This window comes from Paenibacillus ilasis, from assembly GCF_043195395.1.
Lineage (GTDB): Bacteria > Bacillota > Bacilli > Paenibacillales > Paenibacillaceae > Paenibacillus_AQ > Paenibacillus_AQ lautus.
This window is the reverse complement of record NZ_JBHDJG010000001.1, coordinates 3560785-3618455: the sequence shown is the minus strand read 5'-3', so window position 1 is coordinate 3618455 and position 57671 is coordinate 3560785. Positions and strand designations below refer to the sequence as shown.

61 protein-coding genes (2 of these 61 only partly in view) are annotated in these 57671 nt (G+C 49.2%); 46 read left to right on the top strand and 15 right to left on the bottom strand.

All coding sequences use genetic code 11. From position 1 onward, the window contains the following. Positions 1-445 carry the 5' portion of a CoA-disulfide reductase gene (locus tag ACETK5_RS16255; RefSeq protein WP_100536411.1) on the bottom strand. Its footprint begins 1208 nt before the window's first position, so 445 of the gene's 1653 nt are visible here — the first part of the coding sequence; it begins with the start codon at positions 443-445; its stop codon lies beyond the left edge, outside the window. A gap of 136 nt (positions 446-581) precedes the next feature. Here ACETK5_RS16255 and ACETK5_RS16250 point away from each other — a divergent pair, with 136 nt between their 5' ends. The 9 genes from ACETK5_RS16250 to ACETK5_RS16210 all read left to right on the top strand — a co-directional run bounded on the left by ACETK5_RS16250 (position 582) and on the right by ACETK5_RS16210 (position 6157). After that, positions 582-842 carry a metal-sensitive transcriptional regulator gene (locus ACETK5_RS16250; RefSeq protein WP_100536412.1) on the top strand — a complete coding sequence of 87 codons (261 nt, stop codon included), beginning with the start codon at positions 582-584 and terminating at the stop codon, positions 840-842. Positions 843-975: 133 nt separating this feature from the next. Further along, positions 976-1203, top strand: a complete 228-nt coding sequence (locus ACETK5_RS16245; protein ID WP_100536413.1) for a sulfurtransferase TusA family protein — start codon at positions 976-978, stop codon at positions 1201-1203. Between the two features lie 92 nt (positions 1204-1295). Then, positions 1296-1781, top strand: coding sequence for a DsrE/DsrF/DrsH-like family protein (locus ACETK5_RS16240; protein WP_100536414.1), 486 nt, complete (start codon positions 1296-1298; stop codon positions 1779-1781). A 45-nt stretch (positions 1782-1826) separates the two neighbouring features. Continuing rightward, complete coding sequence (locus ACETK5_RS16235) at positions 1827-2192, top strand: rhodanese-like domain-containing protein (RefSeq protein ID WP_100536415.1); 366 nt, start codon at positions 1827-1829, stop codon at positions 2190-2192. Between the two features lie 27 nt (positions 2193-2219). After that, positions 2220-2516 carry a rhodanese-like domain-containing protein gene (locus ACETK5_RS16230; RefSeq protein ID WP_394056755.1) on the top strand — a complete coding sequence of 99 codons (297 nt, stop codon included), beginning with the start codon at positions 2220-2222 and terminating at the stop codon, positions 2514-2516. A gap of 114 nt (positions 2517-2630) precedes the next feature. Beyond that, positions 2631-3206: a sulfurtransferase TusA family protein gene (locus tag ACETK5_RS16225; RefSeq protein WP_326112864.1), complete on the top strand. Its 576-nt coding sequence runs from the start codon at positions 2631-2633 to the stop codon at positions 3204-3206. A gap of 121 nt (positions 3207-3327) precedes the next feature. After that, positions 3328-4455, top strand: a complete 1128-nt coding sequence (locus tag ACETK5_RS16220; protein ID WP_394056753.1) for an MBL fold metallo-hydrolase — start codon at positions 3328-3330, stop codon at positions 4453-4455. A 170-nt stretch (positions 4456-4625) separates the two neighbouring features. Beyond that, positions 4626-5408 (top strand): sulfite exporter TauE/SafE family protein, encoded by a 783-nt coding sequence (locus tag ACETK5_RS16215; RefSeq protein ID WP_100536419.1) that lies wholly within the window; start codon positions 4626-4628, stop codon positions 5406-5408. A gap of 140 nt (positions 5409-5548) precedes the next feature. Beyond that, positions 5549-6157: a class I SAM-dependent methyltransferase gene (locus ACETK5_RS16210; protein WP_326112859.1), complete on the top strand. Its 609-nt coding sequence runs from the start codon at positions 5549-5551 to the stop codon at positions 6155-6157. A 13-nt stretch (positions 6158-6170) separates the two neighbouring features. Here ACETK5_RS16210 and ACETK5_RS16205 read toward each other — a convergent pair whose 3' ends face one another. Then, positions 6171-6974, bottom strand: coding sequence for a helix-turn-helix transcriptional regulator (locus ACETK5_RS16205; protein WP_326112858.1), 804 nt, complete (start codon positions 6972-6974; stop codon positions 6171-6173). Between the two features lie 248 nt (positions 6975-7222). Between ACETK5_RS16205 and ACETK5_RS16200 the strand changes: the two genes are divergently transcribed. From ACETK5_RS16200 to ACETK5_RS16185, 4 genes are all read left to right on the top strand, one after another. Then, on the top strand, positions 7223-8683 hold the full coding sequence (locus tag ACETK5_RS16200) for a sulfatase family protein (RefSeq protein WP_326112857.1): 1461 nt from the start codon (positions 7223-7225) through the stop codon (positions 8681-8683). Between the two features lie 84 nt (positions 8684-8767). Continuing rightward, entirely contained in the window at positions 8768-9772 is a 1005-nt protein-coding gene (locus tag ACETK5_RS16195) for a formylglycine-generating enzyme family protein (RefSeq protein ID WP_326112856.1), read from the top strand. Between the two features lie 162 nt (positions 9773-9934). Further along, the gene (locus ACETK5_RS16190; protein WP_165789700.1) at positions 9935-10717 is read left to right on the top strand and encodes a DeoR/GlpR family DNA-binding transcription regulator; all 783 of its coding nucleotides are present in this window, start codon (positions 9935-9937) and stop codon (positions 10715-10717) included. Between the two features lie 50 nt (positions 10718-10767). Beyond that, positions 10768-11769: a phosphotransferase gene (locus tag ACETK5_RS16185; protein ID WP_394056749.1), complete on the top strand. Its 1002-nt coding sequence runs from the start codon at positions 10768-10770 to the stop codon at positions 11767-11769. Positions 11770-11879: 110 nt separating this feature from the next. Here the strand turns inward: ACETK5_RS16185 and ACETK5_RS16180 are convergent, their stop codons facing one another. Continuing rightward, positions 11880-12476 (bottom strand): YjgB family protein, encoded by a 597-nt coding sequence (locus ACETK5_RS16180; RefSeq protein ID WP_394056747.1) that lies wholly within the window; start codon positions 12474-12476, stop codon positions 11880-11882. A gap of 270 nt (positions 12477-12746) precedes the next feature. On the opposite strand from ACETK5_RS16180, the gene ACETK5_RS16175 reads away from it, so the two are divergent. Next, positions 12747-13544: a formate/nitrite transporter family protein gene (locus ACETK5_RS16175; protein ID WP_100536427.1), complete on the top strand. Its 798-nt coding sequence runs from the start codon at positions 12747-12749 to the stop codon at positions 13542-13544. A 26-nt stretch (positions 13545-13570) separates the two neighbouring features. On the opposite strand, the gene ACETK5_RS16170 is transcribed toward ACETK5_RS16175, so the two are convergent. Beyond that, the gene (locus ACETK5_RS16170; RefSeq protein WP_394056746.1) at positions 13571-14110 is read right to left on the bottom strand and encodes a GNAT family N-acetyltransferase; all 540 of its coding nucleotides are present in this window, start codon (positions 14108-14110) and stop codon (positions 13571-13573) included. A 276-nt stretch (positions 14111-14386) separates the two neighbouring features. Here ACETK5_RS16170 and ACETK5_RS16165 point away from each other — a divergent pair, with 276 nt between their 5' ends. Continuing rightward, entirely contained in the window at positions 14387-15361 is a 975-nt protein-coding gene (locus ACETK5_RS16165; protein ID WP_394056744.1) for an ABC transporter substrate-binding protein, read from the top strand. 106 nt (positions 15362-15467) lie between these two features. Next, the gene (locus tag ACETK5_RS16160) at positions 15468-17087 is read left to right on the top strand and encodes a helix-turn-helix domain-containing protein (protein WP_394056742.1); all 1620 of its coding nucleotides are present in this window, start codon (positions 15468-15470) and stop codon (positions 17085-17087) included. 172 nt (positions 17088-17259) lie between these two features. Here the strand turns inward: ACETK5_RS16160 and ACETK5_RS16155 are convergent, their stop codons facing one another. The 4 genes from ACETK5_RS16155 to ACETK5_RS16140 all read right to left on the bottom strand — a co-directional run bounded on the left by ACETK5_RS16155 (position 17260) and on the right by ACETK5_RS16140 (position 20576). Next, positions 17260-19098 (bottom strand): UbiD family decarboxylase, encoded by a 1839-nt coding sequence (locus ACETK5_RS16155; protein WP_394056740.1) that lies wholly within the window; start codon positions 19096-19098, stop codon positions 17260-17262. A gap of 67 nt (positions 19099-19165) precedes the next feature. Further along, a complete protein-coding gene (locus ACETK5_RS16150) occupies positions 19166-19348 on the bottom strand; it encodes a hypothetical protein (protein WP_394056738.1) in 183 nt (60 codons plus the stop codon). Between the two features lie 41 nt (positions 19349-19389). Then, the gene (locus ACETK5_RS16145) at positions 19390-20022 is read right to left on the bottom strand and encodes a GNAT family N-acetyltransferase (protein WP_394056736.1); all 633 of its coding nucleotides are present in this window, start codon (positions 20020-20022) and stop codon (positions 19390-19392) included. Beyond that, positions 20019-20576, bottom strand: a complete 558-nt coding sequence (locus tag ACETK5_RS16140) for a hypothetical protein (RefSeq protein WP_394056734.1) — start codon at positions 20574-20576, stop codon at positions 20019-20021. The genes ACETK5_RS16145 and ACETK5_RS16140 overlap by 4 nt, the downstream gene beginning before the upstream one ends. Before the next feature lie 169 nt (positions 20577-20745). Here ACETK5_RS16140 and ACETK5_RS16135 point away from each other — a divergent pair, with 169 nt between their 5' ends. After that, positions 20746-21348: a TetR/AcrR family transcriptional regulator gene (locus ACETK5_RS16135; protein ID WP_394056732.1), complete on the top strand. Its 603-nt coding sequence runs from the start codon at positions 20746-20748 to the stop codon at positions 21346-21348. 247 nt (positions 21349-21595) lie between these two features. Here ACETK5_RS16135 and ACETK5_RS16130 read toward each other — a convergent pair whose 3' ends face one another. From ACETK5_RS16130 to ACETK5_RS16110, 5 genes are all read right to left on the bottom strand, one after another. Then, positions 21596-21874: a YxcD family protein gene (locus tag ACETK5_RS16130; protein WP_036637522.1), complete on the bottom strand. Its 279-nt coding sequence runs from the start codon at positions 21872-21874 to the stop codon at positions 21596-21598. A gap of 3 nt (positions 21875-21877) precedes the next feature. Continuing rightward, positions 21878-22321: a hypothetical protein gene (locus tag ACETK5_RS16125; RefSeq protein ID WP_100536435.1), complete on the bottom strand. Its 444-nt coding sequence runs from the start codon at positions 22319-22321 to the stop codon at positions 21878-21880. A 56-nt stretch (positions 22322-22377) separates the two neighbouring features. Further along, entirely contained in the window at positions 22378-22956 is a 579-nt protein-coding gene (locus ACETK5_RS16120; RefSeq protein ID WP_100536436.1) for a PadR family transcriptional regulator, read from the bottom strand. Between the two features lie 204 nt (positions 22957-23160). Beyond that, on the bottom strand, positions 23161-23730 hold the full coding sequence (locus ACETK5_RS16115) for a beta-class carbonic anhydrase (RefSeq protein WP_090911712.1): 570 nt from the start codon (positions 23728-23730) through the stop codon (positions 23161-23163). Positions 23731-23770: 40 nt separating this feature from the next. After that, positions 23771-24100, bottom strand: a complete 330-nt coding sequence (locus tag ACETK5_RS16110) for an iron-sulfur cluster biosynthesis family protein (RefSeq protein ID WP_394056729.1) — start codon at positions 24098-24100, stop codon at positions 23771-23773. A 129-nt stretch (positions 24101-24229) separates the two neighbouring features. Between ACETK5_RS16110 and ACETK5_RS16105 the strand changes: the two genes are divergently transcribed. From ACETK5_RS16105 to ACETK5_RS15995, 23 genes are all read left to right on the top strand, one after another. Next, a complete protein-coding gene (locus ACETK5_RS16105) occupies positions 24230-25747 on the top strand; it encodes a carboxypeptidase M32 (RefSeq protein WP_394056727.1) in 1518 nt (505 codons plus the stop codon). A 210-nt stretch (positions 25748-25957) separates the two neighbouring features. After that, positions 25958-26962, top strand: coding sequence for an ABC transporter substrate-binding protein (locus ACETK5_RS16100; protein WP_100536439.1), 1005 nt, complete (start codon positions 25958-25960; stop codon positions 26960-26962). Positions 26963-27003: 41 nt separating this feature from the next. Continuing rightward, the gene (locus tag ACETK5_RS16095) at positions 27004-27777 is read left to right on the top strand and encodes an ABC transporter ATP-binding protein (protein ID WP_100536440.1); all 774 of its coding nucleotides are present in this window, start codon (positions 27004-27006) and stop codon (positions 27775-27777) included. 5 nt (positions 27778-27782) lie between these two features. Continuing rightward, entirely contained in the window at positions 27783-28616 is an 834-nt protein-coding gene (locus ACETK5_RS16090; protein WP_100536441.1) for an ABC transporter permease, read from the top strand. A 136-nt stretch (positions 28617-28752) separates the two neighbouring features. Beyond that, positions 28753-29733, top strand: coding sequence for an aromatic acid exporter family protein (locus tag ACETK5_RS16085; RefSeq protein ID WP_100536442.1), 981 nt, complete (start codon positions 28753-28755; stop codon positions 29731-29733). Positions 29734-29861: 128 nt separating this feature from the next. After that, positions 29862-30428 carry an outer spore coat protein CotE gene (locus tag ACETK5_RS16080; protein WP_071218248.1) on the top strand — a complete coding sequence of 189 codons (567 nt, stop codon included), beginning with the start codon at positions 29862-29864 and terminating at the stop codon, positions 30426-30428. A gap of 106 nt (positions 30429-30534) precedes the next feature. Then, positions 30535-31785, top strand: a complete 1251-nt coding sequence (locus ACETK5_RS16075) for a putative amidoligase domain-containing protein (protein WP_394056723.1) — start codon at positions 30535-30537, stop codon at positions 31783-31785. A 432-nt stretch (positions 31786-32217) separates the two neighbouring features. Then, the gene (gene mutS, locus ACETK5_RS16070; protein ID WP_394056721.1) at positions 32218-34986 is read left to right on the top strand and encodes a DNA mismatch repair protein MutS; all 2769 of its coding nucleotides are present in this window, start codon (positions 32218-32220) and stop codon (positions 34984-34986) included. A gap of 38 nt (positions 34987-35024) precedes the next feature. Next, complete coding sequence (gene mutL, locus ACETK5_RS16065; protein ID WP_394056719.1) at positions 35025-37013, top strand: DNA mismatch repair endonuclease MutL; 1989 nt, start codon at positions 35025-35027, stop codon at positions 37011-37013. Between the two features lie 17 nt (positions 37014-37030). Continuing rightward, a complete protein-coding gene (locus ACETK5_RS16060) occupies positions 37031-37810 on the top strand; it encodes a class I SAM-dependent methyltransferase (protein WP_326112834.1) in 780 nt (259 codons plus the stop codon). Further along, entirely contained in the window at positions 37800-38747 is a 948-nt protein-coding gene (miaA, locus tag ACETK5_RS16055; protein ID WP_100536447.1) for a tRNA (adenosine(37)-N6)-dimethylallyltransferase MiaA, read from the top strand. Before ACETK5_RS16060 ends, miaA begins: the two co-directional genes overlap by 11 nt. Positions 38748-38799: 52 nt before the next feature. Continuing rightward, positions 38800-39039: an RNA chaperone Hfq gene (gene hfq / locus ACETK5_RS16050; RefSeq protein WP_100536448.1), complete on the top strand. Its 240-nt coding sequence runs from the start codon at positions 38800-38802 to the stop codon at positions 39037-39039. A gap of 186 nt (positions 39040-39225) precedes the next feature. Then, positions 39226-41898: a PBP1A family penicillin-binding protein gene (locus tag ACETK5_RS16045; protein WP_394056716.1), complete on the top strand. Its 2673-nt coding sequence runs from the start codon at positions 39226-39228 to the stop codon at positions 41896-41898. A gap of 99 nt (positions 41899-41997) precedes the next feature. Continuing rightward, the gene (locus tag ACETK5_RS16040; RefSeq protein WP_071218240.1) at positions 41998-42555 is read left to right on the top strand and encodes a ribonuclease FAU-1 family protein; all 558 of its coding nucleotides are present in this window, start codon (positions 41998-42000) and stop codon (positions 42553-42555) included. Then, complete coding sequence (locus ACETK5_RS16035) at positions 42555-43208, top strand: YdcF family protein (protein WP_100536450.1); 654 nt, start codon at positions 42555-42557, stop codon at positions 43206-43208. The genes ACETK5_RS16040 and ACETK5_RS16035 overlap by 1 nt, the downstream gene beginning before the upstream one ends. A gap of 82 nt (positions 43209-43290) precedes the next feature. Further along, complete coding sequence (locus ACETK5_RS16030; protein WP_100536451.1) at positions 43291-44274, top strand: AAA family ATPase; 984 nt, start codon at positions 43291-43293, stop codon at positions 44272-44274. Between the two features lie 121 nt (positions 44275-44395). Continuing rightward, on the top strand, positions 44396-45688 hold the full coding sequence (gene hflX / locus ACETK5_RS16025; protein ID WP_100536452.1) for a GTPase HflX: 1293 nt from the start codon (positions 44396-44398) through the stop codon (positions 45686-45688). A 144-nt stretch (positions 45689-45832) separates the two neighbouring features. Then, positions 45833-47086 (top strand): methionine gamma-lyase family protein, encoded by a 1254-nt coding sequence (locus ACETK5_RS16020; RefSeq protein ID WP_394056712.1) that lies wholly within the window; start codon positions 45833-45835, stop codon positions 47084-47086. Positions 47087-47168: 82 nt separating this feature from the next. After that, positions 47169-47579 (top strand): MerR family transcriptional regulator, encoded by a 411-nt coding sequence (locus ACETK5_RS16015; protein ID WP_006209652.1) that lies wholly within the window; start codon positions 47169-47171, stop codon positions 47577-47579. Positions 47580-47639: 60 nt separating this feature from the next. Then, complete coding sequence (gene glnA, locus ACETK5_RS16010; protein WP_100536454.1) at positions 47640-48968, top strand: type I glutamate--ammonia ligase; 1329 nt, start codon at positions 47640-47642, stop codon at positions 48966-48968. A gap of 152 nt (positions 48969-49120) precedes the next feature. Further along, positions 49121-49534: a hypothetical protein gene (locus ACETK5_RS16005; RefSeq protein ID WP_394056709.1), complete on the top strand. Its 414-nt coding sequence runs from the start codon at positions 49121-49123 to the stop codon at positions 49532-49534. Positions 49535-49683: 149 nt separating this feature from the next. Then, positions 49684-50229 carry an RNA polymerase sigma factor gene (locus tag ACETK5_RS16000; RefSeq protein WP_243390623.1) on the top strand — a complete coding sequence of 182 codons (546 nt, stop codon included), beginning with the start codon at positions 49684-49686 and terminating at the stop codon, positions 50227-50229. Continuing rightward, complete coding sequence (locus tag ACETK5_RS15995; protein WP_394056707.1) at positions 50222-51034, top strand: hypothetical protein; 813 nt, start codon at positions 50222-50224, stop codon at positions 51032-51034. The genes ACETK5_RS16000 and ACETK5_RS15995 overlap by 8 nt, the downstream gene beginning before the upstream one ends. A gap of 68 nt (positions 51035-51102) precedes the next feature. On the opposite strand, the gene lexA is transcribed toward ACETK5_RS15995, so the two are convergent. Then, the gene (gene lexA, locus ACETK5_RS15990; RefSeq protein ID WP_006209658.1) at positions 51103-51729 is read right to left on the bottom strand and encodes a transcriptional repressor LexA; all 627 of its coding nucleotides are present in this window, start codon (positions 51727-51729) and stop codon (positions 51103-51105) included. A 175-nt stretch (positions 51730-51904) separates the two neighbouring features. Here lexA and ACETK5_RS15985 point away from each other — a divergent pair, with 175 nt between their 5' ends. From ACETK5_RS15985 to ACETK5_RS15965, 5 genes are all read left to right on the top strand, one after another. Next, the gene (locus ACETK5_RS15985; RefSeq protein WP_100539319.1) at positions 51905-52276 is read left to right on the top strand and encodes a LysM peptidoglycan-binding domain-containing protein; all 372 of its coding nucleotides are present in this window, start codon (positions 51905-51907) and stop codon (positions 52274-52276) included. A gap of 264 nt (positions 52277-52540) precedes the next feature. After that, positions 52541-52747: a DUF896 domain-containing protein gene (locus ACETK5_RS15980; protein WP_394056704.1), complete on the top strand. Its 207-nt coding sequence runs from the start codon at positions 52541-52543 to the stop codon at positions 52745-52747. 161 nt (positions 52748-52908) lie between these two features. Beyond that, positions 52909-53433: a hypothetical protein gene (locus ACETK5_RS15975; protein WP_071218230.1), complete on the top strand. Its 525-nt coding sequence runs from the start codon at positions 52909-52911 to the stop codon at positions 53431-53433. A 44-nt stretch (positions 53434-53477) separates the two neighbouring features. Next, positions 53478-54269 (top strand): HAD family hydrolase, encoded by a 792-nt coding sequence (locus ACETK5_RS15970; protein ID WP_326112823.1) that lies wholly within the window; start codon positions 53478-53480, stop codon positions 54267-54269. 281 nt (positions 54270-54550) lie between these two features. After that, positions 54551-54955 (top strand): FixH family protein, encoded by a 405-nt coding sequence (locus tag ACETK5_RS15965; RefSeq protein ID WP_127590891.1) that lies wholly within the window; start codon positions 54551-54553, stop codon positions 54953-54955. 89 nt (positions 54956-55044) lie between these two features. Here ACETK5_RS15965 and ACETK5_RS15960 read toward each other — a convergent pair whose 3' ends face one another. Further along, positions 55045-55581, bottom strand: coding sequence for a cupin domain-containing protein (locus ACETK5_RS15960; RefSeq protein WP_071218227.1), 537 nt, complete (start codon positions 55579-55581; stop codon positions 55045-55047). Between the two features lie 169 nt (positions 55582-55750). Between ACETK5_RS15960 and metH the strand changes: the two genes are divergently transcribed. After that, positions 55751-57671, top strand: the 5' portion of a protein-coding gene (gene metH, locus ACETK5_RS15955) for a methionine synthase (RefSeq protein WP_394056700.1). It continues 1520 nt past the right edge of the window; the window shows 1921 of its 3441 coding nt (coding positions 1-1921); it begins with the start codon at positions 55751-55753; the stop codon falls past the right edge of the window.

Here is a 57671-nt window from a genome sequence, read left to right as displayed (position 1 = left end):
CCACGAACTGCTTGATCCGGTCTGTATCTGGGATATTCCGCAATGTGAATACGTTACGGTCTTCGGACAAGCCGGGAATATCCGGCACCACTGGCTTTGCGCCGGGTGACAGGATCAGATAATCATAACTCTCGGTGTAGGTTTCGCCAGTATTAAGGTTTTTAATCGTAACCATGTTCTCATCACGCAGTATGGACGTAACTTCGCTAAGATTCCGAATATCCAGCCCGTAGCGGCTGCTAAGGCCGGGCACGGTCTGCACCATAAGCTTATTGCGGTCCTTTATAGATTCTCCTATATAGTAGGGGAGACCGCAATTTGCAAACGAAATATATTCCCCGCGTTCCACTACAATAATGGTAGAGCTCTCATCCAATCTCCGCAGCCTGGCAGCTGCGGAGGCCCCACCGGCCACACCGCCGACAATGATGATTTTTTTGCCCATCGTATATTCCTCCCTGAATTTGGAGCGTATTATGAATTGATTATTTTATACCCTATGGGGTATTATAACATGTATCAGCACCGAATGGTGTGACAAATATCAGACACGACATGTGTACAGATAGGAGGGGTTCGAGATGGATTACGATGATCAAATGAAGAATCGGGTAAAACGGATTGAAGGTCAGCTGCGCGGCATTCTGAAGATGATGGAGGAGAACAAAGATTGCAAGGAGGTCATAACCCAGCTGTCGGCCACTCGGTCGGCTATAGATCGGACGATTGGCGTTGTAGTCAGCTCCAATCTTGTCGAATGTGTACAGAAAGCCGAAGAGAGCGGGCAGGATACAGAGAAGCTGGTGATCGAAGCGGTAAATTTGCTCGTTAGAAGCAGATAATTGAAGGGATGGTTCCTACACCCTGCTCCAGAATGGGAATATGAACAAGATTGACATGATATTCGACATCGTTTAACATACCCCTATGGGTATACAAAATAATCGTCCATTAAATCGAAGGAGGAATATTATCATGAACGCGGATAAAGTATTGGATGCGAAGGGCTTGGCATGTCCCATGCCGATCGTGAAAACAAAAAAAGAAATAAAAGAGATGGAACCGGGTGAGGTCCTTGAGATTCATACGACGGATCAAGGCGCAAAGAGCGATCTGACGGCATGGGCCAAATCGACAGGCCATGAATTGCTGGACTATCAGGAGGAAGGCGACGTACAGAAATTTTGGATTAGGAAGGGATAATTTTTTTGAATTACAATATACCCGTATGGGTATGTGTGATGTCTGATCCAAGAACGGAATTTCATTATTTTTTTACAGGGGGAGATCTTAACGTGACGGAAACAAAAAAGACAACGATCGTATTATTCAGCGGCGATTATGACAAAGCTATGGCTGCTTATATCATCGCGAACGGTGCTGCGGCATACGACCATGAGGTGACGATATTCCACACCTTTTGGGGATTGAATGCCCTGCGCAAGGACGAAGACGTGCTGCTGCCCAAGAAGAAGAGTTTCATGGAAAAAATGTTCGGGAAAATGATGCCGCGTGGGTCCAATAAGATGGGACTTTCCAAAATGAATTTTGCCGGCATGGGTCCCAAAATGATAAAGGATGTGATCAAGAAACACAATGCCGTACCGCTTCCGCAGCTGATCGAGCTGGCGAAGGAGCAGGATGTGAAACTGGTTGCTTGCACCATGACGATGGACCTTCTCGGTCTGCAAAAAGAAGAGCTGTTTGAAGATATTGAATATGCGGGGGTGGCAGGTTATTTGGGCGATGCCCAGGATGGCAATGTCAACTTGTTTATATAACGAAAACAGTGGCGACGAATGCGTGCATAAAGAGAGGGAATAAAGATGGAGCTACTCAATATCATGTTCATTGCACTTATGATTCTGTTTATCGTATGGAGAATTCTCCCGGCCAAAGGAGTCAGACAGATTACCGCGGCACAGCTGAAGCATGAGCTGAAGGACGTCAACGCAAACAAACAGTTCATCGATGTCCGGACGACGGGAGAATTCAAGGGAAATCACATTCGGGGTTTTCGCAATATTCCGCTGGACCAGCTCTTATTGAGCAGCGAGTCGCTCTCAAGAGAGAAGGAAGTCGTATTGATCTGCCAGAGTGGTATGCGAAGCAATAAAGCCAGCAAATCTTTGAGGAAGTCAGGTTTTAAGAAGGTGACCAATGTCAAAGGCGGCATGAGTGCCTGGTCCTAAATTTGTAAGAGGGAGTTGTTTATCAGCATGAGAGAGATTTCTCCAAAAACAGTTGAGCAGAAGCTGAATGATGGGGTTATTATGAATATTATCGATGTGCGAGAAACGGAAGAAGTCGCAGAAGGGAAAATTCCAGGCGCCGTCAACATTCCGCTCGGTTTGATTGAATTTCGCAAGCAGGAGCTTGATCGGTCGAAAGAATATGTAATGGTATGCCGTTCCGGTGGCCGCAGCGGCCGGGCAGCGCAATATTTGGAGAGCCAAGGCTATCGAGTCGTCAACATGACGGGGGGCATGCTCGAATGGGAAGGCACAACAGAGTAATCAGGTTTCCTTGAAAAAAAATGGGTGTGTTTGGCCCCCTTTTTTTTGAAATGAGATATACCCATTGGGGTATATGACGACCCGACAAACAAAACAATGGAGGTTCGATGTGATATGACGACAATGGATTCGAATGTAAAGCTGGACGCGAAAGGGCTGGCATGCCCGATGCCCATCGTTCGTACGAAAAAAGCAATGAAGGATCTTGAAGCCGGTCAAGTGCTGGAGGTTGAGGCGACCGACAAAGGGTCGAAGGCCGACATGAAGGCGTGGGCGGAAAGCACAGGACACCAATATCTAGGAACGGTTGAAGAGGGGGAGGTGCTGAAGCATTATCTGCGCAAATCTTCCGGCGAAGAAACGGCGGAACGGACCTATCCGCATGTAGCGTCTAACGTACAGCTGGAGGAAAAGCTGCGGTCCGGTGTCTCCATCGTTGTTCTGGATGTGAGGGAAGCGGCGGAGTTTGCCTTTACGCATATTCCGAATGCGGTATCCATTCCGCTTGGCGAACTGGATAAGCGAATGGGTGAGCTGAGCCGGGAAGACGAAATTTACGTTATCTGCCGTACCGGAACCCGCAGTGACATGGCTGCACAAAAGCTTGCAGCTAACGGCTTTACCGGTATTGTGAACGTTGTGCCTGGCATGAGCGATTGGCGCGGTCCAAGGGAAGGGCTTGATTCATGAACCTGAATAAATAGAAAGTCTGTCTGTAAAGAAGCATGCTGGACGATGGATTCCAAGACAATAAAAAATGAAGGTTGAAGATCTGGAAATCATGACTGAACTTACGAGGAGGAATAACAACATGACAGTAAGAGAAATGAAAGCACAAGAGGTGGCCATGAAGGCGATTCGCAAAGAGAGTCTGTTCATACTGGACGTGCGGAATGCTACGGATTTCGAGGATTGGAAGATTGAAGGCGAACGAATCCAGCATTTGAATATCCCTTACTTTGATTTAATTGACGGGGTGGAAGATATTTTGGATCGGCTCCCCAAGGGGCAAGAAGTGCTCGTCGTGTGCGCCAAGGAAGGATCGTCGGTGATGGTGGCTGAGATGTTGGCCGAGCACGGCCGGAATGTCGCGTACTTGAAAGGCGGAATGAAAGCCTGGAGTGAACACCTTGTGCCGTTGAAGATCGGTAACCTGACAGATGGCGGCGCGCTCTATCAATTCGTTCGTTTAGGAAAAGGCTGCTTGTCTTACATGGCCGTATCCAATGGAGAAGCGGCATTGTTTGATGCAACCCGCATGACGGAGGTTTATCTTGAATTTGCTAACCGCTTGGATGCGGAAATCAAACATGTGTTGGATACCCATCTGCATGCGGACCATATATCCGGCGGTCGAACGATTGCCGAGCAGACAGGAGCCACATACTGGCTTCCGCCAAAGGATGCCAGCGAGGTTGTGTTTAAGTACGAACCGCTGAAGAACGGCGGCGAAGTGGCGATTGGGGGCAGCACAATCCGCATTGAAGCGCTCCATTCCCCGGGCCATACCATCGGGTCTACATCGTTTGTCATTGACGATCAATACCTGCTGACAGGCGATATTCTGTTTATCGATTCCATCGGCCGTCCGGACCTGGCAGGGCTTGCAGACGATTGGGTTGGCGATTTGCGAGAGACGCTATATGCCCGCTATACCCATCTCTCAGAGGATCTGGTCGTGCTGCCGGCTCATTTCATGATCATGGACGAACTGAATGAGGACGGAACGGTCGCGAAGAAACTGGGAGAACTGTACCGGGAGAACCATGGCCTGAACATAGCGGACGAAGTGGAATTTCGAACGATGGTTACGAAAAATTTACCTCCACAGCCAAACAGCTATCAGGAAATCCGTCAAACGAATATGGGGAAATTGAATCCTGACACGGAGCGTCAGCGTGAGATGGAGATTGGGCCGAACCGCTGCGCAGTGCGTTAATGATATGACCATCCGATGCTAAGCGGTGGAGCTAATCATTATAAAGTGCTCAATTTGCAGAGGTCGAAAACAAGCTTGGTGATGGATATGAACGGATTGAGATAGATAAAAAGTGAACCAAGGGAACCCGAACAGGTTCCCTTTTCTAAAGAAGTAAGGGGGCAGCACGAATGGAACTCAATATAACCTTTATCATCACGATATTTTTAATCGGATTCATTGGCTCATATATTTCAGGCATGGTTGGCATTGGCGGATCGATTATCAAATACCCGATGCTGCTGTACATTCCGCCGCTCTTCGGTCTTGCGGCTTTCACGGCACATGAAGTGTCGGGCATCAGTGCCGTACAGGTATTCTTTGCTACGATCGGCGGCGTGTGGGCGTACCGCAAAGGCGGATATCTGAATAAAACGCTCATCATCTATATGGGTTCAGCTATTCTGCTTGGCAGCTTCATCGGCGGCTTCGGCTCAAAAATGATGAGCGAAAGCGGCATAAATCTCATCTACGGAATATTGGCGCTTATCGCCGCCGTTATGATGTTCATCCCAAACAAAGGGGTGGACGATATCCCGCTGGATCAGGTCAAATTCAACAAATGGCTGGCTGCCGGGCTGGCGCTTTTGGTCGGAATCGGAGCGGGTATCGTCGGAGCGGCAGGGGCTTTTCTGCTCGTTCCGATCATGCTGGTTGTGTTGAAAATTCCGACCCGGATGACCATTGCAACCTCGCTTGCGATCACCTTCATCTCATCCATCGGTTCGACGGTGGGCAAGCTGACCACTGGCCAGGTGGACTATATCCCCGCTCTTATCATGGTTGCCGCCAGTCTGATCGCTTCCCCTCTAGGTGCGGCGGCAGGCAAGAAGATGAACACAAAGGTCTTGCAGATCATATTGGCTGTCTTGATCCTGGCAACGGCCATCAAAATTTGGCTGGACATTCTATGATATGATGGCGGGCTCCGGAAAGCAGTATGGTTATTTCTGAAGTTCGTACAATATCATCGATGCGGCAGGAATGGTAAGATGGAGTTAGATTTCGTGTCTACAGGGTTACATTGATTTCAAAAGAGAGAGGTGCTCAAACGATGAATCCATGGAATGAACGGTTTCAGGGAGATGAATACGTATTTGGTACGGATCCGAATGTATTTATAGCCGACATGCATAAGAAATTAAGCTTAACGGGCGACGCACTGGCGATCGCGGAGGGAGAAGGACGGAATGCGGTGTTCCTGGCTCGGGAAGGGATGAACGTAACCGTATGGGATTACGCGGAATCCGGTCTTAGCAAAGCCCATCGACTGGCGGAAGCCAGCGGTGTTAAGATTCGTACCGAGCTTGTGGATCTGCACGATGCGCAGTGGAAGCAGGATCAATGGGATGAGGTTATATGCGTGTTTGGACATTTTCCCAAGGAATTAAGAACGAGGACTTTAGCGGGCGTGAAGGCAGCGGTGAAGCCTGGAGGATATTTCCTCACTGAAGTGTACTCCCCGTACCAGATTCCTTATCGCAGCGGGGGGCCGCAAGATCAGCAGTTTTTGTACGCCCCTGGGGATTTCCTCGAAACTTTTGCGGATTGGCGGATTGTCCATTTTTTCATGGGTGAAGTCGTCAGGCAGGAAGGGCAGGGGCATCAAGGCTTGTCTCATGTCATTCAGTTTGCAGGCCAGAAGCCGCCAACAACGGTATGACAACCAGAGAGGATTAGGTGAAGAGCTTGGATACATCGGACCGATCGCCCTGCTGCACATAGTCGGAGGGTGACAGACCGGTGTATTTTTTAAACATGCGATAAAAATAGGACGTGTCATAATAACCCAGATAGTGGGCGATATGAGCGATCGTCATGTCCGAATGAAGCAGCAGGCTGCACGCTTCCAGCACGCGCAGCTGGTGCATATACCGAATCGGTGAATGACCGTACACCTCCTTGAAGAGGGCGGTGGCATAATTCGGGGAACGATGAATTAACTTTGCGAGTTTATCGATTTCGATCGGTTCGCGGTAGTGCTCCAACAGATACGATTTGATGGTATCCGCATAGTTTCTTTTGCTTGGTGGCAGCTCGGTCTTCTCGAGTTCACGGGCCAGCATGCCTATCAGCTCCTGCATGATGCCTTGACAGATCATGGCGCGGTAGCTTTTGCCGCCCCGCATTTCCTCGAATAAGCGCTCACAGCGACGGTAGGCATATTGAATATGCGCGAGATTGAATTTAAGGCATCGTCCCTCATCCAGAAACGGGATGCCTGTGGATTCATGCGGATCCATCGTAAAGAGAATGGTGTATTTCTGATGAGGGACGCCATTCCAGTTGCCGCCGCTCCGCCTTGTCGATCGCGGGATGAAGAGCACGTCTTCTTTTTCGGCAATGATCTCCTCCCCGTTGATTTCATACCTCACTTTACCTTCTCTAACCACAACAAGGACATTGTACTCAATCGTCTCAAGCTGAGTCCGCCAGTTTGGAATATCATCATCAAAATTCACGCTCATCAGCTGGATCACATGAAAACACCTCGCAGTGATTTTATACCTATAGCCTAGCATATTCATGCTTTCAATGAGTAGGGGGTTGTTAGTTTTTATGCTCCTGCTAATTAAAATCGTAGTAGAATCGTACAACAAATTAACGAAATGTACATCGACTCCGGACAGAGCATTGGCCTATAATTTCAGTCAACTGCAGTCGTTTTGTAAACGCTGACATATATCCAGGTTAAGTGAATTCAGACGAGGAAGGAAGCGATGAGGATATGAGAGTATTATTGCTGGATTTGGATTCGACCAGACCGGATCACTTAGGATGCTACGGATATCACCGGAATACGTCGCCGAACATTGACCGAATAGCGGCGGAAGGCGTGCGTTTTGACAATTATTATACCTCGGACGCTCCATGTTTTCCTTCAAGAACCGCGCTGATGACCGGCAAATTCGGCATTCATAACGGCGTCGTAGGCCATGGGGGCTCGGCAGCCGATGTGCGGCATGAAGGCATTACGCGGGATTTCCGCGATAAACTCGCTTCGGAGAGTTTTCCCGCTATATTCCGCCGGGCCGGCATGAAAACCGCGTTGATCAGTCCGTTCGGAGAACGCCATTCCGCCTGGACCTTCTATGCGGGCTTCAATGAAATGTATAATACAGGTAAGGGCGGCTTGGAGTCGGCAGAAGAAGTATCTCCGGTCGTGCTGGATTGGCTGGATCGTAACGCTGATGAAGATAACTGGATGCTCTATGTGAACTTCTGGGATCCGCATACACCTTATCGGGCACCGCAGTCGCTGGGAAACCCGTTCGAGCATGATCCTCTCCCGGATTGGATTACCGAAGAGGTGCTTCAGGAGCATCAGAAGAAGGTCGGCCCGCATGGAGTGAATGAAATTAACATGTATAATAGTGAAGTATCTCCCGATTTTCCGCGTCATCCCGGAGAGATTCGGACGATGGAGGATTTGCGGACGATGGTGGACGGCTATGATTGCGGCATTCGGCATATGGACGAGCACATCGGCGCCATCTTTAAATTGCTGGAGAACAAGGGAGTGATGGATGATCTGATCGTCATCATTACCGCGGATCATGGTGAGAACATGGGCGAGCTTGGGATTTATGGTGAACATGGCACAGCGGATCAGGGAACCTGCCGCATTCCGATGATTATTCGGGGGCCTGGCATCATGAAGGGAGTAACGGATCGCGAGCTCCACTATCATCTGGATCTTCTGCCTACGATGGCGGAATATTTGAACCTTGCACCGGCACGAAGCTGGGATGGCATCAGTTATGCGGAGAGCTTGCGAAGCGGGAAAGGCAGAGGCAGGGAGTATCTGGTGGTCTCTCAATGCGCCCATGTCTGTCAGCGAAGCGTTCGATTTGGAGAATGGCTCTACATTCGAACGTATCACGACGGCTATCATCTGTTCGACAAAGAAATGCTGTTCCACATCACCGAGGACGTTCATGAACAGCACAATCAGGCCTCTGAAAGGCCGGATCTTTGCAGGGAAGCCGTCTACCTGCTGAATGAGTGGCATGATCATATGATGTCAACGATGCCGTTTGACGTAGATCCATTGTGGACGGTCATGAAGGAGGGGGGACCTTACCATGCCAAAGGTCATCTGCCCCGGTATATCGAGCGTTTGAAGAACACGGGCCGAGGTGAAGCGATTCCGGAATTGATGCGTCGCCATCCTCGGGAGTTCGTGTAATAATAATCATAGCAAGGTGAAGCAGGATAACCGCTCCGATAGTGGTTGTCCTGTTCTCTGTATCAAGCATAGGAGGAACTTAGCATGGGAGAACAACATTCTTGCTGCGCCGGCTCCCGAGCGAACGTGCAGTTAGCGGAAACCGGTCAGAAGGAGCAGCTTGGCAATATTAGAGAAGATGAGGATCATGAACAGTCGCTTTCTGATCTCCATCCCGACATGGTCATGCTGCCTGGAGGGACGTTTACGATGGGCACGAATTCGCAAGAAGGCTTTCCGCGTGACGGCGAGGGGCCGGCTCGCAGCGTAACCGTTTCCGGATTTGAAATCTCACCGTATGCCGTTACGAATGAACAGTTTCAACGCTTTGTGGAAGCAACCGGCTATGTTACGGAAGCGGAGCATTTCGGATGGTCGTTTGTATTTGAACTGCTGGCTTCGGAGGAGACAAAGGCAAGAGTCGCACAAGTTCCGCAAGAAGTGCCCTGGTGGCTGGTGGTCGAAGGTGCATATTGGGCAGCACCCGAGGGAGCGGATTCGAGCATCGAAGACCGGATGGACCATCCGGTCGTACATATATCATGGAACGATGCCATGGCATACGGCCATTGGGCAGGCGTGAGGCTTCCTACGGAAGCGGAATGGGAGTATGCGGCTCGCGGCGGTTTGGAGGGCAGGACCTATCCATGGGGCGATCTGCTGAAGCAGGACGGAGAACATCGATGCAACATATGGCAGGGCAAATTTCCGGTCAAAAATAACGCCAGCGACGGTTATATCGGAACCGCGCCGGTGGATGCCTATAAACCGAATGGTTACGGACTGTATAACATGTCCGGCAACGTATGGGAATGGTGCGGCGATTGGTTCAGCCCGTCTTATCATCAACAAACCTCGGATGTAAATCCGTTCTTCGCGGAGCCAAGCGGCAGAAGGTCGATGCGCGGCGGTTCGTACCTGTGCCACAGATCCTACTGCAACCGGTACCGAGTCGCGGCACGCAGCGGGAATACGCCCGACAGCTCGACGGGCAATTGCGGTTTCCGTGTTGTGAGGGACACGAAGGAAATGCCTTCACTTGTTCTGTAATCATTACGAAACCCGAAAAAACAAGATTAAAAACGCATATAAATGAATAATAATGATAATAAACGCTTGAAAAACGGAATAAAAATGAATATAATCGAGGTGTAGAGTGGAAAATTAATGAATATTCAGGAGGGAAGATGTATGGTGCAAGATCAATCAGGAATGTTCGCCGAGGAACGCCGTCAGAAAATTCTTGCTTTGCTGCATCAAGATAAGCGGGTGATTGCCAAGGACTTGGCCGAACGGTTTGAAATATCGATTGATTCGATTCGCCGGGATCTGACGATCATGGAGGAACAAGGCTTACTTCAGAAAACGCACGGAGGCGCCATTCCATCCATGAAAGTCAGACAACCGCCCCCGGTCCCGGAACAGCGGTATGGTGAAGGCTCTCCGGAAGGGAACGCCATTGCTCAATTAGCCGTTTCATACGTCCGAGAAAAAGATACGTTATTCATTGGCAGCAGTTCGCTTACCTATTTACTGCTGAAGCATCTTCCGGAGCAAACGCCCTTGACGATCGTGACCAACTGCATGCGTGTAGCAGAAGCTCTGCGCGAGCGCGAATGGATTGACACCTATTTGATTGGCGGGCGGGTGAAGCCTTCCGGAAATATTACGGACGTGCTGGCTAACGAATTTATTCGTCAATTTAAATTTGATATCAGTTTCGTTAGCGGTGGCGGTATTTCCGATGAGGGAATATTCGTGGCTACTCCTGAAGTTGCCGCTTTTGGTCGCGCGGTCTCTGCCGTATCCCGCCGCAGAATTGGCATGGCAACGCATCGGATCCTCGGACAGGATGGCTTTGCCAGAGCCGGCTCCGTCGAAGATCTGGATGTGTTAATTACCGATCAAAAGGCGGATCAGGAGGTTATGGACCGGATTCAGGAGCTTGGCGTAAAGGTTATTGTGGCGAAAACGGAAGAAGTTGCACAGAAATGACGCTCTATTTGATATAACTGAAGATTTAAAGGGGTAAGAGAGGTAAAATCATGATTCAGCATCTTCTGCAAGTCTACTGGCCAGAGTGGAACGGTGAACGGGTTAAAGGTCCGACGGGCTGGAATAATACGACCCACTTTATTCATAACGAACAACGCCGCTCGGTCATGCGTATTTACAATACACATCGAGATAAGGCAAGAATCGAATTCGAGTTTGCGGTTCTGGACTCGCTGCAGCAGGTGCCGCTGAGTTTTAAGATTCCGGCTCCTCTTCCTTCCGCGTCTGGCGATAAGATGGTTCGGGTTCAGGATGGGAGTGATCGTTACGCCTGCCTATTTGCATATATTGAAGGAGTGCGTCCGGAAGAAGGCAGCACTCAAGCAGCGTATTCCTTCGGGGAGAAGACGGGGGAACTGGTAAATGCCCTTGCGGTTTGTTCAATCGGAATGGAGCCGGTGTACCCACCTTATTTCGAGCTGCTCCAGTCTTATCCTGCATGCAGCGAAGCGTTCATTCTAGATTTTTGCAAGCAGCCGCCAATGGAGTTTAAGGATCAAATCGAGGCACTTCATATACTAAAAGAAGCATACGCCGATATATGCAGCAGGCTTGAATCTCTAAAAAATCTGCCGCAGCAGCTGGTGCATGGTGATCTGAACCTATCGAACCTGCTGGTAGACGCAGAGCACCCGCATACGGTCACCGCTTTGCTTGATTTTGAATTTTGCACACGGGATGTAAGAGCGATGGAGCCTGCGGTCGTCATCTCGGGATTTTTGGGAATCGCGGACGAGAGGAAGGCCATACAGCAGTTTTGCGAAGGATTTGCCAGCCGCGTTCGACTGAACGTAGAGGAGATTGCCGCAATTCCGGTTCTCATGCGCTTGCGTATGGTTGATGTATTTCTGCATTTTTTGAGCCGCTATCGGGAAGGGACCGATGAGTCTCAAGTGTTAAGGGAACAGGTCAATATGCTAGCTGCCGGATTTAAGCGGATGGAATCCAGCCAGAAGTGGCTGGATGATATGTTGTTTCAGTATTTGATGTAAGAAATGGGTGCTGTATCAGAAAAGCCCGGTCTCTAAGAGACCGGGCTTTTCTGATGTTTTATGGTGGACAGGTTAACCATAAATTGGGGAGTGAGAGTTTCTAATCACGGTTATTTTTTCAGCAGATTAATATGGTCCAGCTCTGTGCTGCTGTTAAAGATGAACTCCAATTTGTAATCTCCACGGTTGTAAGTGAGCTTGGTTTGCTTGATTTTTCCGGTTTTGAAAGTGGTTGTGGCGTCCGGTGCAAACCAGTTCTGCTTCAGCATTTTCATGGTGATGCCGCCGATGTTCGTCTGCCGCTCCACGTTCGTGCCAAAATAACGCATCTCGCGGATTTTGTTCAGTTTATAGGAAAAGGCGTAGCCAGGATTCCCCATGTTGGCCCCGTATACATCGAAGGCGTCGGCATGCTTGCCTGCCACGGAAGGCTCGCCAATGGCTTTATAAACATCCTGCTTTGTGCTTTTACCGATCGTTAAACCGCTGACGGCACCAGGAAATTGTCCCTTTAATGCGGGTTTATAGAAGCTGTTGAGCGTCTTGAGCGCGTGCTCCGCAGCATAATCGCCGGCATTGGCCGCCGCAGCCGCTTCTGCTTGCTGCAGCGGAAAAACAGCATGATTTACACCGATTGCACTTACGCCGAAAACTCCTGCCATGGTCAAGGCGACGATTGCTTTTTTTGCTGGTTGTTTCAAGTTCATGTTGCATCCTCTCCTTTGTAACAACTAATTACCACCTGCGCTGTGCATCAAACAAGTGTGTCATCCTTATCTTCTTATGATAGTGGAAGCTTAACGACATTGGGTTACGATTCTATGAAGATGAAATATCAGATTTGATACCCCGACCGGATCGAGTTCTGTCCCCCATGAATGTTTCGTCAGGTGAAATGGGGTAATGATACATAAGGTGATATGAATTATTGGAAAAATCGTGTAATCTATATAGAATCGACTTTTTCAGGAGGAATTATGGAAACCGAATCATTACTCAAGGTGGAGCAGCTTGCTCTCAAAAAACACAAAATCTTCAAGCAAAGCCATCTTCGTTACATCGCCCGCTCCATGCTCGCCAGCATGTTTATCGGCTTTGGCGTCATTGTTGCTTTTAAGACAGGCAACTTCTTTTATCTGGAGCATTCCCCCCTGACTTACCCGATGGCCGCCCTTACGTTTGGCGCGGCGATCATTCTGATCGCGTATGGGGGAGGGGACTTGTTTACGGGGAACACGTTCTACTACACGTATGCCGCTCTGCGCAAGAAACTAAGATGGCTGGAGGTCGTCAAGCTGTGGGTCTTCAGCTACGCGGGGAATATCTTGGGGGCGTGCACGTTTGCGCTGCTGATTTTCTTGACCGGACTTTTCATGGATTCATCCGTGAACGGTTTTTTGCTCGATGTGGTTGAGCACAAAATGACCACTCCGACGGTGCAGCTGTTTTTCAGGGCAATTCTGTGCAACTGGCTTGTATGCCTAGCCTTTTTCATCCCGATGTCACTGAAGGGCGACGGCGCCAAAATGTTTGCCATGATGCTGTTTGTATTCTGTTTCTTCATTTCCGGATATGAACACAGCGTTGCAAATATGTGCACCTTTGCTATTGCGCTCGTGCTGAATCATCCCGGCACGATTTCATTGGAAGGCGTACTGCATAACCTGATCCCGGTAACGATTGGCAATTTGATTGGCGGCGTGCTGCTGATGGGTTTTATGTATTATTTTGTGAACAAACCTTTTCTGGATGCGAAGGAATCCCCGGAAGAATGAAACTTAGAGAGGTTTAAGCAGAACCCCTAACGCAAGTGGTTAGTTTTTAATATTGAGTACACCCGCGTATCGTGTGCCACGCCGTTTTGATATATATATTGGCGAAGGATACCTTCCGCTTCAAAACCGAGTTTGGTCAGCAGGGCGTGGGAAGCCTGGTTCTCAAGAAAAACAACGGCACCGATGCGGGTCAAGCCAAGCACTTGAAAACCATATGGGATCACGGCGGAGGCAGCTTCGATTGCATAACCTTGCCCCCAGGATTCTGGATGTATTTCATATCCGATCTCGGCCCTCTTATGCCGCGGGGACCATACGTTATACCCGATGGTGCCGATGAGACCCTGTGTATCTTTCCTTTCGATGCCCCAACGAATCCCGCGTTTCTCCGCGTAGTTGGTAGCGAAGAGCTCAACCATGTGGATAGCCTGCTCGGGGGTGGTCAGTGTGTCTTGTCCGTAATAGCGAGTCACCTCATCATTCGAGAAGCAGCTATAGATGGCCCCGGCATCCTGATGCTGGATTTCCCTCAGCTTTAATCGTTTGGTCTCTAGTATTGGAAACATGTTCTTCCTCCCAAAAAGATATAGTATTCATTATATTGAGATTGATCTAGGAAGAGAAGAGGGCTCCTGACAGGGGGCTCTTATTTCGCGTTTGTATAAGAAATGATTTGAGAAAATGTATTGTTTGATCACATGGAGTGAGATACAATGTTCCTGAACGAAATGAGAATGATTATCATAATCAGTGTAATTGGAAGAAACTCTTTCGTACCTTTTAACAACAGGCAAGGGGAGAAACGATTTATGGCAAGGTCATATCATAAGAGTACCCGATGGATGATAGCATTACTTGTACTGATGATTGCTCTGGCTGGATGCGGAACACCTCAGGACAAGGAGGTTGCAGCACCTTCCGAGCAATTCACGGAAAAGGTGGGGGAGCAGGTCGCCCAGGACGAGACAAAACAAGAGGCTGGTGAAACCAAAGTAATGAAAGATGAGTTCGGCGAGGTCGAAATACCAGTAAATCCGAAGAGGGTAGCAGGAATTTACCTGGAGGACTATCTGCTGGCCCTTGGCATTACACCTGTTGTGCAGTGGTATCATCCAAGCTGGGGGAAACAGGATTATTTGGGACTCGAAGTTCCGACCTTTGATATAACGGGAAGTATAGAATCGCTGCTGGAAGCTGATCCGGATTTGATTATTGTTGACGGCGCGGTGGATGCGGCCAAGTATGAACTATACTCCAAAATAGCGCCTACTTATCGGCTGCCCGAATCGATTTTACAAAGTCCGCCGGACATTATGAAGACGATAGGGGATGTGCTCGGCATACCTGAGGAAGCCGAAGGCGTGTTGAGCGACTATCATAAGAAAATCGAGGAAACGAGGATGAAACTGCAACAAGCTGTCGGGGAAGAGACCGTGGCGGTGCTCCGGTTAAATGTCGGAGATAAAACGCTCGCCCTGTTTGGTATCGAGAACCGGTTTATCGGCAATATCTACAAAGAAATGGGATTGACTCCACACCCGTTTGCGCGTGACATGACCGATTTTCAAGCTATTCTATCCGAAGAGAAAATCCCGGAGTTAGATGCGGACCATATCATTATTTTGCCTTCGAACGGCAGCTGGGACTCGGAAGAGAATCAAGAAGCAATGCAGGTATTTGACAGTCCGTTGTGGAAATCTGTACCCGCCGTCAAAAACGGTCATGTGTACAGAGCGGATCGAACCCACTGGCAATCGGGCGCAATTAAAGCGAATATGATGAAAGCCGATGACCTCTTGAACTGGTTTGTCCAATAATCAGATGAACCGTGCATGATGAGAATGAACAGGAAGCTGTCAACCAAGTTGATATGCTTTTTTGTTCTATGCGCTATACATATGATTTTCGGTAGGGGAAGATGACATGAACGATGAGATCAAGTTGCTGCGCGATACTGCTTTTTATAGGCTTAAGGATATTCGGTTTCGTTCTCGTTCCATAAATGGGCTGGAGGCTCCCGTGTGCGGGAACGACTTCACGCTGCTTATTGCGACTGCCGGGACCGGACGATTAGTACTGGGGGATTCGGAGCATGCCATACGGCGAGGGCAATGTTATTACATTGTCCCCGGCACAACTGCCGTTATTCATTCTGAATCCGACGGTTTGGCTTACTATCGATTAACTTACGAATATTGGAGGATTGATGGCACGAAGACCGACTCTGAGCCAGTGCGAAGCTTCCAATCCTGCCTGCGCCAGGGAGTGCTGTCCTGTCGTCCGTTCTCCCAGTGCCTTGACTATTTGGAAGCTCTCTGGAAGCAACGGGGAATCAGGTGCGAGTTGGAAGACTTCGAGATTCACGTTCGATTTCAGCAGCTTATGCTGTTTCTATGCAGCCAGAACCGGAACGATTCACAGACCATCGATATACGTCAGGCAGTGGAGCGATCGATCGAGCATCTGACAGAAGATTACCGGAAGCCGTGGACAGTGGAACAACTGGCTGAACGTGCGGACGTTGCGCGTTGGCATTATACGCGGATTTTTAAAGAGTTAACGACCCAGTATCCGCTTGATTATCTGAACCGTATCCGGATTGAGCGTGCAAAAGAATTGCTGCTGGCAACGGAAGATCGGCTGCTGGATATTGCATCATTCGTTGGGTTTAGCAACGAATATTATTTTAATCGTCGATTCAAACAGACGGTCGGCGTTTCTCCTGGTCAATATCGACGTCGTCACCATGACCACGATACTATGCGGGTGTTTGCGCCATTCCTTGAAGATTTTCTGGTAGCTCTCGGCATTAAGCCCGTCGTACAATGCACCCACCCGCGGTGGGGAAAGCAGGATTACCTTGGCTTGCACGATGTTCCTGTCATCGATATCGAGCGTGAGGATATTGATGAACTTTCCCGTCATAAGCTGGATATGATCATGACGGATCAGGGCTTCACACGTTGGATGTCCGACGACGGCTTGGGACGGTTAGCGCCAACATACGAGTTTCCGCACGCAGGCGAGGATTGGCGCCAGACGCTTCGCACATCGGCAGACCTGCTGGGCCGGATGGATCGGGTATCGGATGTCATTGCACAGTATGAATATAAAGCTAGTAGAGCCAAGGCGCTTCTGAAACGAGCCGTCCGAACACAAACCGTGGCTTGTCTTCGTATATCGGCATTGGGAATGAGTCTGTATTCGGGCCCAGATCACGGGTATACCGGGCCGATCCTGTACAGGGATCTTGGGCTGACCCCGCATCCGCTCGTCCAGCGGTTGTCAGGGAATGCCAGAAATGCGATTCTAACCCGGGAATACATGAAACTATTGGATGCCGATCATTTGTTTATTACCCTCGATAAACGCCATTCTTCATGGGAAGGCGAGGAGAGAAGCGTGATGGATACGCCGGAATGGAAGTCACTGCCGGCAGTTAAGAGTGGCTGTGTGTACGAGGTTGATTTTCTCACCTGGATGAATTATGGGATCATATCGCACGGGAGAAAGATTGAGGATGTGCTGAGCGTGCTGGTATAGGAAGCGGACAACCGAATGGCACTTGAAGTTGAATCCCAACTACCGCTCTTTTTGCATCATCGTGGTTCCTAGGAAGATATATAAGGGCTGATCCCAAAGTCGCATTGACTAGAGACCAGCCCTTATAAATTTCATTCATTTCTGGAATAACGCCCGCGGGTCATCCTTTACTTTATCGTATCGGAATACGACTTAAACTGCCTCCATCCGTAAACAAACGCTTGATGCTGCGTTCAACCTCTTCATCCGGTATTAATGGAGGGGCTTGATGAGGTTTCGTACGGGCATCGATAATGACCGTATCACAACCCCAGTGCTTGTGCTCATAGCGGCTGTTCACACCGTGAATGTCATGGGAAGGATTGCTGCGCGTAAAGGTTGCCCACAGAAAATTATTCACCGTCGCACTCATGAATTCACTGTCATCACACAGAATGATCATTGGACAGGAAGAGAGGGCACCTCTCGCACGGATCTCCTCGTTTAGATGCTCCATTTCCTGCCGCACTTCGGCATAACTCGTAAAAGGGGCTCCCTGGATCGCGACAATGCCGGGCATGATCCATTTCGCTGGCGAGTACCCGGGCAGATCCTTCAAGGCTTCAGGCACCTCTTGGCACAAATCCCTTTTTTTATCCCCGACCGCCGCAAATACGACCTTGCTGCCGGTGTTGAGTCCGGTGCCTGAATAATCGAGTGTATCGATCGTGGTATTGGTCTGAAAATGGATATCCCGGTGCAGGTCGATACGTTCCAATATATAGGACATAAAATCCTCGATCTGATGCGTGTCTAAGGTTTGGTTCTCCTCAGCCGCTATGAACAGATACTTGGCTAAACTCAATTGGCCCGTGCCCAATATCCGATTGGCAATCGTGAGAAGCTCAGCCGGCTGTTTCACTTGTTGATAAGGGGTATATCGTTCGCTGCCGATGGCAAAGAGCAAGGGGTGAACCCCAGCAGCGTCCACCGCATGAACCTCTTTGACACCCGGGATTTCTTGTCGGATGGCCCCGCCGGTGAGCTCATGAATCAGTTCGCCGAAGGACGTATCCTCCTGCGGAGGTCTTCCCACGACCGTAAATGGATAGATGGCCTGTTGTTTGGCGTAGACCTTGTGCACTCGCATGACAGGAAACGGATGGACAAGGCTGTAATAGCCCAGATGATCGCCAAAGGGACCTTCCGGCTTGGTTTCACCCGGATGGATTTCCCCAGTAATGACGAAATCCGCATCGTGGCTAATGCAGTAGCCGTCAACATAGCTGTACCGGAAATGGCGTCCGGACAGCAAGCCGGCAAAGGTTAGCTCGCTCATGCCTTCCGGCAGCGGCATAACCGCTGAAATCGTATGCGCAGGGGGACCCCCGATGAAACAGCTGACTTTAAGCGGCTGCCCCAATTTATTGGCCTTCGCTTGATGGATGCCGATACCCCGGTGGATTTGGTAATGGATGCCGACTTCCTTGTTCATTTCATATTCGTTGCCTGTGAGCTGCACCCGGTACATGCCCAGATTGGAATTCATGACACCTGGCTTCTCCGGATCTTCCGAATAGACCTGAGGCAGGGTGACAAAAGCACCCCCATCTTCCTTCCAGTGCTTAATTAGCGGCATATCGGAAATTTGGATTTCCTGAAAGCCAGGTGGGACAGTCCCCGTTTTTTTGATAGGTAATGCGGTTTTAGCTGCCAATCCCGTCCCGATATACTTGAACGGATTTTTGAGTGCCTTCATCGGATCGTTGCGCAGCGCGATCACGTCTTGCGTGGATTCGAAGGTTTCCCGAAAAATGAATTTGCTGCGCTCGATCGTACCGAACAGGTTGGATACTGCGCGGAATCTTGAACCTTTAACGTTTTCAAATAGCAGCGCCGGGCCGCCTGCGGCATATACCTTCATATGTATGGCTGCCATTTCCAAATGAGGATCAACCTCTTCATGTATACGAACCAAATGCCCGTGTTTCTCCAGATCCATAACGCATTCTTCCAGATTATGATATTTCATTACATAGCTCCAATCCCTTGAAGATAGTGAACTTATTCTACTATTATCGACAATCTCACAGCACAGGTCAATGACACCTAATATAGATGGGACGAATGGCTCCATCATAAAAAAAATCGCCCTGTCCAAAGCATGAAGCAAAGGACAAGGCGATCGGGTTTGCGCCATCGAACGTATTCGCCGGCAGCCCGAGCCTTTTCAGCGCTGCCGGGATATGATCCTGCAACCTCGTGCCGTTACGATGCATCATCTTACTACCACCACAATCGCAGATCATAGCATATCGGAGAGCTATTTCTGATAGAACATGCAATACACGGTCAGGTCGTTGATATTCTCTTCATGCCTTAAAGCAAATCCCCACCTTTGATACAAATTTACATTCCCCTTATTTTCCGTATCGAGCGCGATTCCATGTGACTTGTTATCCGCATGAACCACTTGGAGCAGGTGCAGCAGCATTGCTGCTCCAATTCCCCTGCCTTGGACCTCCGGATTCACTCCGATCATAATGAGATAATGGTGTGGAGAAGAAGGTGCAGCCGATCTCGTAATTTCCATATAGGAATTGAGGAACCCCAATGTTTTGACTGGTAGTTGGAATAACAAAGGCAATAGCCTTCCAATCAGCAAAAAAGCGCCCTTAAAACGCTTAAGCTTGCTTATGCCTGGTTTCTCTACAATAAAGGTACCGAGCAAGATTTCGTTTTCAAAATAGCCCCATATATCTTCATTCAGCAGAAAGCTTTTATCAAACATGAAGGAGACAAATGCGGCCGCTCTGCTTCTTGATTTACGATCGAGTTCTGGATCGCCAAATGCATGCAGAAACAAGGGATCCCGGGCAAATGCCAGGCTCATAATGGATGAAAATAAGAGTTTATCCGATTTGGTCAGCTTGGATACTCTGCATGAAGTGTTCATGCTTTCTCTACAGCTTCGCCATAATGATCGACAGCAAAGCTGAACAATACTTTCAGCATAAACAGGGTGCCGGCCAATAACATGTAGGGCTGGATGTTGGACAGCAAGAACGTACCTCCTATGCCGATCGACAGGAGCAAGCCTCCTATAAAACGCTGCGATGATTTCCCGATCAACGCATTTACGATCACAGCTCCAGCGATTGTATATGCCCATATACCGACGGCATACTCAATATCGGTATTCAACAGAACCGCAATCATGATGATATGAACGTGTATCGCAATGAACACTGTGCGATTCGTTTTTCGGGACGCGTAGAAATTACTGGTTGAGATTGTGAAATTGGCAATGCAGCCGGCAAATATATCGAAGATGAGCAATAAGGCAAGGGTACTGCGCCATAAAGGCAAAGAGCTTGTGATTTCAGGATAAATGAGGCCCATCGCGATGGTTAGAAGTCCACCGAAGAGCAGTATGACCAGAATAGAGCCAACGGACTGCTTTTCACCAAAAACATCATGCAGAATCGAAGGAATCTTTACGATTTTCATTACATAAAACACTCATTTCTTTTCTAATTTAAATTGATATTATGTAGTAATTAAATTGAATTACTACAAAAACAATATAACTTCGAGTAGGTGGTTGTCAATTGTTTTATAGTGAAAGCATTGAGTTGCTCTAAAACTTGATATATACTTCACTTGAGGTGAAGAATACATGAACGGGTACGAACGAAGAAAGCACAAAAAAATCGAACAAGTCTTCGACGCCGCTTTCCAGCTATTTTCAAGGCACGGTTACCAAAAGGTTAGCGTTAACGAAATCGCCCAAAAGGCAGGCGTGTCACCTGCGACGATATATAACTATTTTGGAACCAAAGATCAGCTCTATATGGAAATGATCAAGGATTGGACGGACAAGCAGTTGGAGGTGTATGAGCGCATTTTAGATTCCGCGCGCTCTTTTGCCGAGAAGACCCGAGAAATCATGCAGCTGGAGGCTAAGAATCTGACCTTTTTGTCGGAAGAGTTCCGGAAATTCCAAACCTCCGAGGAGCGTGGCATTAGTCAGACGATCCAACAGTATAGCGAGGAGAAGGTAAAAGGTTTTTTCATGAGATTTGTCGCGCTTGGGAAACAAGAAGGTTATATACATAAGAACCAAACCGAAGAGGTCGCGATGCTGTACTTCTCGATGTTCATGAATGAGCTGGGGCGACGCTGGGATTCGGGGAACCAGGAATATGGCAATGGCAGCATGGAGACCTTGTTGGAGCTTTTCTTTTACGGCTTAGCCGGGCAAAAACATGAAGGCCGTTGATATGGTTTTATATCATAATGAGCTGTTTCGGGAAGTGCTTCTAAACGGGGAATTTCTTGAATGAAGTATTGGTAGAGAAATGATATAAGCGTACCTAGTGAGAAATAAGCCTTCATTATGGAAGGCTTATTTCTTTTATTTAGGTTCTTCTGAAGCTGGTGCGGTGTACGAACTGATCCTATTGTTTGTAATCAAAAAGCAGCCGCTTCGCATAGTAGCGAAGCGGCTGCTTTATCAATTCATAACATTATTGCTGAACGATTGCGATAATTTCGTCTTCCAGCTCAAGTCGTACTTGTTCGCTGTAAGCGCGGATATTGTACTCGGAGTGCAGGTAACGGAGAATAGCTTCGATGAGGTTAGCCTCAATCAAATATTGCGTTCTTCCGCTGACCCATACTTCGGCTGTATATCCGGTATCTTCGTCCCAGCTAAGCTCAAGCGATACATCGGTTGGTTTGACGCCTCTGCGTTCCGCCTGATGAAGGCAGACTGCATTGACGATTTCATCCATGCTCAGAACCATGGATTAGTACCGATTATTGTTATTGTTGTTGTCGCGAGGTTCGTTTTGTTTACGACGATTCTTCACGGCGCGTACAACAGCCATAACGATCATAATCAAAGCCCAGATTGCGATCAGGTTAATGAGCAATCCCATGATTTCGCCCATGAAGCCCATGCCGGCGAACATGCTGCCGAAGAGCAAACCAGCCAGACCACCGATCATAAGTCCTTTCATCAAGCTGCCGCCGCTAAAAAATCCTGGTTTTTTTGTGCTGCCGGCTGCTCCTGTCGTATTGGAACGGTTGTTCGTTTGTTGAACATTATTAGTATCCTTTTTCGGAGTGCTGTTGTATGACTTGGTGCCGGATTTGAAACCTCCGCCACCTCTGCGGGCATCTGCGGAATCAGGCGTCAGCGCTACAAAGAACAGTGTAATCGCTACAAGAATAGTCAATACTTTTTTCATCGTGTTCTGTCGAACCTCCCAGTAAATTTAGAGTAATAAAGAGTAATACGGACGAGTCACGATAAGGTTTCAAAATTTGTGCGACCATGTTTTGAGGCTGTTGTATGCTGCTGCCGTCTCAGTAATTCCAGTACCCAATCACACCACTTCAGCTCGGTTTCAGCCATCATCAACCCTTTGGTAGCGAGTACATAATTGCTGAAAGCCTTGCTTCCAATCTCGCGGGTATCCTCCGGAATTCCCTCTAATATCTGCTCATAATAACGTTTTTTCTCCAGATACCCGATTCTGCGGTCCTCGAAAATATCGACGGCGATGCCGATCTCCGTTAGCCACAGGCAAAAGGTTCGAAGAGAAAGTTCATCCTTGGTGACTGCAGGCGCGATGGGTTGATACATCCATTCACGCAGCTTCTGCATGCCTTTTTCTGTAATCGCATAGATTTTCTTGTCCGGTTTATCACTTTGCTGGACCCAGTGCGAGGACAATAGCTGTTTCTCCTCCATGCTGGACAGCAGTGGATAGATCTGACTGTGTTTGGCTTGCCAAAAAGGCTGTATTCGAAGCATCAAATCGTATCCCGATGATTCTCTTCTTGCTAGTAATCCTAACAAGCCGTATGACAACGTATTCATGGACATAACTCCCTTTGAAACGCATATCGTGGACGCTAAGGCAGGAATGAAAATCCGCCTATCGGTCCGGTTGATAAAAAGTGTACACTGAAACTGTATGGTTTGACAACCGGGGGAGGGGGCTTTCTCTCTGCATTTGGCAAAATTGTGACTAAAAAAGCACAAACGCTTAAGCGTTTGTGCTTCCATTTGACTTTGGTTGAATTATTCGTTCTCGTAACCTTCTACGACCAGATCAAGCGCGCCGGTGTTGGGGTCGATGACCATGCCATGAACGGGTACGTTTGGAGGAAGAAGTGGGTGGTTTTTGATCAGGTTTACGGTATTTTTTACGCCGTCCGTAATGTTATCGAATCCGCGAAGCCATTTGGATAACCGGATGCCGGAGTTTTCCAGCGTGGATAACACTTCATCGGATATGCCGCGGTCTCTCATATGCTGGATCATGTCCTCGGCGTTCAGGGAAGCCATGCCGCATTCGTAGTGACCCACAACGATGACTTCTTCGGCGTGCAGTTCGTACAGTGCAACCATGACGCTTCGCATAACACTTCCGAAGGGCTGTGAAATGATCGCGCCGGCGTTTTTAATGATTTTGACATCGCCATTTTTGAAATTCATCGCTTTAGGGAGCAGCTCGACCAAACGTGTATCCATACAAGTGATAATGACGAGTTTCTTCTCAGGAAAACGCCCTGTCAGGTAGGATTCGTACTCTTTATTCTCTACAAAGCTGCGATTGTGTTCCAGAATGCTGTTAAGGTGTTTTTCCATCGATTTTCTCTCCTTTGTATCTATTGTTTATTTGTTGTTCTTATGCTCTGGCATCTAATACTTGAATGTTGGTACCGTAGTTCTGTCCGCTGCTGTCCAGGCGAAAGGAGTAAGTGGCTGGATCGGCGTCGAGCCTCATCTTCTCTTCGAAAAAAACGGCCTGCTTGCGGTTCATGATAAACGGCACCGGGCTGCCTGTCTCGACAGCGATATCTTCCATCGTCGGCTCATCTACAATACGCAGGCCTGGGAAGCCGTTGACGGCACATCCGCATCCCTCCGTGTCATAGATCAGCCTGATTGCGCCCGGTTTGTCCCCGAGCTTGTCCTTCAGCTTCAGCTCTGCTTGCGGGGTGAGTTGAATTTTCACGGCATCCTGACACTCCTTTATATGTATATTATTATTTATTCTTTCTGGAAGTTGATTATATACCTTGTAAAAAGTATCATCAATAGAGTATAGAAGAATCCTATTATAAAAAAAAGAAGGTGTGCCGGAATGGCAGTACAACATTTACCACAATGGGAACAATTTGATCGATTGGTTCGCAAAATCATGAGTTATTACGAAGCTATTGGCCTACTTCATTGGGATTTACGGACCGGTGCTCCACGCAAGGGAACCGAAATTCGTTCGGAAACGATCGGGGTTCTATCCACAGAAGCATTTAAACTGCAAATATCGGAAGAAATGGGACAGCTGTTATCGTTTTTTACGGAGCCGAAACAGGCAGAACAGCTCGATGACCGCAAACGCCGCATGATTGCCGAAGCACGCAAGGTGTACGATCAGAGCAAATCCATCCCGCCTGAACGCTTCCAGGAGTATTCCATTCTTGCCGCCCAATCGGAGACGAAGTGGGAGGAAGCGAAGCAGAACAGCGATTTTGAAGGTTTCGAACCTTACTTAACGAAGATTGTTGCGTTCAAGCAAGAGTTTATTGAATATTGGGGCGTGAAAAACACCAGATACGACACACTCCTTGATATGTATGAGCCGGATTTAACGGTGGAAAAGGTGGATGCCATCTTCGAACGCCTGAAAGCGCGTCTGGTACCGCTAGTTCATGCGATCCAGAATTCGCCCTTCAAGCCGAAAACGGACTTTTTGAAACAGCTGTTCCCGAAAGAGCAGCAGGAGAAATTCAGCTTGTTCCTGCTGGAGCAAATGGGTTACGACTTTGAAGCGGGACGTTTGGACGAGAGCGTGCATCCATTTGCGACGGGCTTGAACCCGGGTGACGTGCGCATCACGACCATGTATCTTCCCGATGATGTGCTAAGTGCGGTATTCAGCTCTTTGCATGAGGGGGGGCATGCCCTTTACGAGCAAAATATCGATAAGGAGCTTGCAGGTACGCCGCTCTCCGGCGGTACCTCAATGGGCATCCATGAATCTCAATCCCGTCTGTGGGAAAATATGATTGGCCGCAGCCGTCCGTTCTGGCGCCGTTATTTCGCGGATCTGCAGCAGCACTTCCCCGAACAATTGAAGGACGTGGACATCGAGGATTTCTATTTGGCCGCGAACAAGGTAGAGAACTCTCTGATTCGAATTGAGGCGGATGAACTTACTTATAATCTGCACATCATCATTCGTTATGAGATCGAGAAAATGCTCTTTAACGAAGGGTCGGCGGTGAAGGATCTTCCGGAGACATGGAACGCGAAGTATAAAGAATACCTCGGCATTATGCCGCCGAACGACGGAATGGGGGTTCTGCAGGATGTTCACTGGTCCGGGGGCGATTTCGGATATTTCGCTTCGTATTCCCTTGGCAACATGTATGCGGCTCAGTTCCTTCATACGATGCGCAAAGAACTGCCGAACCTCGACCAGCTCATCGAAGAAGGGAACCTGGCTCCGATTAAGGAATGGCTGACGGACAAGGTTTACAAGTACGGAAAAAGCGAGAAGCCGTCCGAGATCATCGTACGTGTCACCGGAGAAGAACTGAATCCGGACTATCTGGCGGACTATCTCGAAGAGAAGTATAAAGAGATTTACAAACTTTAAGCATCACGATAAACGCAGCCCAAGGGGCTGCGTTTTTTTGCATTAACACAGTATCACCTTCGAAGGCTTCACAGGCAGATGTTATTTCCTTCCAAATATCCATAGTGCCCATCACCATCCGCCGGCATACTCTATCAGACGTTTAACCTTTGGGCAGGCACATGCATATGCTGAAAAGAAACAAAGGGTCAATGGGAATGGAGGGTTACGATGAAGCGTCAAAAATGGTGGGGGCTGGCGCTAACCATGCTGCTTGTTTGCGGAGTGGCGCTTGCCGGGTGCGGTGGCGGCGGATCGGCTACGAAGGTCAAGATTGGCGAAGTGACGCGCTCGATCTTCTATGCGCCGCAGTATGTCGCATTGGAAAAGGGATTTTTCAAGGAAGAAGGTCTAGATGTCGAGCTGCAGACGACTCCTGGCGGAGACAAAACGATGACGGCCCTGCTGTCGGGAGCCATCGATGTGGCACTCGTCGGCTCGGAAACTTCGATTTATGTGTATCAACAGGGCTCTGAAGATCCGGTCATTAACTTCGGACAGGTGACGCAGACGGACGGGACTTTTCTGATGGCCAGAGACGGATCGGGTGCTTTTGACTGGAACAACCTGAAGGGTAAAGTATTCCTCGGACAGCGTAAAGGCGGAATGCCGCAGATGGCAGGCGAGTTTACCTTGAATAAAAAAGGGATCGATCCGCACGCGGACCTGGAGCTGATTCAGAATATCGATTTTGCGAATATCGCCTCTGCCTATGCTTCCGGTACCGGTGAATTTGTTCAGCTTTTTGAGCCGCAGGCCTCCATATTTGAAAAAGAAGGCCGAGGCAAGGTGGTCGCTTCCTTTGGCGTAGAAAGCGGACGTCTGCCATATACCGTATTCATGACGAAGCAGAGCTACATCAACAAAAACGATGCAACGGTGCAGAAGTTTACGAATGCCCTTTACAAGGCACAGCAGTGGGTGGATGCGAACAGCCCGGAAGATATCGCGGATGCGATCATGCCTTATTTTAAGGATAGCGACCGCGACATCGTGGTGTCTTCCGTTAAACGCTACAAAGAGCAAGGCAGCTATGCAACCGATCCGATCGTGGACGAGGCGGAATGGAACAATCTGCTTGACGTGATGGAGCAAGCCGGGGAGCTGAAAGAACGGGTAGCGCCTGACACGATCGTCAACAACAGCTTTGCCGAGAAAGCAAAACAAGCTAAATAATGAAGTGCTCCTAATCCATAGAACGAAAGGAGAGAGCACCAATGGTACCGGTAGTTGAATTGAACGATATCGCTCACGTATATGTCACGGATCGGGAAGCCTCTCTGGCTGTGGAAGGAATTCAATTGAAAGTGGAACCAGGGGAGTTCATCAGCCTGGTTGGACCCAGCGGCTGCGGCAAGACAACGATCTTGTCTGTCATTGCCGGCTTGCTGCAGCCATCCAAAGGAACCGCCTACGTGAACGGCAAACCTGTAAACGGACCGTCGCCGGAGGTCGGGTACATGCTGCAGCAGGACTATTTGTTTCCTTGGCGCACCATTATGGATAACGCCTTGATCGGCTTGGAACTGACGGAGAGATTGAATCCGGAAAGCCGAGGTATCGTCCAGAGTTTGCTTAAGGAGATGGGTCTCGGAGAGAGCGGCAATCTCTATCCGGCCCAGCTGTCAGGCGGAATGAGACAGCGGGTTGCACTCGTAAGGACCCTGGCGACGGACCCGGGACTGCTGCTGCTGGATGAACCTTTCTCCGCACTGGATTATCAGACGAAGCTGCAGCTTGAGGATCTGATCGTGGAGACCTTGAAGGAGCGGGGGAAGACCGCCATCCTGGTCACCCATGATTTGTCCGAAGCGATTGCGATGAGCGACCGGGTTATTCTATTGAACCGCAACCCGGGAAGGATTCATCGCATGTTCAATATTCCCGAGAACATACGCCGGGTGCAGCCTTTTTTTGCTCGTAAGGAGCCAGGGTTCAACGAATTGTTTCATGAGATCTGGGGCGAAATGCAAACGATCGGGAAGGAGTGAAGCCTATGACATCAAGGGATGAGCCTTCTGCTTCTTCTTCGAAGGGCTGGCTCCAGGATATTTATGTTAAACATATGAAGCAAAAGAAAAGCATACGCACACGCGTGCTGACCGTTCAGCTTAGCTTGCTGCTGTTATTCTTTATCTGGTGGGAAGCGGCGGGCAGATTCAAATGGATTGACGTGCTGCTCTTCAGCTATCCCACCAAAATCTTTGCCAACATATGGGGGAACATGATCAGCGGCGAGTTATGGGGGCATTTGGGGATCACGGTAGGGGAGACGGTTGTCGGATTTCTGCTCGGCACACTGGTAGGCACGCTGCTGGCCGTTTTGATCTGGTGGTCACCGTTTCTCAACAAAGTTCTGGATCCTTATATGGTTGTGTTCAACAGTATGCCGAAAGTGGCGCTGGGTCCCATATTTATCGTGATGTTTGGCGCGGGTTTTACCGCTATTGTCGTCACTACGTTATCCATCACGGTCATTGTGACCACGCTTGTCGTTTACAACAGTTTTCATGAGGTGGATTCCAATCTGATCAAGGTCGTCCGCACCTTCGGCGGAAGCAAGCGCCAGGTGTTTCAGCGAGTTATTTTGCCGGCGTCCTATCCGGCGATCGTGTCAACGCTCAAGGTCAACGTGGGCATGGCGTGGGTCGGCGTCATTGTCGGCGAATTCCTGGTCGCCAAATCGGGTCTTGGTTACTTGATTATGTACGGCTTTCAGGTATTCAATTTCACGCTTGTGCTGTCGAGCCTGCTCATTATCGCTGTAGTGGCTACAGCTATGTATCAAATGGTGGTATATATAGAAAGGAAATTGCTGACTCATCGTTAATGGGCTTGGTCTGCAGCCCCCAGGCATGGTTGTTTATGGCATAAAAATAAGCTAGGATGAAGATACCTTATATATGTGGTCACATCAAAGGAAACATATATAATCATCATCAACTCGCCTGGAGGCTCTTCATCACATGGGATTTCGTGTCATCAAAACGGCTGCGGCAAGCCTGCTTGCCATCTTAATTACAGATGCCTTGAACATACCGGGGGCTACGTCCGCCGGTCTTCTTGCTATACTCGGCGTTGACGTCACACGAAAACGGAGTGTGCGCTCCATATCGTCCAGATTGTTCGCTTCATTGCTGGGCCTGGTGCTGGCGTGTATGCTATTTTATTTTCTCGGTTTTCATTATTGGGTACTGGCTTTATACATATTGCTTGCATTCCCCGCGATTTCGAAGGCGAACTTCAAGGAAGGCATTGTAACCAGCTCGGTTGTGGTGTTTCGGGTGTTTCAGGGCGAAGAGATCGGGGTGGACATTTTGCTCACCCAAATTGAACTGTTGATTATCGGTCTCGGATCGGCCATGCTTGTGAACCTGGTTTATATGCCAAACAGCGAGGGAGCGATGATGGAGATCCGCCGGAAGGTGGACGGGCTCTTCTCTGTCATTTTCCATCATTTCTCGCTTACACTTCGAGATCCCGAACATATATGGGACGGTAAAGAGCTGATCGAGGCCAACCGGCAGATTGAAAAAGGAATTGAGGAAGCGAAGCGGGCCTCCGAGAATCAGATGATTCATCCGGACGGCTCCTGGAACATATATTTTTATATGCGGAAGGAACAGATGGAAAATATCCAGAGCATGATGCATCAGATCTCCCAGGTGTACGAGCGGCTTCCGCACGGCGTGCTGACGGCGGAAATATTCGATCAGTTAAGCAAGGATGTCGTTGCCGAAGGATATACGGGCAAGTCCGAAGGACTGCTGATTGAGCTGGAGGACAGGTTCAAGGAGATGGAGCTGCCGACAACCCGCGAAGAATTCGAGGTCCGGTCCGCCATTCTCCAGCTATGCCATGAACTGGAATACTATCTGAATATTTCGAAGAAGTATAAGGCGCCCACGGCGAAAAAACCGCAGAAGCACGCGGATTCGGCCGTATAGCTCAGGGATTTGCAAAAAAAAATCTGATATTTTTAGCATCATATGAATTTATTTGGACCACTTCATTCAACATTCGCCCATGTCTTGCATACACATGTATGGAATGATTGTATGGAGGAGGTTCGAAGATGTCATTGAGTCATAAACACCAATGTAGAGAAATCATCACGAAGGCGATCTGCGGCAAGGGTCGTAAATTCTCTACCGTAACACATACCGTGACTCCGCCTAATAATCCGACCAGTATTTTGGGGGCTTGGATTATAAACCATCAATACGAGGCGGTTGCCGCCGGAGACGGAATTGAAGTTATTGGTACTTACGATGTTAACATCTGGTATTCCTATGACAAAAATTCACAGACCGATGTGGCGAAAGAAACGGTATCGTATGTAGAACGCGTGCCTCTTTCTTATCTGGATCCGAAGCATCGTGCATCGACGGTGGAAGTGTCGGCTGAAGCGACACAGGAGCCGAGCTGCGTTGAGGCCAGCGTATCCTCGAATGGCACGAGTGTCATTCTGCGGGTAGAGAGAGAGTACGCGGTGGAGCTGATTGCGGAAACCAAGGTCGTTGTCAAAGTATGCAGCCATCATCACGGCGACTACGAAGACAAAGAATTTGATTACGTCCTGGGAGACGAAGTCGATGATTATGAAGACCTTGATTACGAAGGTCTGGAGGATGAACTGTAAGATAACCCTCCTGTAGGAGTGATTCTAATCTTAGCATATGCAGTGAGGGCAGCTTTGCGGAGGGCGGATGCCCTCTTTTTTATTTTTTTTACAGGGGGACTAGGAGATGGCTCATGATAAAGTAAAACCAGCTGCTGTAAAAGAATATGTACCATTGAAGGGAGCGGCCGCGCTCCTCGCGCAAGCACGTCTGGTCAGATCCGGGATACCGTGCCTTCTGGGTTTGAGCTCAGTTGAGGAAAAGCATTACACGGCCAGGTACGCGGTTCATGTCGAGCAGCTGTCCGCAGCCTCGATCCGATCCTACCAGCTCGGCGGTAGTGAAGTGATGTATGAGCCCGACCCCGAGAACGGGAGGTACGAGGATGGCCTGCATCGGAGATTGGAGAAAGCGGCCCTAAGGTCGCTGTATACGCTGGGTGCGGATGAAGGGGAGATCATCATCACGGCCCGGCCCGGGCGCAGATATGTAGTCGAGAATGTCCGCATGAAAGCGGGCCGGAATAAAACCGTTATGAGTGCCAAAGGCCAGCAGGCGGCAGGTTTTCACGCGTTTAACGAAGACGGTGAATCCCATTTGACTCCGCCGCTGCTTATGGGGATGGATCCCGAGTTTGTGCTGATGAAGGATAACGGAGACATTGTTTTTGCATCCGAATTTATGGAGCGTGGCGGATCGGTCGGCAGTGACGCCGTTCGTTTTCGGGGTGAGGTCATTTACCCCATTGCCGAGCTCAGGCCGTTACCGAGAGCGAATCCGAAGGCGTTAATGATTGAAATGCAAAAAGCTCTGCGCCAAGCCCAGAGCCTGATTACGGATCGTTCACTAACCTGGAGGGCAGGAGCTCTGCCTTATGATGATTTCCCGCTAGGTGGCCATATACATTTCAGCGGCGTACCGCTCTCCCTGTCCCTTCTTCAGACCCTTGACAATTATCTGGCTCTGCCGCTGGCGCTGCTCGAAGACCCCAAGGGGCGTCTTCGCCGACCCCGTTATGGTTTCCTGGGCGATTTTCGGAGGCAGCCGTATGGCGGATTTGAATACCGTACGCTTCCCAGCTTTCTCGTTTCGCCGCTTGTGGCGAAGGTATCGCTGTATGTTGCCTATCTGGCAGCTCGATACAGCGACCGTTTGCTGGCGAGACCTTTCAATACGGAACGTTACCATCGCGCCTATTACGAAGGCGACAAGTCCGTGCTTAAAGAATGCATCGCAGGCTGGCACAGGGATCTGTCGGCACTGCCGGAATATTCGGACTTTGCTCGTGAAATCGAGCTGGCTCTTGCACACATGGAGGCGGGGCGCGCCTGGGATGAAAGCAGAGATATCAGGCCGCTGTGGAATATTCCCGTTTAAGAGGTTGTTCAAAAAGTCCGATTTTGATAAGAAAACCAATCGAGGCAAATTCAAGGCTGAGCGACCGCGATTCGGAAGTAGGTTTTCTTGCGATATAGAATTTCATCAACTCCGTTGATAACTTATAAATCCTATATCTAACACGAAGTGAAATCAAGAAGCAACTCGGCATCGAATCTTGAATTCAGCCGGGCCTAAGTAGTAGCTTCCGAAGTATGTTTCCTACGGAAACATTTCAGGTGCTCACGTACAAACTACGTACGCTCCACTCCCTAGCTTCATCCAACTGAAGCGTTTTGAACAAACGCACATCGGAAGCAAAAGCTTCGGTGCTGAAAACCGACCTTTTTGAACGCGCACGTTAAACCGTGATGCCTTGCGATCAATTTCTGTTATAATGGAGGTCAAGCTAGAAGGTAATGGAGGTACGTCATGGCTAAATATACGCCGATGATTGAACAATATTTGAAGGTCAAAGAACAAGCGCGCGATGCGTTTCTTTTTTTCCGCTTAGGCGATTTTTACGAAATGTTTTTTGATGATGCGATCCTCGCGTCGAAGGAATTGGAGATTACGCTGACCGGCCGCGAGGGCGGCGGTGCAGAGAAAATACCGATGTGCGGAGTGCCTTATCATTCCGCGGAGGGTTATATTCAGCGGTTGATTGAGAAAGGGTATAAAGTTGCCATCTGCGAACAGATGGAGGATGCTTCGGTCACCAAAGGCATGGTCCGGCGGGAAATCGTCCGGGTCGTCACGCCGGGGACCATCATGGACGGCAAGGTCGTGCACGACAAATCGAACAATTACATGGTTTGTGTCACGGAAGCGGGCGGCTTGATGTCTTTATCGGCATGCGATCTGTCAACCGGCGAGCTTTATGTGACGTCGGTCCCATCTTCGGAGGAATGGCTGCGGGATGAGATCGGCCTGTATGAGCCCTCCGAGATCATTGGGGACGCATCCCTTCTTGATATCATTTCATCTCAGGCGCTTCCAGGCAGCCGGAACATCGTCTATACGGCATGGGATCGCAGGGAGGACGCATTGGTTCGCACCCAATTCGGAGAACCGGCATGGGCCCGCCTGGAAGAGGAGCGAAGGGCCTGCATATCCCTGCTGATCTCGTATTTAAGCGAGACACAGAAGCGGTCGCTGGGACAGCTGGCGCAGATTGCTTCCTATGAACCGGGACAATACATGGTGCTGGATCCGTTCACCAGACGCAACCTGGAGCTGGTTGAGACGGTTCGGGAGCGTTCGAAGAAAGGTTCGCTCCTGTGGCTTCTGGATCGCACGGAAACCTCGATGGGAGCCAGACTCCTGCGGCGGAGAATCGATAAACCGCTGCTGTCCCGCAGCCGGATCGAAGAGCGGCTGGAGGCTGTTGAGCATTTGTATAACCAGTACATACTGCGTGAAGATTTGCGGATGGCGCTGAAAGAGATTTACGATCTGGAACGGTTGGTCGGCCGGATTGCGTTCGGCAGCGCGAACGGACGGGATTTGAACGCGCTCAAGCTGTCATTAAGACAAATACCTTCCCTGAAAGAGCTGTGTGCCCAGTCGGCTTCCGAGACGCTGCGCCGGGTGGCTGCGGATACGGATATTTGCGACGATCTGTGTGAACTGATTGAGCATGCGATTGTCGATGAACCGCCGGTGTCCGTGCGTGACGGAGGCATCATCAAACCGGGCTATCACGAGCGGCTGGATGAGTTTCGCGAAGCGAGCACCAGCGGCAAACGCTGGATCGCGGAGCTGGAAGCCAAGGAACGCGCGGCTACGGGGATCAAGTCGCTGAAGATCGGTTACAACAAGGTGTTCGGTTATTATATCGAGGTGACCAAGTCCAATCTGTCATCCCTGCCGGAAGGCCGGTACGAACGCAAACAGACACTGGCGAATGCAGAGCGATATGTCACGCCCGAGCTGAAGGAGAAGGAAGGTCTGATCCTGGAGGCGCAGGAGAAGATGGTGGATTTGGAGTACGCCCTCTTTACCGAGCTCAGGGACAAGCTGAATACCCAAGTGAGCCGGCTGCAAAAGCTCGCTGAGCGGATTGCCGAGATTGACGTCTATCAATCGTTGGCTGCGGTCAGCGCGGAATACCGGTTCGTGAAACCGGAGCTGAGCGAAGGTTATGATTATATCGTTGAAGGCGGCCGTCATCCTGTCGTGGAAGCCGTCATGAAAGATTCATCGTTTATCGCGAACGGAACGGATTTACGCAAGGAAGGCTCCTCGATCCTGCTTATTACCGGTCCGAATATGGCTGGAAAAAGCACGTACATGCGCCAGGTGGCCTTGTTATCGATTTTGGCCCAGATGGGCTGCTTTGTTCCGGCAGAGCGCGCGGTTATCCCGCTGGTGGACCGTATCTTTACCCGCATCGGGGCGGCTGACGATCTGATCGGCGGCCAGAGCACCTTCATGGTGGAAATGGCGGATATTCAGGTCATGACGGAAAAAGCAACGCCCCGCAGCCTGATCATCATTGATGAGCTGGGACGCGGTACGTCGACGAGTGAAGGCATGGCAATCGCGCAAGCCGTGATTGAGTATGTGCATGACCACATCGGCTGCAAGGCATTGGTATCGACGCATTTCCATGAGCTTGCCCATCTTCAGGAAAGCCTTGGCGGTCTCAAAAATTATTCCATGGCGGTTCAGGAAAGCGGAGACAAAGTGCATTTCCTCCGCAAGCTGATCCCTGGCGCGGCCGACAGCAGCTACGGCATTTACTGTGCGAGATTGGCAGGCTTGCCCGGCAGTATCATTGACCGTGCCTATGGTCTGCTGCAGGGCCTGGAGATGGCTTCGCTGGCCGCGGTGGCATCGGAGCAAGGGGTTGTGATGCAGCGCGAGCAGCCGGCTGCCGCAGCTCATTCCGATGAGAGACGAATTGGACCGGAAACGGTGCATGAGTTTCGTGAAGATAGGGTGCCGTATATCGAAAGCTTGAGCGGCGCCGACCAGAAGGGCGGCGTGGTGCAGCTTTCCATTTTTGGCGAGGAGGAAGTGCCTGAACCGAGTGCTAAGCCTGGTAAGGATCAGCACTCCATGCCGCCGGAAGCGTCTCAAGATCCTGCCGTCAAGAGCCTCATTGATGCCGTTAAGGGCGCGGACGTGATGAATATGACACCGCTTCAGGCCATGCAGTTCCTGAATGACCTGAAGCTTCAAGCGAAGGATATGTGATGTTGGCATGGGAATGAAATGAAACGGAGGTAGGAACGATGGGGATTATTCGGATTTTGGACGAGCATATTGCAAACCAGATTGCTGCCGGTGAGGTGGTGGAGCGGCCTGCCTCCGTTGTGAAGGAGCTGGTTGAGAACGCCATTGATGCCGGGAGCACCAAGATTGACGTAACGGTCGAAGAAGGCGGACTGGACAGCATTCGCGTAACGGATAACGGCGCCGGTATTGATCCGGAGGATTGCGAAACGGCTTTTTACCGCCACGCAACGAGCAAAATCGTCGAAGGCCGCGATCTGTTCCAAATCACCAGCCTTGGATTCAGGGGCGAAGCCTTGCCATCCATTGCGGCCGTATCCAAGGTGCGTCTGGTTACATCCAATGCTCAGGATGGCCGCGGACGGGTGATCGAAATCGAAGGCGGTCATCTGCGGGTGAACGAAGAGACGGCCGCACCTAGAGGAACGGATTTCCTCGTAAAGGAATTGTTCTTCAATACGCCGGCAAGGCTGAAATATATGAAAACGATCCAAACGGAGCTGGGGCACATATCCGACTATATGTATCGTCTGGCCCTTTCCCGGCCGGATATTGCCTTTACGCTCAGGCACAATGGAAACTCGCTGCTGCAGACGCTGGGCAACGGCGATGCCCTTCAGGTCATTGCGGCCATATACGGTACCCAATCGGCCAAAGCCATGCTGCCGTTTGAAGCGGAGAATATGGATTATACGTTAAGCGGATATATCAGCCGCCCGGATTATACCCGGGCAAACCGTAACGGCATGTCGCTCATCATTAATGGGAGGTACATCCGGAACTACGGCTTAATGCAGGCGATTTTGAGGGGTTATCATACGCTGCTGCCGATCAACCGGTTTCCGCTTGTTGTTATTCAGTTGTCCATGCACCCCTCGTTGATCGACGTGAATGTGCATCCATCCAAGCTGGAGGTGCGGTTTAGTAAAGAGCAGGAGCTGTTTGCTTTTGTGGAGGAAGAGATTCGAAAGGTGCTGCAGCAGGAAATCCTTATTCCACGTCCGGCCAAACAAAATATTGGCAAAAGCGACAACGCCTATATCCAGGAACAGCTGCAATTTTCTCCTGCGCAAGGCCATGCCTCGGCGACCGGCAGCGGCAATGAACGGGATATCGTGATCCCAGGAAGCGGCGGCGAGCCTCCAACTGGTGGAAACATGCCTCTCAAGGTGCCGTCTGCGTCGACATGGCCTGTGGGGCAGGTCTTCACCCAGGCAGAGTCGGATATCAAGCGCACTTATGGGGACGGAGCAGCAGGTACAGCTGCCACCTCGCAAATGCGTGAAACGGCAGCAGCTTCTTCTTACCGCAGTGATTACCGCAATGAGACCAGAGGGAATGCCGGAATTCCTGCCGTAACGAAGGAGTGGCTGCAGGCGGCCTCAGGACCGGCTCCCGAGATTCCGCCTTTTCCGGAGCTAACGCTCATCGGCCAGCATCACGGTACCTATCTCATAGCGCAGAATGATACCGGGCTGTACCTGATTGATCAGCATGCCGCGCATGAGCGGATTAACTACGAGTATTACTACGAACAGTTTGGCAACCCGGCAGATGCATCCCAGGAGCTGCTGCTGCCGATTACGCTGGAATTCACGCCATCGGAATCGGAGAAGGTGAAGGAACGGCTGCACTGGTTTGAGAAGGTTGGCGTTTATATGGAGTTTTTTGGCGGCCATACCTTCCTGGTTCGTTCACATCCGTTCTGGTTCCCTAATGGCGACGAGAAGGCCATTATCGAGGAGATGGCGGAATGGGTGCTGAGCGAACGAAATATTGATATCGCCAAGCTGAGAGAAACCTCGTCGATCATGTGTTCCTGCAAGGCTTCCATTAAAGCCAATCAGAAGCTGACGGAGCAGGAGGCGATGACGCTGATTCAGCGTTTAGGCGCCTGCCGGCAGCCATACACATGTCCGCATGGACGACCGATTGTGGTTTCGTTTTCAGCTTATGATTTGGAAAAAATGTTTAAGCGCGTGATGTAACAGCAAGGAGGACCTTCATGATTATTACAACTGGAGAAGCGGAAGCGCCGGACATTGTGGAGCGCGCGAAACGTTTAGCCCAGGAAACCGGCTGCCGTTATGTTCAGCGCGGCGGTCATTCATTGCGAAAATTAGCCCGCAGGTTCGGAGACGACGACGTGCTGGTCGTACTGAACGGACATGTACGTCTAAGCGGACCGGGCGGCTCAGTCATGGAATTTCATCCCAGTATGGGGTTTGTCCGATTGAAACGCGTGCTGAGCGGAAAACCCGATCCCATGCTGGAGGCTTCCGGAATGGAGGAAGGAGATTCCGTACTGGATTGTACGGCGGGGCTTGGAGCCGACTCCCTGGTATTCTCGGGCAAGGGCGGGGCCAACAGCCGAGTCACTGCCCTGGAAAGCTCGCTGCCCTTGTATGCGCTGCTAAAAGAAGGGCTCCGGACCTATGAAAGCCATCTGGAGGCCAGTGATCAGGCGATGAGGCGAATCGAAGTCAGGCACAGCCATCACCTGGATTATTTGAAGTCGCTGGCGGACCGGAGCGTAGACATTGTTTATTTTGATCCGATGTTCCGTGAACCGATCGCCGAATCGGCTTCCATCCATCCTCTGAGACATTATGCAAATGGGGAGCCGCTGGAAATGGAAAGTGTGAGAGAAGCGGTCAGGGTCGCGCGCAAAACCGTCGTGATGAAGGAAGCGCGATCCAGCGGAGAGTTTGAGCGGCTTGGCTTTACTTTGCCTGAACGGGGAAAATCGAAAATAACGTACGGAGTGATTTCCATTGACAGATGAAACCAAACCGAAACTGCTCGTTCTCATCGGGCCTACAGCAGTAGGTAAAACCAAAATGAGCATTGAAATTGCGAAGGAATTCGCATGTGAGATTATTTCCGGCGATTCGATGCAAGTATACCGGGGCATGGATATCGGAACGGCCAAAATTTCCGCTGAGGAAATGGAAGGCGTTCCCCACCATCTCATTGACATTCATGAGCCCGATCACCCCTATTCGGTAGCCGAATTTCAGGAGCAGAGCCAAAGGCTTATTACGGAGATCACGGAGCGGGGCAAACTTCCGTTCATTGTTGGCGGAACCGGGCTTTACGTGGAGTCGGTGTGCTACGGCTATCAGTTCAGCGAGACCGGTGCGGATGAAGTTTTTCGGGAAGAGCAGTTCCGCTATGCCAATGAACATGGAGCCGAGGCTCTTCATCAAAAATTGGCAGAGGTTGATCCTGAAACGGCCGAGCGGCTTCACCCTAATGACCTACGTCGGGTCGTTCGTGCTTTGGAAGTATTTCATATGACCGGTGTCCCACTTTCGGCCCAGCTGGCGCCTCAAACCAAGCAATCTCCCTATGACTTATGCTTGGTCGGTTTGACAATGGACAGGCAAATGCTATATAACCGTATTGAAGAGCGAATTGATCTTATGCTGAGCCAGGGACTTGTTGATGAGGTAGCGGCGCTCATGGACAAAGGGTTCGCTCCGGGGCTTGTATCCATGCAAGGGCTGGGTTACAAAGAAATCGTATCGTACCTTAGCGGGGAGTTCAGCTACGAGGAGGCCGTCGTGCTGCTCAAGCGCGATACACGCCGGTTCGCTAAGCGGCAGCTATCTTGGTTTCGCCACATGAAGGACATCGAGTGGGTAGACGTCACCGACTCGGGAAATTTTTCTGCAAACTATCAAAAAATCCGTGCTATAATAGCAGGAAAGTTTCACTGAAATCTTGAATATATTTCAAAACAATCTAAATGAACCATTGGGGGTACGGCTAATGAACAAGTCCATTAACATCCAAGACACGTTCTTGAACCAACTGCGCAAAGAGAACATTCCGGCCACGGTATACCTTACAAACGGCTTTCAGATCCGTGGAACGATCAAAGCTTTTGACAATTTTACCATCGTGATTGACAGCGACGGCCGTCAGCAAATGGTGTACAAGCATGCTATCTCCACGTTCATGCCGCAGCGTAATGTGTCCCTGATGCAGGAAAACAGCAGCGATCAATAGATTTTAGAATGGATTTATAAAGAGCAGAATCATACCGTCAACTGATTAATTTGAAACTTTTTGGTTTATAATTCGTTTAGCTTATAAGGAGTGCAGAGAGCAACCTGAGAAGGTTGTTCTTTTCTTTCCGAGGCATGAATCAAAGTCAGAAGGCTTGATCCCGCAAGGGAGTAAGGAGGGGGACAAATGGCTGGAAAAGATAATCAGATGTCACGGTTGAACAAAAACAAAGACAACTCGAAGACATCGAAAACCACGAAACCGAATGCGAAGAAGAAAAAAGGCAAAGGAAAGCGAATTGCATGGGCGTTGTTTTTCACGGCCGTCATTGCGATCTTCTGTGCGCTTGCAGGTTATTTGTTCATCTTGATCAGCGGCGAAAAGCTGCTGGAGCAGAATCAGGATAAGCTGACCGCTTACGGTACTTCCAAGGTATATGACCGTAATGGCACGCTGATGGGCGAACTGTCCCTCCAGAAGAGTGATCCTGTGAAGTATGAGGATATTCCGGAGAAATTGATACAAGCATTCATTGCAACAGAAGATAAACGGTTCATGGAGCACAACGGCGTGGACATGTGGTCGATCGGCCGCGCAGCGGTAAAGGATATCATGGCCCGTTCCATGGTCGAAGGCGGAAGTACGATCACGCAGCAGCTGGCGAAGAATATATTCCTGACAAGGGATAAAACATTCTTCCGGAAGGCTACTGAAATGTCGATCGCGCTGGCGCTTGAGCGTCAGCACAGCAAACAGGAAATTATTGAGATGTATTTGAACCGGATTAACTTCGGGGGACCTTATTACGGCATCAAAGCCGCATCCGAGCGTTATTTCGGCAAGTCGGATTTGAATGATTTGAAGTTATGGGAAATGGCGACACTAGCGGCAATGCCGAAAGGGCCATCCCGCTATAATCCGCTGAAGAATCCCGACCTTTCCAAAGAGCGTCGTGCGGTTGTCTTGACCTTGATGGAACAGCAGGGGTATATCACGGCCGAAGAGGCAGCGGAAGCCAAGAAAGTGGACTATGCTTATACACCGCCAGAAAGACAGCAGAAGTATACAGCGTTTATCGATTATGTAATGGAAGAAGCCGAAGAAAAATGGGGCCTCACCGAGGACGATGTCAACATTGGCGGATATCAGATTTACACAACGATGGACGTGAATGCCCAGACTGCAATGGAAGAAGAGTTCAAGAATCCGGAAAACTTTGAAGAAAGTCCAGACGACGTGCCGGTGGAAGGTTCTATGGTCATCATTAACCAGGAAACCGGCGGTATCGTAGCCATGTCCGGTGGACGGGAATATACGCGAGGCGGGTTCAGCCGGGCTACCGACAGCCGTCGTCAGCCGGGATCCGCCTTGAAGCCGATTGTATCGTATGCACCGGCGTTGGAATCCGGAAAGTTTACCAAGGACTCCAGATTGAGTAATAAAAAGCAATGTTTTGGCACCAATTATTGCCCAAATAACCTGCACGGATATTCGGAAACGATTGGTATGCCGGAAGCGATTCAGCGTTCCGAGAACATTCCGGCCGTATGGCTGTTGAACCAAATCGGCGTAAAAACCGGATTTGAGTTCGCTCAGAGTCTCGGCATCAAGATGACCGAAGGCGATGCGAACTTATCCCTGGCCCTCGGCGGCATGGATACCGGTACGAACACATTCGAGATGGCACAAGCCTTCAGCGCCTTTGCCAATGGCGGAGAATTCAAAGAGGCTTTTGCGATCAAACAGATTAAAGATAGCAAAGGCAAGGTTGTGTTTGAGAATAAAGGCAGCAAAGGGAAGCGCGTGATGAGCGCTTCGACGGCTTCGCAAATGACAGACATGATGAAGCGTGTCGTAGAGGACGGAACGGGTAGAAATGCTCGGATCAGTCGTCCGGTAGCCGGTAAGACCGGAACCACGCAGAGCGGCTATAAGGGCGTCAGCTCAAACCGCGACGTATGGTTTGTCGGATATACGCCGGAGTTAACGGCAGCGGTATGGATGGGTTATGATACCCCTGACCGGCAGCATCTGCTGAAACGAAGCAGTTCGATCTCCGCTTCCTTATGGGGCAAAGTGATGGAGAAGGCGGTTCAGGGCTATGAAGCGAAGAGCTTCCCGAATACCGAGCCGGTTCAGCCGCCTGTAGAAGAAACGACATTAGCCGCAGTCAGCGGTTTGACAGGTTCCTATAATGGGGAGACTCAGACCGTATCACTGAGCTGGAATCCGGTTCAGGGCAACATTCAATACCGCGTGTACCGTAAGGAAACGTCGGAATCGGAATACTCCCGCATTCTCGATTCCTTGGGAGGAACCGCTATAGAGGATATGAGTGCGATGGAAGGATTGACTTACGACTATTACGTGACGGCCTTCGATCCATCAACCGGCGAAGAGTCGGAACCTTCGAACATTTTGCAAATCGTGGCCGTTTCCGAGGAATTGCCGCCTGAGGATCTTGAACCCGATCCGGGGGACACCCAGGAACCGCCTCCGGTTGATGAAGGTGACAACGGAGCAGGAAACGAGTTTCCTCCTGGGAATGGCAACGGGAACGGAAATGGCAACGGTAATGGCGAGCCAGGCAATGGGAATGGTGAAGGCCCAGGCAATGGTAACGGTAACGGTAATGGTAATGGAACGAACCCTCCTGAGGATGGAAACGGAGCCGGGAATGGCCAAGATGGTCAAGATCCTGGCAATGGATCTGATGGCTCAGGAGATGGATCTAGCAATGGTGACACAGGCACTGGAGGAACCGACACCGATTCGGGCAATATTCCTACGGTACCGGGCACCATTGTGGATCCGTCGGATCCGGTTGACGGATCTGACGAGTTCCAAGACAGCCCATAATGAACTTGAGAGCCTCCGCATGATTGCGGAGGCTTCTTTGTTTTGAGTGTGAAACCCAAATGTGGTAAGCTGGGAATACGAATGGGGAGGAAAAGTTCCATGAAACGTAAATTCGGAGATCGGGCGAATTGGCGCCGTATCACCCGCCGGCACTTCACTTCCCGGTATGTGGAATGTGAGCAATTTACAGGGTATCTCACGTTATATACCATATATGGCCTGAAAGAACCGTTGTGGAAGACGTATGGCCGTCATACCTACCGAATCGCGGACAAAGGCTATTCATGGCTGCAGTATTATCCGAAGGACAGCCATTTCATCGTGACAGCCATGTTTGATGACAAACGAAATATTGTTCAATGGTATATCGATATTTGCAAGAAACAAGGGGTAACGGATCAGGGTGTCCCTTGGTTTGACGATCTGTATTTGGACGTTGTGGTTGTCAAGAATGGTGAAGTGTTCTTGCTGGATGAAGATGAGCTTGAGGATGCCCTAGGGCGGAATGACATTACCCGGGATGATTACAGGCTTGCCAAGGTGACTGCACGGAATCTGCTTCGGGCCATCGACGCGCATGAATTCCCTTACTTTATGATGTCTCTGAAGCACCGCGACCAGTTATTTCATAACGGAGAGTTCAGGAGGAAGAAATAATGCGTCAGGAAATACATAAGCGTTTGCCACAAGCAGGCACTAAGAAGAGAGCATGGTATCGGCGAGGGATGATTACCTTGCTCTCTCTCGTTGTTCTTGGATTGCTATGGTCAGGTTATGCATATTGGAAGATCGAAAGCGCCGTCAGCAGTCCGTCGGAGAAGGCGGATGTCGGCATCATCTTGGGCGCTTCCATGTGGGGAGATCAGCCAAGTCCGGGGCTTCGGGAACGGCTTGAGCATGCACTGGTTGAATACCATGCAGGCCGTTTTGATACCTTTATCGTTTCAGGCGGCCTCGATAAGCCCGGATATCCATATACCGAAGCCGAAGGGATGAGAAATTTTTTGGTCGAAGCGGGCGTACCCGGGGAACGGATCTTCCTGGAGAACGAAGCTACGAGCACTTATGAGAATTTGCTCTTCAGCCAAGCGATGATGGAGGAGCATGGGTGGAACACCGCCATTATAATAACCCATGACTATCACGGGACGAGGGCGATGGAGGTTGCAAGAACCCTTGGTTACGATCATCCTTCTATGTCGCTAACGGAATCTACCGTTTTGCCGATGGCCAAACACAAGTCTAGAGAAGTGCTGGCTTATACGAAATGGACGGCCGATCGGCTGTTGATCGCCATGGGTGTCCTATGAGGACGAAACTTCTAATAAGCAGGCTGTAAATAGAATACATTGGAATAGATAGTCAGCCCTTTGGATAAAGAGGTGAGGAGCAATGAACGGGCGTGTAACGGCCGCTAACGGCCGATCTGAAGGACGGCCATCCAGGCAGATTAATGTCGTGCTCCGCAGCGCGGAACCTCCACTCATCAGCAGTGCGGTTCCGGAACGCGAACCGGCCCCTTCGCCAAACCCTGTTTCCCAGCACAGTCTATTCCAGGAAATACAGAAAGAGCTGGATCAACTGGTAGGTCTCGAACAAATCAAGGACCTGGTATTTGAAATCTATGCTTTGCTTCAAGTGGCCCAGATGCGTACGGAAGCAGGCTTATTAAGTGGCGGTCATGTGTACCATATGATTTTTAAAGGAAACCCCGGAACTGGGAAAACCACCGTCGCCCGTATCGTGGCAAAGCTGTTTCAGAAGATGGGCGTGCTTAATAAGGGTCACCTGGTCGAAGTGGAACGGGCAGATCTCGTAGGTGAATATATCGGTCACACGGCACAGAAGACCAGAGAATTGGTCAAAAAAGCGCTCGGAGGAATTCTGTTCATCGACGAGGCTTACAGTTTGGCGCGCGGCGGTGAGAAGGATTTTGGCAAGGAAGCGATCGATACACTGGTCAAGGCGATGGAGGATCATAAAAATCAGTTCATTCTTATTTTGGCAGGCTACAGCGATGAGATTGATTTTTTTATGGATTCGAATCCCGGCCTGTATTCCCGTTTTCCGATCCAGATGGACTTCCCGGATTACAATTTGGATCAATTGATCCAGATCTCGGAGCTGATGGCGAAGGAGAGGGATTATATCTTGATGCCGCAGTCGCTGAGCAAGCTGAAGGAACACCTGCAGTTGGAGAAGGATCACGGACTACACGCCTTCAGTAATGCGCGTTACGTACGGAATGTTATCGAGAAATCGATAAGGAATCAATCGGTTCGACTGCTGAATCAGTACGTAACCGGAAATCCCGGTAAGCTGGAGCTTATGACCCTGCGGCCGGAGGACTTTAAGTTAAACGGAAAAATACAATGATTTTAAGCTTGTCTTCGAACATAATGAAGGGGTAACGCTGCTTTCTTTGGATCATAATGTTTATTGCAGGCAGCAGCGGTTAGTTAAATTAGGAGACGTAATGTTAGAAGGAGTTGGCTATATGACAAATATAACGCATGATACCCGGACAGAGATCGAAGATAAAGCCGTTTTGGTCAGTTTGGTGACGGATGCGGTTAAACGCTCAGGAATGAATCCGGAACACTCGCTGCAGGAGTTGGTTCAGCTAGCTGAAACCGCTGGAGTGGAGGTGCTGGATGTCATTACACAGAATCGCGAAGTTCCGGATTCCAAGTGGTTCATCGGCAAAGGGAAGGTTGAAGAGCTGCGTATGGCGATTGATGGCTTGGGTGCAACAACGGCCATTTTTGATCAGGAATTATCCGGCGCGCAAGTTCGAAATCTGGAAGAATCACTCGATGTGAAAATAATCGACCGCACTCAATTGATACTGGATATTTTCGCTCAGCGAGCGAAGACCCGTGAGGGGATTATCCAGGTGGAGTTAGCTCAGCTTACTTATTTGCTCCCGCGGTTGTCGGGTCATGGTAAGAATCTGTCCAGGCTCGGAGCGGGGATCGGGACCCGCGGACCAGGGGAAAGCAAGCTCGAAACCGACCGCAGGCATATCCGGGACAGAATCAGTGACCTGAAGCGGCAGTTGGATGAAGTCACCCGGCATCGGACGCTTCATCGGGAGCGCCGGAAGAAGAGCGGTGCCGTACAGGTTGCCCTGGTCGGGTATACCAATGCCGGCAAGTCAACATTGCTGAACCGGTTAACGGCCGCAGACGTTTATATCGAAAATCAATTGTTTGCTACGCTGGATCCCACGTCGCGTGTGTTGGAGCTGCCGAGCGGCAAAGAAGTTGTCCTTACGGATACCGTAGGATTTATACAGAACCTTCCTCATGATCTGGTAGCGGCGTTCCGTGCGACGCTGGAAGAAGCCAACGAAGCCGATCTGATTCTTCATGTCGTAGATGCTTCTTCCCCTATGAGGGACGAACAGATGGCAGTCGTTCAATCCATACTTCAGGATTTGGGGGCGGCAGATAAACCGCAGATCGTTCTGTTTAACAAGAAGGACGCATGTGAACCGGATCAGCTGGAGATGCTGCCTACCGGGGATGGTCAATTAAAGATTAGTGCGTATCATGATCAGGATTTGGAAATAGTTCGTGAAGCGATTCAGGACCAGCTGTCCGGAGGGAACGTGACGTTCCGGATTCCGGCTGACCGCGGCGATCTGAACTCGGTTGTATACCGAGTCGGAGATGTGCTGGAGCAGTCTTTTGATGAGAATGATATCCTCTATGAAGTTCGAATCAATAAAGCCGATTATGAGAAAATGGGTTATTTGCTTCATGATTACGTTCAGAATGGATCTTAGGCATCCATAGGAATCGTCGTATAAGCCCCTCTATGGGGCTTATATTGCGTGTTCAGGGTGTCCTTCCATTGCAGAGTTCTATGAAATAAAAATATGTGTTAAGATGTGAGACATCATGTGTAAAAGAGGAGAGAGCAGTTGGTCATGGCAAGATTTTCGCAAGATATACTTGAATTGAGCAGTGAGATTGAATCCAAAATTGGGCAGCGTTTACGGGAGATCGACGCTATCGTTGATTTTAATCAGTGGAAGGTGATCGATGCTTTCCAGAAGTTTCAGGTGAGTGATTTTCATTTTGCGGCTTCCACCGGGTATGCATACAATGATCGCGGCCGCGAAGTGCTGGATGAAGTCTACGCAGACGTATTTGGAGCCGAATCTGCCCTGGTGAGGCCGCATTTTGCTTCGGGTACCCATACGATCTCAACCGCACTGTTTGGTGTGTTAAGGCCAGGAGATGAGCTGTTGTATATTTCGGGGCGTCCCTATGACACCCTCCATAAAGTGATTGGCGAACCCGGCGACGGCACCGGGTCCCTTCGAGATTTCGGAATCGGTTATCAGGAGGTTGCGCTAACAGAACAAGGGGATATTGATTGGGAGCGGGTAGAGAGGGCAATCACGCCTTCAACCAAGGTTATCGGTATCCAGCGTTCTCGAGGATATGATTGGCGTTCTTCGTTCACGGTTTCCCAGATTGGTGACATGGTCAGCCGGATCCGGTCCATCCGTCAGGATTTGATTATTTTTGTTGATAACTGTTACGGCGAGTTTACGGAGCGATTGGAACCGACGGAGGTTGGCGTTGATTTGATGGCGGGTTCTCTTATCAAAAACCCTGGCGGCGGCATTGCCGAAACCGGCGGCTACATATGCGGTAAAGCTGCCTATGTGGATAAGGCAGCCTATCGGCTGACCGCTCCCGGAATCGGACGAGAAGTGGGGGCGATGCTGGGAACGACCCGAGGCATCTATCAGGGATTATTCCTGGCACCATCCACGGTTGGACAAGCGGTCAAGGGCAGCGTTTATGCTGCCGCGATGTTTGAGGCGGTAGGGTTCACAACCAAGCCGGGCTGGCAGGATGAACGGACCGATTTGATCCAGGCCGTATCGTTTACCGGAGCGGATCATCTAATCGCTTTTGTTCAAGGGATTCAGCGGGCTGCGGCAGTCGACAGTCATGTGGTGCCTGAGCCTTGGGATATGCCTGGATACGAACATCCCGTCATCATGGCGGCAGGTACGTTCATCCAGGGAGGAAGCCTTGAATTATCAGCGGACGCGCCGATCCGAGCTCCATATATCGGTTATATGCAAGGCGGCTTGACCTACTCTCATGTTAAATATGGTGTGCTTATGGCCCTCCAAAGCATGAAAGATCGTAAATTGTTGTGAGTTATCCTTACATGCGGTTGACGTGGTTGATCAGGAAATGTACAATAGGATCAGAATAGACCACTTGGAAGGTTGATGAGATATGGGTGATGAGATTCGGAGGAATATGGCGTTATTTCCGATAGGCATTGTTATGAAGCTTACGGATCTATCTGCCAGACAAATTCGCTATTATGAGCAGCATAACTTAATTGTCCCAGCCCGAACGTCGGGCAACCAACGCCTGTTTTCCTTCAATGATGTGGAGCGACTGCTAGAGATTAAGGCTTTGATTGAAAAAGGTGTTAATATCGCCGGCATTAAGCAAGTAATGAACCCAGTCACAAAAGAGTCTGAAGAGGCTACCGTCATTACTCCTGATACCGAGAACAGACGCCGTGAGATGTCAGAGTCCCAGTTGCGACGTTTGCTGAAGCAGGAATTGATTACCGCTAAAAGACCGGGTCAGGTTTCATTGATTCAAGGGGAATTATCCCGGTTTTTTAATAAATAAGGATTGCCATGCTGTAATTCTTCATTAAACTAGTTTTTTATTTAAAAAGGAGAGGATAAAGTGAGTTATACCAGAGAGGACATTCTACGCATTGCCAAAGAAGAAAATGTTCGATTTATCCGCTTGCAATTTACAGATTTGCTTGGAACAATTAAAAACGTTGAAATTCCGTTAAGCCAGCTGCCTAAAGCGCTTGATAATAAAATGATGTTCGACGGTTCGTCCATCGAAGGCTATGTACGTATCGAAGAATCCGATATGTACCTGTACCCGGACCTGGATACCTTCATGATCTTCCCTTGGGTATCCGAGGATCGCGTTGCTCGTCTGATCTGTGATATCTACATGCCTGACGGCACCCCATTTGCGGGAGATCCGCGCGGCATTTTGAAGAGAGCATTGAAGGAAGCTGAAGAGATGGGCTTCACTTCCATGAATGTCGGTCCGGAACCGGAATTCTTCCTGTTCAAAACCGATGAAAAAGGCAACCCGACCATGGAGCTCAATGACCAAGGCGGATACTTTGACCTCGCGCCTACGGATCTTGGCGAGAACTGCCGCCGTGATATCGTATTGACGCTGGAAGAGATGGGCTTTGAAATCGAAGCTTCTCACCATGAGGTTGCTCCCGGCCAGCACGAAATCGACTTCAAATATGCAGATGCGATCAAAGCGGCTGACCAGATTCAAACGTTTAAATTGGTTGTTAAGACGATCGCTCGTCAGCATGGATTGATTGCTACCTTTATGCCAAAACCACTCTTTGGCGTAAACGGCTCCGGCATGCACTGTAACCAATCGCTCTTCAAAGGCGGCGAGAACGCGTTTGTTGACGAGAGTGATGAGCTTGGCTTGAGCGTAACGGCTCGTAACTATATGGCGGGTATTCTTAAGCATGCACGCGCGTTTGCTGCGATTACGAACCCAACGGTGAACTCGTACAAGCGTCTCGTGCCTGGTTACGAAGCACCTTGCTACGTAGCATGGTCTGCAAGTAACCGCAGCCCGATGATTCGTATCCCTGCATCCCGTGGCCTCAGCACGCGTATCGAAGTGCGTAACCCGGATCCAGCGGCGAACCCGTATCTGGCTCTGGCTGTCATGCTGAAAGCAGGTTTGGACGGCGTTAAGCGCGAGCTGTCGCTCCCGGCTCCAATTGACCGTAACATCTATGTGATGACGGAAGAAGAGCGCATTGAGGAAGGCATCCCTAGCTTGCCGGCAAACCTGAAAGAAGCTCTTAACGAATTGATCCGCAGCGAAGTCATTTCCGATGCACTCGGTGATCATGCGCTGGCTCACTTCTATGAACTGAAAGAAATCGAGTGGGATATGTATAGAACGCAAGTTCACCAATGGGAACGCGATCAGTACATTACCATGTATTAATAGAGGAATCCCTCGCGCCGTAAGGCGTGAGGGTTTTTTTGTTTTTCCAATGAAATTGATCCAACAGGACTTATGGCATATTAGTCGGCTTTCAAATAAAATTAGTGAGTAGGTGAAAAGCTGGTAAGTGGAACAACGAAGGAGGCTCGTAAATGGCAACTCTAAGCGACCGCGAAGAGAAAGGAACTCGGGCGGCGTTCGCGTTTATATCTCGTATTGCTGGTGAGGATGAAGGATGCCAGATCAATTTTAAGTTCTTTCAAGCTAACCGAATCATTTATGATTTGAATTTTGGGTGGACCAATATGACAATAAGGAACTTTGTTTCGGTAACTGCTGAATTTCCGCTTGAGTATTTAAATGGTTTTAAATTAGACGGCTTATTTATATCTTTTGAAAAACATTTATACCATCTGAGCTGGGAACAGATGGATCGAAAAGGAATATATCAGTTGCGTTTTTACGGGTCTGAACAGGATTTTCAGTTAACGTCCGACAAAGAATCCATTCGAAGATTCGGTTCTCAATTTAAACAGGCCTGGGAAGAGGCTCCGTTAGTTTCATAGCAATGGCAATAGATTTTGGTTTATGGTTTTGTAGAACCGTTCATGGAATGCAGCTAATACAGAATCGCCCTCCATAAAAGGGGAGATTCTTTTTTTATTTTTCGAAAAAAGGGAACCTTTGCTCACTTCCATGACTCTAATTAGACGAGGTGAATCGGTTGGAGCTGGAATACTTGAAGCAGATGACGGTGATGGACACACAGACACTGGATAAAATCATGAACTTATACGGAAATGATATCTGGAATTACGCTTATTTTCTGACCAAACAGCAAGCACTGGCTGACGATATTGCTCAAGAGGTGTTTATTAAAGCTTATTTTGGCATACATACCTTTCGCGGTCGGGCGACGCTAAAAACGTGGCTGCTTACAATTACAAGACATACCGCGTTTCGATATAAACAAACTTTTTTCTTTCGGAAGGTGACCCTCAAGGACAAGCTGCTCACAGATGCCTCAAGCCGGTCGGCGGAAGTAGAGTATTTGGATGGGCAGTATACCAATGAAATATGGGCCATGATTATGACCTTACCCAGGAAGTTCAGGGAGGTGTTGATCCTGGATCTTTACTATGAGATGTCAATAAATCAGATTGCGGAGTTCCTTAACCTAGCAGCGGGTACCGTAAAATCAAGACTGTATCGAGCAAGGAAAAAAGTACAGAACCTGTTGAAGGAGAATGGCGATGAATGAGGATAAACCAGAATGGTATTCCCGGGCTAAAAACGCTCCCTTTTCAGATGAAAAGTTCACATCCGAAATGAAAAAAAACGTGCATAGGTCCGTGATTTTCACCGACAGCAAGCCTAAACGTCGGAAGCACTTACAAGTTGGATTTGCTGGAGGATTAATGCTTCTGACTATTTTAATTGCCTTTCAATTGCCTTTTGGCAGAGAGGAACAACAGAGAGCAGGGACTTTACCTCATGGTACGGAAGAGACGATCCGAGCACAAGGCGTAACAGATAGGGGAAGGTTGAGTGTGGTTGCTGTAGAAAAGGAAAAAATAACGACATTGGGAGCACCGAGCTGCTTCGGCCTCGAAACCGACCTGTCGTTTACCGGAAACTACAGCGTACGATATCCTTCTCATGGCGTTACGGGTGAAGTCGCCACGCTGGAGGACATTACTTTTATTCAACCGACCTCTGCAGCAGTCGATATGATTCGTTTGCCGTTTCAGGATGCTGATGTATTTATACTTGCACCGCAATATAAGGATTGCCATGGGATAGAAATCTACGCATTCGCCGTTGATCATGAAACGGGTCATGCAGTGCAGCTCCGGTTCCAGGAAGAAATGATGGTATCCGACACTTCCTATTACAGACCAGGCACGATTCCTATGGTGAAAGATAATAAGCTTGTTCTAGAGTCCACGGAGGGGCCTGGCGGAGAAGGTTCAGACTTTAAACTCACGCGAACGTATCGGCTGGATCTTAGGCAAAATGCTATGGTACTAGTCCAAGGCAATACAATGAAATCCCCTGCGAGTTAAATAAAACAAGTAAAGAGGTTACCATCCAATTAAGGGAGGTAACCTCTTATATTCATAGATATATGAAATTAGTGGACGTCCCTGAAGAGTCCGATTACTTTACCGAGAATCGTAACATGGTTGAGGCGCAGTGGCTCGTAGGTAGGATTCTCCGGTTGCAATCGTACATGATCCTTCTCCTTGTAGAAGGTCTTTACCGTTGCTTCGTCTTCTTCGGTCATCGCTACAACAATGTCGCCATTGTCTGCAGTTTGCTGCTGGCGAACAATGACATAGTCGCCGCTGTGAATGCCAGCTTCGATCATACTGTCACCGACAACCGACAACATGAACACCTTATCGTCGCCTACATAATGCTGCGGGAGCGGAAAATAATCTTCAATGTTCTCCATGGCTGTAATAGGAACACCTGCAGTGACTTTACCGACAACAGGCACTCTGGCAATGGTGTGGGTAAACAGGTTCGCGCTATCGGACTCTTCTTGGCCAAGGAGCTCGATGGCTCTTGGTTTCGTAGGGTCACGGCGAATGAGGCCTTTCTTCTCCAGACGGTCTAGATGTCCATGGACCGTTGAACTGGAGGCTAGTCCGACAGCCTCGCCGATTTCCCGGACAGAAGGCGGGTAACCCTTGCTACGAACTTCGTTGCGGATAAACTCTAAGATCGCCAGCTGGCGGCTGGATATTTTCGACATGCCGTATCAACCCCATTTAGTAACGTTTGGGAAAATTATAACATAGAACTTCCGTTCGTACAAACATAAGTTCTAAATAAAAATAGAACAAATGTTCTTTTGGGTATTGAATCAAACAGGTGTTCGTGTTAATATAAATCCATAAGAGAACACTTGTTTGGGAGATGATGATTCCATGTTGAAATACAGTACATACCGCAGCATTTATGAGAACGTTCCAGTGCAAACGAAGAATTCCTCGGAGACTTGGAGCAATCAATTGAAGTCCAGAATGGCATCCATTCCATTTATAAAGCTTTTATTCATCCTCTTGATCGTAGCTTCATTTTGGACAGGAGCATATTCCGTTTTTGCCGGGGGGATGGACAAGCCCACTGGGGAGAAGCAGGTTATTGTTCAATATGGTGATAGTTTGTGGCGAATTGCTTCCCTTCATAAACCGGCAGATATGGATACGAGAGTCTATCTGGATAGCATCCGAAGAATTAACGGATTGAAAGGTCCGGATATACAGGCCGGAGAGGTGTTGTCTTTACCGGTCTGGTAATTGGACGACGCTAAGAGCAAACCTTTCCTTATATATGTCCCTACTTCTCGCTTTATATTTCTAAGCTTGCCTAACGAAGTGATTTCACGCAGTATAAGCGTGTTTATAATAGACGACTATTGATTTCTTAACATAGAGGAACCCATTTATGGCATCATATGTTCATATTTGTTCTTAATAAGAGTTTGCAAGGGTGCTGTTGCCTTGACAAGCTCTTTTTCACATGTTTAAGTTATACATGATATCGGAATTGGAGGAGAAGTCATGGACATCGATACTTTGGTTGAACGCATCAATGTACTAGCAAGAAAACAGAAGAGTGAGGGATTGACCCCGGAAGAGCTCAAAGAACGGGCTGAGCTTCGGGAAATATACCTTAATAATATTCGCAGTAATTTTAGACAACAGCTGGATTCGATCGAATGGGTTGATGAAAATGAACAAAAAGGCGGCCCGCGATTAAAGCATTAGTCGATCAACTGTCGCATGGATCTACAACAGTGGATTCATGACCAGATAGATGGATAGAATTATAATACTTGGGGTGCCGATTATTCGTGGAATCGAATACGGTTACCCCAAGTTTATATATGGATTGGTAATATTTTGAAATTGAGTTCAGGGGGAACTATATGTCACGATCATGGGAAAGAAAAGTCAACAAAAATATGTCACAGCTGAACAAGCAGCGTAAAAAGCAGGGACTGACCTCATACCAAGGCTCTGCCGTCAATGATAAGCATGACGTGTTTAAGGGGCGTAAGTATGTTCTTCCGTTAGTACTCGTTGCACTGGCTGGTTTGTATGCGCTTCTCGGAACGGCGACATCCCAGGCAGCCGGCGGAAGCAATGACGTGTTGAATTGGGTTGGTGTCAGCTTGTATATCCTGTTAGCGCTCATGATTTTCCTACGCAAACCTTATTTGAAGATTGAGCGTGCTTCCGTTTCCACGATGAAGTTCAATCGGGAACGTCGTTTGGCTGTATCGGATATCGAGAAGATCAAATTGGCTTCGGGTTCCGTCGTGATCCAAGGCAAGGGGAAAGCAGGCAACTGGGTATTCTCGCGTATGATGAATCTTTATGATACAAAAGCGATGGGCGAAAGATTGGAAGAGTTCGCAAAGACTCATCAAATTCCAGTGGAGCATAATTAACATATAGAATAGATCACAGTGTATATATGAGGAGTGGGAGAGACATGCCGATAGCTGCGGTTTTGTTTGATTTGGACGATACGTTATTGTGGGATGAACGTAGTGTGGAGGAAGCGTTTGAAGTGACATGCCAGGCCGGAGCGGACGAGACCGGCGTAGATGCCCAATCACTTTTGGCCGCAGTACGGGAAGAAGCGAGAGCATTATATGAATCATATGATACCTTTGCTTTTACCAAAATGATCGGAATTAACCCTTTTGAAGGCTTGTGGGCTAATTTTACGGCTGGTTCGCAGCCTGAATTCAGAAAGCTGCAGGAGCTGGCACCCGTATACCGCAAGGAATCATGGCGACGCGGACTTCAGCGCCTGGGCGTTGATAATGAACGATTGGCCGAGACGCTGGCTGCCCAATTCGCTGCTGAACGCAGAACAAGACCATACGTATATGAAGAAACGTTTGAAGTTTTGAAGGAATTGCAGGGGAATGTGAAGCTGCTGCTTCTTACGAACGGAAGTCCGGATCTGCAGCAGGAGAAGCTGGATGGTGTTCCGGAACTGGTTCCTTACTTTGATCATATCATCATTTCCGGTGATTTTGGCAAAGGGAAGCCGGATGTTTCCATCTTCCAGCATGCACTTGACTTGTTAGGTGTCGAGGCGGATCAGGCCGTGATGGTGGGAGATAAGCTGACCACAGACATTAAAGGCGGAAATGCGGCTGGACTGCATACGGTTTGGATCAATCGGGTAAACCGACCTCATGATCCGTCCATTCAACCGAAGTTTGAGATTAAACATTTATCGGAGCTTCATGCCATCGTGGCATCTTTATAGACCATACAATTAAGAGCTAGGCCGAATAATTGATACGCTAAACGTACATAGAAACAGCCCTAACAGCAGATTCAGCGGTTATGGGCTGTTTTTTTGTTGGTTATACGATCTGAATTCAACCTTGCCCCTTGGCTATGATAAACGTCACACAATTGTAAGCTGCATGAGATAGAAGTAAAAGAATTATGCGATATAATGGATTAGGAAACTTACGTCGTTTGGAAATGACCATTACGTGAATGAACCATACATAGCCCTATTTTGTAAAAGAGGTGTAGAGCATGACCAGAAAAAAGATGGCCCTAATTGCAGCCATGGTGCTGATGGCGGTTGCGCTTGCTGCATGTAATGACAGCAAGGCGGAATCCGGAGATGATGTGATGGCGGAACCGATCATCGTTGAGCTGTCTCTGACGCCGGAGAGCATTAAGGCTGGCGAGAAGGTGTTGATCGAAGCGAAGGTGACGCAAGCCGGCAGCCCGGTGGAAGATGCGAACGATGTGGAATTTGAAGTCACGCTGGAAGGCGGAGGCGTTCAGGCGAAGGTCCCGGTCAAGCATGATCAAGGCGGGGTTTACAAAATGGAGAAAACCTTCGATGAGGCTGGAACCTATCGTATCGTTTCACATGTCACGGCGAGAGGACAGCATTCTATGCCGCTAAAGGAACTGAAGGTAACGGAGTAACGTTTCGCTAATACATAAGGCAGCGCATGATCCGCAAGTGGATGGATGCGCTGCCTTATTCCATTTTCCTATTCAATCTGCCCTCAGGCTTATTGGAACTGAGGATCTTCTACCGGTGTAGCAACCCAGCCGTTCTCTTCAATGAAAAGACGAACTGCGATGATCTGCTTGTTCTCCATCAATGTGAAGAAGTGAGGCGTATTTTCCGGTACGGAAATGACATCGCCTGGCTCAAGCTCTACATTAAAGTAACCGACATCGTCGGAGCCCTTAATAATGAAGATTCCTTTACCGCCGACAATCGCACGGATTTCGTCTTCCGAGTGGGTGTGAACCTCTTCGAATTTTTTCAGCAGGTCCTCTATATTGGGCGTGGACTCGGAAAGTGTGATGACATCCCAAATTTTGTAGCCGCGTCTTGCAGCCAAGTCGCGAATTTCTTCATCAAAGATGTCCAAAATGCGCTTCTTATCGTCATCACTAAGCTTGAAATTTTCTTGAAGCGCTGCCGGGAGTTTTTCCATATTCCAGTGCTCGTAAACAACCTCTTGGTTATTCAGGAATTCCCGAACATTTTCTTCTCCAGTAATGCGTTCGTTCGTGTTGCGAATCACAATCTCTGCCATAGCTTTAACCCTCTTTCTCCCGTTGGATTAATATGTATTATAGCCCCCCTCACAGCATTTGTCATCTGAAAATGTGGATTTGTACCCATTGCTGCGCAATATTTCAGCTTTTCTATTGAAAAATATTCTGATACACTAAGATTTAACGTTTTCGGGGGAGGTTTACGAGTTGAACAAGCCTAGCTTACAAGAAGTACTTAAAGAACGAATATTAATTCTTGATGGTGCCATGGGTACGATGATCCAGCAGGAGGACCTCTCAGCTGAAGATTTTGGCGGTCCGGACCTTGATGGCTGTAATGAAATGCTGGTCATTCATCGGCCGGATGTCATTCAGAAAATACATGAACAATATCTTGAAGCAGGTGCCGACCTGATTGAAACCAATACGTTTGGCGCAACCTCGGTTGTGCTTGCTGAATACGATATACCTGAACTTGCCCGGGAAATCAACTTGAAAGCGGCTCATTTGGCCCGTGCAGCGGTTGAAAAATATTCCACGCCGGACAGCCCGCGCTATGTGGTAGGAGCGATGGGTCCGACAACCAAGACGCTATCGGTTACCGGCGGTGTGACCTTTGCCGAATTGATCGAGAGCTACGAGGAGCAAGCCGTTGCCTTGATTGAAGGCGGGGTTGATGCGCTTTTGCTCGAAACATCGCAGGATACATTAAACGTGAAAGCCGGGAGCATTGGGATTCGCCAAGCGTTTGATAAAACGGGCGTCACGCTTCCAATCATGATATCCGGTACGATTGAACCGATGGGAACGACGCTGGCCGGACAAAATATAGAGGCATTCTACATTTCTTTGGAACATCTGAATCCCGTATCCATTGGCCTTAACTGTGCAACGGGCCCGGAATTCATGCGTGACCATATTCGCTCCTTATCCGAAATGTCGAGAAGTGCCATTAGCTGTTATCCTAACGCAGGTCTCCCAGACGAGAACGGGCAGTACCACGAATCCCCTGAATCGTTGGCTCAAAAGATGGGGGCTTTTGCTGAAAAAGGCTGGCTTAACATCGCCGGCGGATGCTGTGGGACCACACCCGACCATATTCGCGCTTTAAAACAAACGATGGATGGCTTCTCCCCACGACCGCTGGATGGTGGACATTTGCCGGCATTATCCGGTATCGAGCCAGTTTATATCGAGCAGGAAAACCGACCGTATATGGTGGGGGAGAGAACGAATGTTCTGGGTTCCAGGAAGTTTAAACGATTAATTGTAGAAGGTAAATATGAGGAAGCCTCCGAGATCGCACGTGCACAGGTCAAGAATGGGGCACATGTCATTGATGTTTGCGTACAGGACCCGGATCGTGAAGAATCGGAAGATATGATTAAGTTTCTGGAGCTAGTAGTTAAAAAGGTTAAAGTGCCGCTCATGATTGATACCACCGATCCGGCCGTTATTGACCTGGCGCTGCAATATTCGCAAGGGAAGGCGATTATTAACTCCATTAACCTTGAAGACGGTGAAGAGAAGTTTGAGCATGTGATCCCGTTGGTGCATAAATACGGTGCCGCGGTTGTTGTAGGAACCATTGATGAGACCGGTCAGGCGATCCATCGTGACGACAAGCTGAAGGTAGCCCAGCGTTCTTATGATCTGTTGGTGAACAAATATGGCGTTTCGCCTGAGGACATTATTTTCGACACACTTGTATTCCCGGTAGGTACGGGGGACGAACAATATATCGGATCAGCGAAGGAAACGATTGAAGGCATCCGCATCATAAAAGAAGCCATGCCAAAAGTGCATACGATCCTCGGCATCAGTAACGTTTCCTTTGGATTGCCGGAAGCGGGCCGCGAAGTCTTGAACTCCGTGTATCTGTACGAGTGCACCAAAGCGGGATTGGATTACGCAATCGTGAATACCGAGAAGCTGGAGCGTTATGCCTCAATCCCGGAAGAAGAGCGCCGACTGGCAGAGGATTTGATTTACCGCACCAACGATGAGACGTTGGCTGCTTTTGTGGCGGCATTCCGGGATAAAAAGGTAGAGAAGAAGGAGAAGGTATCCAATCTGACACTCGAGGAGCGACTTGCATCCTATGTAGTGGAAGGTTCCAAGGAAGGCC

Bases quoted from the DNA above. Each gene is read 5' to 3' on its own strand.
- ACETK5_RS16215 (WP_100536419.1), top strand. From the start codon at position 4,626: ATGGAACTCAATATAACCTTTATCATCACGATATTTTTAATCGGATTC.
- ACETK5_RS16100 (WP_100536439.1), top strand. From the start codon at position 25,958: ATGAAGCGTCAAAAATGGTGGGGGCTGGCGCTAACCATGCTGCTTGTT.
- ACETK5_RS15970 (WP_326112823.1), top strand. From the start codon at position 53,478: ATGCCGATAGCTGCGGTTTTGTTTGATTTGGACGATACGTTATTGTGG.
- ACETK5_RS16120 (WP_100536436.1), bottom strand. From the start codon at position 22,956: ATGAATACGTTGTCATACGGCTTGTTAGGATTACTAGCAAGAAGAGAA.
- ACETK5_RS15975 (WP_071218230.1), top strand. From the start codon at position 52,909: ATGTCACGATCATGGGAAAGAAAAGTCAACAAAAATATGTCACAGCTG.
- hflX (WP_100536452.1), top strand. From the start codon at position 44,396: ATGACAAATATAACGCATGATACCCGGACAGAGATCGAAGATAAAGCC.
- ACETK5_RS16045 (WP_394056716.1), top strand. From the start codon at position 39,226: ATGGCTGGAAAAGATAATCAGATGTCACGGTTGAACAAAAACAAAGAC.
- ACETK5_RS16245 (WP_100536413.1), top strand. From the start codon at position 976: ATGAACGCGGATAAAGTATTGGATGCGAAGGGCTTGGCATGTCCCATG.
- ACETK5_RS15960 (WP_071218227.1), bottom strand. From the start codon at position 55,581: ATGGCAGAGATTGTGATTCGCAACACGAACGAACGCATTACTGGAGAA.
- ACETK5_RS16005 (WP_394056709.1), top strand. From the start codon at position 49,121: ATGGCAACTCTAAGCGACCGCGAAGAGAAAGGAACTCGGGCGGCGTTC.
- ACETK5_RS16225 (WP_326112864.1), top strand. From the start codon at position 2,631: ATGACGACAATGGATTCGAATGTAAAGCTGGACGCGAAAGGGCTGGCA.
- ACETK5_RS15985 (WP_100539319.1), top strand. From the start codon at position 51,905: ATGTTGAAATACAGTACATACCGCAGCATTTATGAGAACGTTCCAGTG.
- ACETK5_RS16210 (WP_326112859.1), top strand. From the start codon at position 5,549: ATGAATCCATGGAATGAACGGTTTCAGGGAGATGAATACGTATTTGGT.
- ACETK5_RS16180 (WP_394056747.1), bottom strand. From the start codon at position 12,476: ATGAACTTGAAACAACCAGCAAAAAAAGCAATCGTCGCCTTGACCATG.
- ACETK5_RS16185 (WP_394056749.1), top strand. From the start codon at position 10,768: ATGATTCAGCATCTTCTGCAAGTCTACTGGCCAGAGTGGAACGGTGAA.
- ACETK5_RS16170 (WP_394056746.1), bottom strand. From the start codon at position 14,110: ATGTTTCCAATACTAGAGACCAAACGATTAAAGCTGAGGGAAATCCAG.
- ACETK5_RS16030 (WP_100536451.1), top strand. From the start codon at position 43,291: ATGAACGGGCGTGTAACGGCCGCTAACGGCCGATCTGAAGGACGGCCA.
- ACETK5_RS16165 (WP_394056744.1), top strand. From the start codon at position 14,387: ATGATAGCATTACTTGTACTGATGATTGCTCTGGCTGGATGCGGAACA.
- ACETK5_RS16160 (WP_394056742.1), top strand. From the start codon at position 15,468: ATGAACGATGAGATCAAGTTGCTGCGCGATACTGCTTTTTATAGGCTT.
- ACETK5_RS16095 (WP_100536440.1), top strand. From the start codon at position 27,004: ATGGTACCGGTAGTTGAATTGAACGATATCGCTCACGTATATGTCACG.
- ACETK5_RS16035 (WP_100536450.1), top strand. From the start codon at position 42,555: ATGCGTCAGGAAATACATAAGCGTTTGCCACAAGCAGGCACTAAGAAG.
- ACETK5_RS16175 (WP_100536427.1), top strand. From the start codon at position 12,747: ATGGAAACCGAATCATTACTCAAGGTGGAGCAGCTTGCTCTCAAAAAA.
- ACETK5_RS16090 (WP_100536441.1), top strand. From the start codon at position 27,783: ATGACATCAAGGGATGAGCCTTCTGCTTCTTCTTCGAAGGGCTGGCTC.
- lexA (WP_006209658.1), bottom strand. From the start codon at position 51,729: ATGTCGAAAATATCCAGCCGCCAGCTGGCGATCTTAGAGTTTATCCGC.
- ACETK5_RS16250 (WP_100536412.1), top strand. From the start codon at position 582: ATGGATTACGATGATCAAATGAAGAATCGGGTAAAACGGATTGAAGGT.
- ACETK5_RS16200 (WP_326112857.1), top strand. From the start codon at position 7,223: ATGAGAGTATTATTGCTGGATTTGGATTCGACCAGACCGGATCACTTA.
- ACETK5_RS16155 (WP_394056740.1), bottom strand. From the start codon at position 19,098: ATGAAATATCATAATCTGGAAGAATGCGTTATGGATCTGGAGAAACAC.
- ACETK5_RS16145 (WP_394056736.1), bottom strand. From the start codon at position 20,022: ATGAACACTTCATGCAGAGTATCCAAGCTGACCAAATCGGATAAACTC.
- ACETK5_RS15995 (WP_394056707.1), top strand. From the start codon at position 50,222: ATGAATGAGGATAAACCAGAATGGTATTCCCGGGCTAAAAACGCTCCC.
- ACETK5_RS16150 (WP_394056738.1), bottom strand. From the start codon at position 19,348: ATGATGCATCGTAACGGCACGAGGTTGCAGGATCATATCCCGGCAGCG.
- ACETK5_RS16220 (WP_394056753.1), top strand. From the start codon at position 3,328: ATGACAGTAAGAGAAATGAAAGCACAAGAGGTGGCCATGAAGGCGATT.
- ACETK5_RS15965 (WP_127590891.1), top strand. From the start codon at position 54,551: ATGACCAGAAAAAAGATGGCCCTAATTGCAGCCATGGTGCTGATGGCG.
- ACETK5_RS16040 (WP_071218240.1), top strand. From the start codon at position 41,998: ATGAAACGTAAATTCGGAGATCGGGCGAATTGGCGCCGTATCACCCGC.
- ACETK5_RS16130 (WP_036637522.1), bottom strand. From the start codon at position 21,874: ATGGTTCTGAGCATGGATGAAATCGTCAATGCAGTCTGCCTTCATCAG.
- ACETK5_RS16105 (WP_394056727.1), top strand. From the start codon at position 24,230: ATGGCAGTACAACATTTACCACAATGGGAACAATTTGATCGATTGGTT.
- hfq (WP_100536448.1), top strand. From the start codon at position 38,800: ATGAACAAGTCCATTAACATCCAAGACACGTTCTTGAACCAACTGCGC.
- mutS (WP_394056721.1), top strand. From the start codon at position 32,218: ATGGCTAAATATACGCCGATGATTGAACAATATTTGAAGGTCAAAGAA.
- ACETK5_RS16060 (WP_326112834.1), top strand. From the start codon at position 37,031: ATGATTATTACAACTGGAGAAGCGGAAGCGCCGGACATTGTGGAGCGC.
- ACETK5_RS16085 (WP_100536442.1), top strand. From the start codon at position 28,753: ATGGGATTTCGTGTCATCAAAACGGCTGCGGCAAGCCTGCTTGCCATC.
- ACETK5_RS16190 (WP_165789700.1), top strand. From the start codon at position 9,935: ATGTTCGCCGAGGAACGCCGTCAGAAAATTCTTGCTTTGCTGCATCAA.
- ACETK5_RS16135 (WP_394056732.1), top strand. From the start codon at position 20,746: ATGAACGGGTACGAACGAAGAAAGCACAAAAAAATCGAACAAGTCTTC.
- ACETK5_RS16140 (WP_394056734.1), bottom strand. From the start codon at position 20,576: ATGAAAATCGTAAAGATTCCTTCGATTCTGCATGATGTTTTTGGTGAA.
- mutL (WP_394056719.1), top strand. From the start codon at position 35,025: ATGGGGATTATTCGGATTTTGGACGAGCATATTGCAAACCAGATTGCT.
- ACETK5_RS16235 (WP_100536415.1), top strand. From the start codon at position 1,827: ATGGAGCTACTCAATATCATGTTCATTGCACTTATGATTCTGTTTATC.
- ACETK5_RS16020 (WP_394056712.1), top strand. From the start codon at position 45,833: ATGGCAAGATTTTCGCAAGATATACTTGAATTGAGCAGTGAGATTGAA.
- ACETK5_RS16115 (WP_090911712.1), bottom strand. From the start codon at position 23,730: ATGGAAAAACACCTTAACAGCATTCTGGAACACAATCGCAGCTTTGTA.
- ACETK5_RS15980 (WP_394056704.1), top strand. From the start codon at position 52,541: ATGGACATCGATACTTTGGTTGAACGCATCAATGTACTAGCAAGAAAA.
- ACETK5_RS16125 (WP_100536435.1), bottom strand. From the start codon at position 22,321: ATGAAAAAAGTATTGACTATTCTTGTAGCGATTACACTGTTCTTTGTA.
- ACETK5_RS16015 (WP_006209652.1), top strand. From the start codon at position 47,169: ATGGGTGATGAGATTCGGAGGAATATGGCGTTATTTCCGATAGGCATT.
- ACETK5_RS16230 (WP_394056755.1), top strand. From the start codon at position 2,220: ATGAGAGAGATTTCTCCAAAAACAGTTGAGCAGAAGCTGAATGATGGG.
- ACETK5_RS16075 (WP_394056723.1), top strand. From the start codon at position 30,535: ATGGCTCATGATAAAGTAAAACCAGCTGCTGTAAAAGAATATGTACCA.
- ACETK5_RS16080 (WP_071218248.1), top strand. From the start codon at position 29,862: ATGTCATTGAGTCATAAACACCAATGTAGAGAAATCATCACGAAGGCG.
- ACETK5_RS16195 (WP_326112856.1), top strand. From the start codon at position 8,768: ATGGGAGAACAACATTCTTGCTGCGCCGGCTCCCGAGCGAACGTGCAG.